Annotated in this window: 56 protein-coding genes (1 of these 56 cut by a window edge); 33 read left to right on the plus strand and 23 right to left on the minus strand. The window is 72.4% G+C overall.

The annotated features are described in order from the left end of the window. The 4 genes in view from SD460_RS30710 to SD460_RS30725 are tightly spaced (at most 60 nt apart) and all read left to right on the plus strand, a layout consistent with a single transcriptional unit that may run on beyond the window. Positions 1–109, plus strand: partial view of an acetoacetate--CoA ligase gene (locus SD460_RS30710; RefSeq protein WP_318307097.1) — the final stretch only. The gene continues 1772 nt to the left of window position 1, outside the view; the window shows 109 of its 1881 coding nt (coding positions 1773–1881); the start codon falls outside the window, past its left edge; the stop codon is at positions 107–109. Continuing rightward, on the plus strand, positions 106–999 hold the full coding sequence (locus SD460_RS30715) for a 3-hydroxyacyl-CoA dehydrogenase NAD-binding domain-containing protein (RefSeq protein WP_290055510.1): 894 nt from the start codon (positions 106–108) through the stop codon (positions 997–999). Before SD460_RS30710 ends, SD460_RS30715 begins: the two co-directional genes overlap by 4 nt. An 11-nt stretch (positions 1000–1010) precedes the next feature. Next, positions 1011–1877, plus strand: a complete 867-nt coding sequence (gene couO, locus SD460_RS30720; protein ID WP_290055509.1) for a 4-hydroxyphenyl-beta-ketoacyl-CoA hydrolase — start codon at positions 1011–1013, stop codon at positions 1875–1877. Positions 1878–1937: 60 nt separating this feature from the next. Then, on the plus strand, positions 1938–2147 hold the full coding sequence (locus SD460_RS30725) for a DUF2188 domain-containing protein (protein ID WP_290055508.1): 210 nt from the start codon (positions 1938–1940) through the stop codon (positions 2145–2147). 22 nt (positions 2148–2169) lie between these two features. On the opposite strand, the gene SD460_RS30730 is transcribed toward SD460_RS30725, so the two are convergent. Beyond that, positions 2170–2901: an ATP-binding protein gene (locus SD460_RS30730; protein WP_290055507.1), complete on the minus strand. Its 732-nt coding sequence runs from the start codon at positions 2899–2901 to the stop codon at positions 2170–2172. Between the two features lie 138 nt (positions 2902–3039). Between SD460_RS30730 and SD460_RS30735 the strand changes: the two genes are divergently transcribed. After that, on the plus strand, positions 3040–3684 hold the full coding sequence (locus SD460_RS30735; protein ID WP_290055540.1) for an HAD family hydrolase: 645 nt from the start codon (positions 3040–3042) through the stop codon (positions 3682–3684). Here SD460_RS30735 and SD460_RS30740 read toward each other — a convergent pair. Then, positions 3677–4288, minus strand: coding sequence for a class I SAM-dependent methyltransferase (locus tag SD460_RS30740; RefSeq protein ID WP_290055506.1), 612 nt, complete (start codon positions 4286–4288; stop codon positions 3677–3679). The two genes, SD460_RS30735 and SD460_RS30740, sit on opposite strands and share 8 nt — an antisense overlap. Before the next feature lie 23 nt (positions 4289–4311). Further along, positions 4312–4785 (minus strand): carboxymuconolactone decarboxylase family protein, encoded by a 474-nt coding sequence (locus SD460_RS30745; RefSeq protein ID WP_290055505.1) that lies wholly within the window; start codon positions 4783–4785, stop codon positions 4312–4314. A gap of 134 nt (positions 4786–4919) precedes the next feature. Between SD460_RS30745 and SD460_RS30750 the strand changes: the two genes are divergently transcribed. Next, positions 4920–5798 carry an RNA polymerase sigma-70 factor gene (locus tag SD460_RS30750; protein ID WP_318307098.1) on the plus strand — a complete coding sequence of 293 codons (879 nt, stop codon included), beginning with the start codon at positions 4920–4922 and terminating at the stop codon, positions 5796–5798. A gap of 152 nt (positions 5799–5950) precedes the next feature. On the opposite strand, the gene SD460_RS30755 is transcribed toward SD460_RS30750, so the two are convergent. Beyond that, on the minus strand, positions 5951–7291 hold the full coding sequence (locus SD460_RS30755; RefSeq protein WP_290055503.1) for an MFS transporter: 1341 nt from the start codon (positions 7289–7291) through the stop codon (positions 5951–5953). A 100-nt stretch (positions 7292–7391) separates the two neighbouring features. On the opposite strand from SD460_RS30755, the gene SD460_RS30760 reads away from it, so the two are divergent. The 7 genes from SD460_RS30760 to SD460_RS30790 are packed head-to-tail and all read left to right on the plus strand — an operon-like array spanning position 7392 to position 14032. Next, on the plus strand, positions 7392–7883 hold the full coding sequence (locus SD460_RS30760; protein ID WP_290055502.1) for a MarR family winged helix-turn-helix transcriptional regulator: 492 nt from the start codon (positions 7392–7394) through the stop codon (positions 7881–7883). Positions 7884–7935: 52 nt separating this feature from the next. Then, positions 7936–8865 carry a hydroxymethylglutaryl-CoA lyase gene (locus tag SD460_RS30765; protein ID WP_290055501.1) on the plus strand — a complete coding sequence of 310 codons (930 nt, stop codon included), beginning with the start codon at positions 7936–7938 and terminating at the stop codon, positions 8863–8865. After that, positions 8862–9581: an enoyl-CoA hydratase/isomerase family protein gene (locus SD460_RS30770; RefSeq protein ID WP_318307099.1), complete on the plus strand. Its 720-nt coding sequence runs from the start codon at positions 8862–8864 to the stop codon at positions 9579–9581. Before SD460_RS30765 ends, SD460_RS30770 begins: the two co-directional genes overlap by 4 nt. Beyond that, entirely contained in the window at positions 9578–10762 is a 1185-nt protein-coding gene (locus tag SD460_RS30775; RefSeq protein WP_290062236.1) for a CaiB/BaiF CoA transferase family protein, read from the plus strand. Before SD460_RS30770 ends, SD460_RS30775 begins: the two co-directional genes overlap by 4 nt. After that, complete coding sequence (locus SD460_RS30780) at positions 10759–11511, plus strand: enoyl-CoA hydratase/isomerase family protein (RefSeq protein ID WP_290062235.1); 753 nt, start codon at positions 10759–10761, stop codon at positions 11509–11511. Before SD460_RS30775 ends, SD460_RS30780 begins: the two co-directional genes overlap by 4 nt. Next, on the plus strand, positions 11508–13079 hold the full coding sequence (locus tag SD460_RS30785) for an AMP-binding protein (RefSeq protein ID WP_290062234.1): 1572 nt from the start codon (positions 11508–11510) through the stop codon (positions 13077–13079). The genes SD460_RS30780 and SD460_RS30785 overlap by 4 nt, the downstream gene beginning before the upstream one ends. Next, entirely contained in the window at positions 13076–14032 is a 957-nt protein-coding gene (locus tag SD460_RS30790) for an NAD(P)H-dependent flavin oxidoreductase (RefSeq protein ID WP_290062233.1), read from the plus strand. Before SD460_RS30785 ends, SD460_RS30790 begins: the two co-directional genes overlap by 4 nt. Before the next feature lie 3 nt (positions 14033–14035). Here SD460_RS30790 and SD460_RS30795 read toward each other — a convergent pair whose 3' ends face one another. Next, positions 14036–14734 carry an alpha/beta fold hydrolase gene (locus SD460_RS30795; protein ID WP_290062232.1) on the minus strand — a complete coding sequence of 233 codons (699 nt, stop codon included), beginning with the start codon at positions 14732–14734 and terminating at the stop codon, positions 14036–14038. 124 nt (positions 14735–14858) lie between these two features. On the opposite strand from SD460_RS30795, the gene SD460_RS30800 reads away from it, so the two are divergent. From SD460_RS30800 to SD460_RS30840, 9 genes are all read left to right on the plus strand, one after another. After that, a complete protein-coding gene (locus SD460_RS30800) occupies positions 14859–15416 on the plus strand; it encodes a TetR/AcrR family transcriptional regulator (RefSeq protein WP_290062231.1) in 558 nt (185 codons plus the stop codon). Between the two features lie 475 nt (positions 15417–15891). Beyond that, positions 15892–17451, plus strand: a complete 1560-nt coding sequence (locus SD460_RS30805) for an FUSC family protein (protein ID WP_318307100.1) — start codon at positions 15892–15894, stop codon at positions 17449–17451. Between the two features lie 44 nt (positions 17452–17495). Then, entirely contained in the window at positions 17496–19478 is a 1983-nt protein-coding gene (ligD, locus tag SD460_RS30810) for a DNA ligase D (RefSeq protein ID WP_290062792.1), read from the plus strand. A gap of 259 nt (positions 19479–19737) precedes the next feature. Next, the gene (locus SD460_RS30815) at positions 19738–20589 is read left to right on the plus strand and encodes a geranyl diphosphate 2-C-methyltransferase (RefSeq protein WP_290062791.1); all 852 of its coding nucleotides are present in this window, start codon (positions 19738–19740) and stop codon (positions 20587–20589) included. Positions 20590–20616: 27 nt separating this feature from the next. Beyond that, positions 20617–21723 carry a family 2 encapsulin nanocompartment cargo protein terpene cyclase gene (locus SD460_RS30820; protein ID WP_290062790.1) on the plus strand — a complete coding sequence of 369 codons (1107 nt, stop codon included), beginning with the start codon at positions 20617–20619 and terminating at the stop codon, positions 21721–21723. Positions 21724–21753: 30 nt separating this feature from the next. Then, positions 21754–23157: a family 2B encapsulin nanocompartment shell protein gene (locus tag SD460_RS30825; protein ID WP_318307101.1), complete on the plus strand. Its 1404-nt coding sequence runs from the start codon at positions 21754–21756 to the stop codon at positions 23155–23157. A 5-nt stretch (positions 23158–23162) separates the two neighbouring features. After that, positions 23163–24545 carry a family 2B encapsulin nanocompartment shell protein gene (locus tag SD460_RS30830; protein WP_318307102.1) on the plus strand — a complete coding sequence of 461 codons (1383 nt, stop codon included), beginning with the start codon at positions 23163–23165 and terminating at the stop codon, positions 24543–24545. A gap of 109 nt (positions 24546–24654) precedes the next feature. Next, on the plus strand, positions 24655–25545 hold the full coding sequence (locus SD460_RS30835; RefSeq protein WP_290061228.1) for an SDR family oxidoreductase: 891 nt from the start codon (positions 24655–24657) through the stop codon (positions 25543–25545). A gap of 11 nt (positions 25546–25556) precedes the next feature. Continuing rightward, on the plus strand, positions 25557–25913 hold the full coding sequence (locus SD460_RS30840) for a darcynin family protein (RefSeq protein ID WP_290061227.1): 357 nt from the start codon (positions 25557–25559) through the stop codon (positions 25911–25913). 52 nt (positions 25914–25965) lie between these two features. Here SD460_RS30840 and SD460_RS30845 read toward each other — a convergent pair whose 3' ends face one another. Together SD460_RS30845 and SD460_RS30850 are read right to left on the minus strand one after the other, a co-directional pair. Then, a complete protein-coding gene (locus SD460_RS30845; RefSeq protein WP_290061225.1) occupies positions 25966–27558 on the minus strand; it encodes an MFS transporter in 1593 nt (530 codons plus the stop codon). Between the two features lie 128 nt (positions 27559–27686). Next, positions 27687–28331, minus strand: coding sequence for a dTDP-4-dehydrorhamnose 3,5-epimerase family protein (locus tag SD460_RS30850; RefSeq protein WP_290061224.1), 645 nt, complete (start codon positions 28329–28331; stop codon positions 27687–27689). A gap of 146 nt (positions 28332–28477) precedes the next feature. Between SD460_RS30850 and SD460_RS30855 the strand changes: the two genes are divergently transcribed. Beyond that, positions 28478–29641, plus strand: a complete 1164-nt coding sequence (locus SD460_RS30855) for an aminotransferase class I/II-fold pyridoxal phosphate-dependent enzyme (protein ID WP_290061222.1) — start codon at positions 28478–28480, stop codon at positions 29639–29641. A 47-nt stretch (positions 29642–29688) separates the two neighbouring features. Here the strand turns inward: SD460_RS30855 and SD460_RS30860 are convergent, their stop codons facing one another. After that, entirely contained in the window at positions 29689–30468 is a 780-nt protein-coding gene (locus tag SD460_RS30860; protein WP_290061220.1) for a class I SAM-dependent methyltransferase, read from the minus strand. Continuing rightward, positions 30465–30986: a pyridoxamine 5'-phosphate oxidase family protein gene (locus SD460_RS30865; RefSeq protein WP_290061217.1), complete on the minus strand. Its 522-nt coding sequence runs from the start codon at positions 30984–30986 to the stop codon at positions 30465–30467. Before SD460_RS30865 ends, SD460_RS30860 begins: the two co-directional genes overlap by 4 nt. A 211-nt stretch (positions 30987–31197) precedes the next feature. On the opposite strand from SD460_RS30865, the gene SD460_RS30870 reads away from it, so the two are divergent. Further along, on the plus strand, positions 31198–32556 hold the full coding sequence (locus tag SD460_RS30870) for a nucleotide disphospho-sugar-binding domain-containing protein (RefSeq protein ID WP_290061216.1): 1359 nt from the start codon (positions 31198–31200) through the stop codon (positions 32554–32556). Between the two features lie 24 nt (positions 32557–32580). Further along, positions 32581–33930, plus strand: coding sequence for an FAD-dependent oxidoreductase (locus tag SD460_RS30875; protein ID WP_318307103.1), 1350 nt, complete (start codon positions 32581–32583; stop codon positions 33928–33930). 14 nt (positions 33931–33944) lie between these two features. On the opposite strand, the gene SD460_RS30880 is transcribed toward SD460_RS30875, so the two are convergent. Genes SD460_RS30880 through SD460_RS30910 form a run of 7 tightly spaced genes read right to left on the minus strand, consistent with a single transcriptional unit; the run spans position 33945 to position 39993 of the window. Continuing rightward, the gene (locus tag SD460_RS30880) at positions 33945–34724 is read right to left on the minus strand and encodes a hypothetical protein (protein WP_290061213.1); all 780 of its coding nucleotides are present in this window, start codon (positions 34722–34724) and stop codon (positions 33945–33947) included. 34 nt (positions 34725–34758) lie between these two features. Beyond that, positions 34759–35760, minus strand: a complete 1002-nt coding sequence (locus SD460_RS30885) for a proline racemase family protein (protein ID WP_290061212.1) — start codon at positions 35758–35760, stop codon at positions 34759–34761. Then, positions 35761–36666 carry a dihydrodipicolinate synthase family protein gene (locus tag SD460_RS30890; RefSeq protein WP_290061211.1) on the minus strand — a complete coding sequence of 302 codons (906 nt, stop codon included), beginning with the start codon at positions 36664–36666 and terminating at the stop codon, positions 35761–35763. Further along, positions 36663–37949 carry an FAD/NAD(P)-dependent oxidoreductase gene (locus tag SD460_RS30895; protein ID WP_318307104.1) on the minus strand — a complete coding sequence of 429 codons (1287 nt, stop codon included), beginning with the start codon at positions 37947–37949 and terminating at the stop codon, positions 36663–36665. The genes SD460_RS30890 and SD460_RS30895 overlap by 4 nt, the downstream gene beginning before the upstream one ends. Further along, the gene (locus tag SD460_RS30900; RefSeq protein ID WP_290060086.1) at positions 37946–38200 is read right to left on the minus strand and encodes a (2Fe-2S)-binding protein; all 255 of its coding nucleotides are present in this window, start codon (positions 38198–38200) and stop codon (positions 37946–37948) included. Before SD460_RS30900 ends, SD460_RS30895 begins: the two co-directional genes overlap by 4 nt. Further along, a complete protein-coding gene (locus SD460_RS30905; protein ID WP_290060087.1) occupies positions 38197–39363 on the minus strand; it encodes an NAD(P)/FAD-dependent oxidoreductase in 1167 nt (388 codons plus the stop codon). Before SD460_RS30905 ends, SD460_RS30900 begins: the two co-directional genes overlap by 4 nt. 60 nt (positions 39364–39423) lie before the next feature. Further along, positions 39424–39993, minus strand: a complete 570-nt coding sequence (locus SD460_RS30910; protein WP_290060103.1) for a helix-turn-helix domain-containing protein — start codon at positions 39991–39993, stop codon at positions 39424–39426. Between the two features lie 525 nt (positions 39994–40518). Between SD460_RS30910 and SD460_RS30915 the strand changes: the two genes are divergently transcribed. Beyond that, positions 40519–40917, plus strand: a complete 399-nt coding sequence (locus SD460_RS30915) for a methyltransferase (RefSeq protein ID WP_290060089.1) — start codon at positions 40519–40521, stop codon at positions 40915–40917. A 21-nt stretch (positions 40918–40938) separates the two neighbouring features. On the opposite strand, the gene SD460_RS30920 is transcribed toward SD460_RS30915, so the two are convergent. Both SD460_RS30920 and SD460_RS30925 read right to left on the minus strand, forming a co-directional pair. Next, on the minus strand, positions 40939–41235 hold the full coding sequence (locus tag SD460_RS30920) for a DUF1540 domain-containing protein (RefSeq protein WP_290060091.1): 297 nt from the start codon (positions 41233–41235) through the stop codon (positions 40939–40941). A gap of 105 nt (positions 41236–41340) precedes the next feature. Beyond that, on the minus strand, positions 41341–43353 hold the full coding sequence (locus SD460_RS30925; RefSeq protein WP_318307105.1) for a phosphocholine-specific phospholipase C: 2013 nt from the start codon (positions 43351–43353) through the stop codon (positions 41341–41343). Positions 43354–43505: 152 nt separating this feature from the next. Between SD460_RS30925 and SD460_RS30930 the strand changes: the two genes are divergently transcribed. From SD460_RS30930 to SD460_RS30940, 3 genes are all read left to right on the plus strand, one after another. Continuing rightward, on the plus strand, positions 43506–44054 hold the full coding sequence (locus SD460_RS30930; RefSeq protein ID WP_290060093.1) for a MarR family winged helix-turn-helix transcriptional regulator: 549 nt from the start codon (positions 43506–43508) through the stop codon (positions 44052–44054). Further along, on the plus strand, positions 44051–44431 hold the full coding sequence (locus tag SD460_RS30935; protein ID WP_290060094.1) for a nuclear transport factor 2-like protein: 381 nt from the start codon (positions 44051–44053) through the stop codon (positions 44429–44431). Before SD460_RS30930 ends, SD460_RS30935 begins: the two co-directional genes overlap by 4 nt. Positions 44432–44496: 65 nt before the next feature. Then, a complete protein-coding gene (locus SD460_RS30940; protein ID WP_318307106.1) occupies positions 44497–45411 on the plus strand; it encodes a LysR family transcriptional regulator in 915 nt (304 codons plus the stop codon). A gap of 80 nt (positions 45412–45491) precedes the next feature. Here the strand turns inward: SD460_RS30940 and SD460_RS30945 are convergent, their stop codons facing one another. Then, complete coding sequence (locus SD460_RS30945; RefSeq protein ID WP_318307107.1) at positions 45492–48356, minus strand: glycoside hydrolase family 9 protein; 2865 nt, start codon at positions 48354–48356, stop codon at positions 45492–45494. A gap of 240 nt (positions 48357–48596) precedes the next feature. Here SD460_RS30945 and SD460_RS30950 point away from each other — a divergent pair, with 240 nt between their 5' ends. After that, positions 48597–49343 carry a GH12 family glycosyl hydrolase domain-containing protein gene (locus tag SD460_RS30950; RefSeq protein ID WP_318307108.1) on the plus strand — a complete coding sequence of 249 codons (747 nt, stop codon included), beginning with the start codon at positions 48597–48599 and terminating at the stop codon, positions 49341–49343. Between the two features lie 188 nt (positions 49344–49531). Here the strand turns inward: SD460_RS30950 and SD460_RS30955 are convergent, their stop codons facing one another. From SD460_RS30955 to SD460_RS30965, 3 genes are read right to left on the minus strand one after another with little or no spacing between them, the layout of a single operon-like run. Continuing rightward, positions 49532–50278: a succinate dehydrogenase/fumarate reductase iron-sulfur subunit gene (locus SD460_RS30955; RefSeq protein ID WP_290060099.1), complete on the minus strand. Its 747-nt coding sequence runs from the start codon at positions 50276–50278 to the stop codon at positions 49532–49534. Then, entirely contained in the window at positions 50275–52197 is a 1923-nt protein-coding gene (locus SD460_RS30960) for a fumarate reductase/succinate dehydrogenase flavoprotein subunit (protein ID WP_318307109.1), read from the minus strand. Before SD460_RS30960 ends, SD460_RS30955 begins: the two co-directional genes overlap by 4 nt. Further along, a complete protein-coding gene (locus tag SD460_RS30965) occupies positions 52197–52892 on the minus strand; it encodes a succinate dehydrogenase cytochrome b subunit (RefSeq protein WP_438860677.1) in 696 nt (231 codons plus the stop codon). The genes SD460_RS30960 and SD460_RS30965 overlap by 1 nt, the downstream gene beginning before the upstream one ends. Before the next feature lie 85 nt (positions 52893–52977). Here SD460_RS30965 and SD460_RS30970 point away from each other — a divergent pair, with 85 nt between their 5' ends. Both SD460_RS30970 and SD460_RS30975 read left to right on the plus strand, forming a co-directional pair. Then, complete coding sequence (locus tag SD460_RS30970) at positions 52978–53904, plus strand: LysR family transcriptional regulator (protein WP_318307110.1); 927 nt, start codon at positions 52978–52980, stop codon at positions 53902–53904. 84 nt (positions 53905–53988) lie between these two features. Beyond that, positions 53989–54132: a hypothetical protein gene (locus SD460_RS30975; protein ID WP_290063079.1), complete on the plus strand. Its 144-nt coding sequence runs from the start codon at positions 53989–53991 to the stop codon at positions 54130–54132. On the opposite strand, the gene SD460_RS30980 is transcribed toward SD460_RS30975, so the two are convergent. Further along, positions 54116–54883, minus strand: coding sequence for an AraC family transcriptional regulator (locus tag SD460_RS30980; RefSeq protein ID WP_290063077.1), 768 nt, complete (start codon positions 54881–54883; stop codon positions 54116–54118). The genes SD460_RS30975 and SD460_RS30980 overlap by 17 nt on opposite strands. Before the next feature lie 55 nt (positions 54884–54938). On the opposite strand from SD460_RS30980, the gene SD460_RS30985 reads away from it, so the two are divergent. Beyond that, positions 54939–55892, plus strand: coding sequence for a zinc-binding dehydrogenase (locus tag SD460_RS30985; protein WP_318307111.1), 954 nt, complete (start codon positions 54939–54941; stop codon positions 55890–55892). The last annotated feature ends 42 nt before the right edge of the window (positions 55893–55934 follow it).

Here is a 55934-nt window from a genome sequence, read left to right on the forward strand (position 1 = left end):
GGAGCTGCCCGTGAAGAAACTCCTGCTCGGCGCCCGGCCGGAAGACGTCGTCGGCGCGGACGTCCTGGCCGATCCCACCGCGCTGGACCACTTCGGGGCGTCGGCATGAGCACGGTCGCCGTGGTCGGCACCGGCGTGATCGGCGCGAGCTGGGCCGCCTTGTTCCTCGAGCACGGTCACGACGTCGTCGCGTCCGATCCGGCGCCCGGCGCCGAGGAGCGGCTGCGCGACGCCCTCGAAGGCACGCCGGCGGATCGGCTGCGGTTCGTCGCCGACGCCGGCGAAGCGGCCGCCGCCGCGGACTTCGTCCAGGAGAACGGTCCCGAGCGCGAGGACGTCAAGCACGCGCTGTTCACCGTCCTCGACGAAGCCGCGCGGCCGGACGTGGTCCTGGCGAGCAGCTCGTCCGGGCTGCTGCCCAGCGTCATCGCCCGCGGCTGCCCGAACCACCCCGAGCGGGTCGTCGTGGGGCACCCGTTCAACCCGCCGCACCTGATCCCCCTCGTCGAGGTCGTGCCCGGCCGGGACACCGCGCCCGAGGTCGTCGAGCGGGCCGTGGAGTTCTACGCCTCGGTCGGGAAGCGGCCGATCCGGCTGGCCAGGGAGGTGCCCGGCCACATCGCGAACCGGCTGCAGGCCGCACTCTGGCAGGAGGCGTATTCGCTGGTCGAACGCGGTGTCGCGACCGTCGCGGACATCGACACGGCGATCGCGTACGGGCCCGGGCTGCGCTGGGCCGTGCTCGGCCCGTTCGTCAACCAGCACCTCTCCGGCGGCGCGGGCGGCCTCGCGCACGTCCTGGCGCACCTCGGGCCGCCCACCGAAGAGTGGTGGCGCGACCTCGGCCGCGTCCACCTGACCCCGGAGCTGGCCGAGACGCTGGTCGCCGGCGTCGACGCCGAGCTCGCCGGGACCGATCAGCAGTCCCTCGTCGCCGCGCGCGACGCCGTCCTCGACCGGCTGCTGGCCGCCAAGGCCGCCCAGCCCGACCTGCCCTGACTGGAGTTTCCGTGGATCTCTCCGCACTGACCGCCATCGACGTGCACACCCACGTCGAGCAAGACGGCCACGGCTGTTTCGCCCTCGACCAGGAACTCCTGGACGCGTCGGCGAAGTACTTCCGCGCCGACCAGGACCGCACCCCGACGGTGGCCTCGATCGCCGAGCACTACCGGGCACGGAACATGGCCGCCGTCGTCTTCACCGTCGAAGCGCCGTCCGCCACCGGGCACCCGGCCCTGTCGAGCGAGGAGATCGCGGACGCCGCCGCCGAGCACGCCGACGTCCTCATCCCGTTCGGCTCGGTCGACCCGCACGCCGGCAAGGCCGCGGTCGCCCGCGCCCGGCGACTGGTCGGCGAGCACGGCGTGCGCGGGTTCAAGTTCCACCCGAGCCTGCAGGCGTTCGAGCCCAACGACGTGCGCTTCTACCCGCTGTACGAGGCCATCGCCGAGCTGGGCGTCCCGGCGCTGTTCCACACCGGCCAGACCGGCATCGGCGCCGGGCTGCCGGGCGGGCACGGCATCAAGCTGCGCTACTCGAACCCGATGCTGCTCGACGACGTCGCCGCGGACTTCCCGGACCTGACGATCATCCTGGCCCACCCGTCGGTGCCGTGGCAGGACGAGGCGATCTCGGTGGCGACGCACAAGGCGAACGTCTACATCGACCTGTCGGGCTGGTCGCCGAAGTACTTCCCGCCGCAGCTGGTCCGCGCGGCGAACTCGCTGCTCAAGCGGAAAGTCCTGTTCGGCTCGGACTTCCCGGTCATCACCCCGGACCGCTGGCTCGCCGACTTCGCCGAACTCGACCTCAAGGACGAGGTCCGGCCGCTGATCCTCAAGGACAACGCGATCCGGGTGCTCGGCCTCGCCTGAACACGTTTGTCCGTTCACCTGCGGGGCATCCGTCGTTCCGGGCTTTCGAACGGAGGCGGCGTGGCGGACGGAGACGTGCACACCTACTACGAGGACGGGCTGTGGAAGAACCGGCTCGAAGGCGGTGTCCGGGCGTCCAACACGTCCCTCCGCCGCGTCGACGCCGTGCTGGCCGGACGGCGGATCGCGAAGAAACGCCACGTCGGCCACGTGGTCCACAGCGAGCAGGGGGAAGTGGAGGACGAACGCGACTACCGGCGCCGCGCCTGACCCGGCTGTCCACAGCGGACGGTCACGGCCGCGCCAGCACCGCCCAGACGACCTTGCCGCCGGACCACACCCGGCTGCTCCCCCACGTCTTGGCGACCTTGGCGACCAGCCGCAGGCCGAGGCCCGTCTCGAGCACGTCCAAGCCCTCGCGCAGCACGGCCGGCCGCGCGCTTTCGTCGGACACGGCGATCCCCAGCCCGTCGCGGCGCAGCTCCAAGACCAGCCGTGGCTCGGAGGCGGTGTGCCGGAAAGTGTTCTCGACGAGTTCCGTGGCGATCAGGGCGGCGTCCTCGGCCAGTTCGGGCACCCGCCATTCCGCGCACACGCCCTCGACGAACCCGCGAGCCCGGGCCGAGGTCCGCGGCGACCGGCCGAGCACCCGCCCGGCCCGCCACCGCACCGGCGGCCTCAGCGCGGCTTCCGCCGCGGCGAAGTCCCGGTAAACGGGCACGTTTCCCACGTTCGCGGCCAGCAGAGCCCGCTGCTCCGGCCGGTCGGTCACCAGCGCGAAGGGGATCGCCGGCCAGGTGCCGACCCGCAGGGCGACGAGCGCGAACACGCGAACCAGCGCCTCGTCGAGCAGCTCCAAGCGGCCGATGTCGACCACTACCGCGTCCTCGGCGGCCGCCCCGAACTCGAGCAGCCGGTCGCGCAGCCGCCGGTAGGTCGTCCGATCGAGCATTCCGCCGACGGATGCGGTCGCGATCGCCCCGTGCCGCGGGACGAGCCACACCGTAGGGTGCCGGGCCAGCATCGCGGACCACCTCCATCGTGTCAGCCCGACGGGTAGCCACTCCGGAGCTCGTCAAACGCGACGGTCCCCGTGTAGTTCCGCGCGAGCGGGGTATCCGCAGGTCCCCGACGTGAGGAGCCTGCCATCGCCACCGCGGTCCTGTTCGACGTCGACGGCACGCTCGTCGACTCCAACTACCTGCACGTCCACACCTGGCGCCGCGCGTTCGCCGAGCTCGGCCGCCCGGTCGACTCGTGGCGCGTGCACCGGGCGATCGGCAAGGGCGCGGGCAAGCTGCTGAGCACTCTGCTGGGCGATGCGGACGCCGATCGCGTCGGCGACCGGGCGAAGGAGCTGCACAGCCGGTTCTACCTGGAGACGGCCGGCCTGCTGCGCCCGTTCGACCGGGCCCAGGACCTGATCCGCACCTTGTCGGCCCGCGGCGTACGCGTGGTGCTGGCGACGTCCGCGGGCCCGGACGAGCTCGACGTGCTGCGCAAGGTCCTCGACGTCGACGACGTGGTGACGGGCATCGTGTCGGGCGCGGACGTGGAGGCGACGAAGCCCGACCCGGAGCCGGTGTACGCGGCCCTGTCCCGAGCCGGGACGAATCCGGAGGAGACGGTGTTCGTGGGCGACGCGGTGTGGGACGTCCACGCGGCCACGAAGGCGGGCGTGCGGACGGTCGCGGTGCGGTCCGGCGGAGTCAGCGGGGCGGAGCTGACGGAGGCCGGCGCGGTGGCGGTCTATGACGACGCTGCGGCGTTGCTGGCTGGGCTGGAGGAGAGCGTGCTGCTCAGCTGAGCTTCCGGGCCACCAGCCGTTCCACCAACCCCAGCTTGAACCGCTCCCGCCGTTCCACCACCAGCCCCGCCGCCTCCACCAAGAGCAGCGGGCGGCGCCGGAAGTGCTCGCCCGCCAGCGGCACGCTCGCCAGCTCCAGCAGCCACTGCGCCACCCGCACCGGCCACGACGTCGACACCACGTGGTCGGCCAAGATCAGCCGGCCGCCCGGGCGCAAGACCCGGGCCATCTCGCCCACCGCCGCCGCGGGGTCGGGGATCGCGCAGAGGCCGAACGTGCAGACCACCGTGTCGAAGGACGCGTCCTCGAACGGCAGGTCCTGGGCGTCCCCCTGGCGCAGCGTCACCGGGTGGGCCAGCTCGCGGGCGCGGGCCACGGCGAGCATGCCCTCGCTGAGGTCGAGGCCGGTGAGCGTCACCCCCGCCGGGTAGCGCGGGAGGTTGAGGCCGGTGCCGACGGCGACCTCCAGTACGTCGCCGCCGGCCTGGCCGCAGGCCCACTCGCGGGAGTCGCCGAAGAGGCGGCGGTCCCAGACGTCCATCTCGGCGTCGTACGTCGACGACTTCCGGTCCCAGTACCGCCGCCACCGCTGCGTCTTCGCCATGCCCTCAGCGAAGCACGAACCCGTCAGCCGAACATGCCCGGCTCGTACGAGCCGCCTTTCTGGTGCACGATCACGGCGAGCCGGTTGGCCGAGTTCATCTGCGCGACCAGGGCGATCAGCGCGGCGGTCCGGTCGTCGTCGTAGTGCTTGCGCACCCGCTCCCAGGTGTCGCCGGAGACGCCGGGCGCGCCGTCGGCGATCCGGGTGCCCTCCTCGGCCAGCGCCAGTGCGGCCTGCTCGGCCTCGGTGAACACGGTGGCTTCGCGCCACGCCGCGACCAGGTTGATCCGGACCGCCTCCTCGCCGGCGGCGGCGAGCTCCTTGGTGTGGACGTCGACGCACCACCCGCAGCCGTTGATCTGGCTGACGCGCAGCGACACCAGCTCCTGGGTGATCTTCGGCAGCGGCGACTGGGTGATCGCGAGGCTCGCGGTGCCGAACCGCTTGGCGAACCTGGCACCGATCTCGTTGCCGGTCAGGGTGAAACGGGGTTCCATGATCTCGTCCTTCCGTCGGAACCGGACGACCAGGAGGTGCCGGGCCACCCCGACCCGTGACAGTGACGACCGTCACGGTCACACCGCGGCCCCGGCCGGCATCGGGTGGGAAAGCGAACGAAAGGAGGAGCCCGATGGCCGACCCCGCCACCGAGGCGTTCCTCGCCCACCGGAACCTGCTGTTCACCGTCGCCTACCAGATGCTGGGCTCGGCGGCCGACGCCGAAGACGTGCTGCAGGAGACGTGGCTGCGCTGGGCGGACGTGGACCTCGCCGTCGTGCGCGACCAGCGGGCGTATCTGGTCCGCGTCACCACCCGCCAGGCCCTGATGCGGTTGCGGACCCACGCCCGCCGCAAGGAGTCCTACGTCGGCCCGTGGCTGCCGGAGCCGTTGCTGACCGCGCCCGACGTCGCCGAAGACGTCGAGCTCGCCGACAGCGTCTCGATGGCGATGCTGCTGGTGCTGGAGACGCTGACGCCGGCCGAGCGCGCGGTGTTCGTGCTGCGCGAGGTGTTCGGCCTCGGCTACGAGGAGATCGCCGAAGCCGTCGGCAAGACCCCGGCCGCGGTCCGCCAGATCGCGCACCGCGCCCGCTCGCACGTCGCCGCCCGCCGGCCGCGCGGCCGGGTCTCCCCCACGACGTCCCGGGACGCGATCGAGGCGTTCCGCCACGCGGTCGAGACCGGCGACCTGCGCCGGCTGCTGGACATCCTCGCCCCGGACGTGGTCTTCCTCGGCGACGGCGGCGGCGTCGTCCAGGCCGTGCTGACCCCGGTGACCGGCGCGGCCGCGGTCGCCGGCCTGCTCACCGCGGGGATCGGCAACTTCGCCACCGGAATGCTGGCCCCGGCGCAGGTCAACGGCCACCCGGCGCTGATCCTGCGCCGGAACGGCGAAGTCGACACGGTACTCGCGCTGCGCGTCGACGACGGCCTCGTCACCGGGCTGTACGCCGTGCGCAACCCGGCGAAACTGTCCCGTTTGGACGAAGCGACGACACTGCGGCGCTGAAGCGGACGCCCGGCGCCGAGGCGGGAAGTGGACGGCCAAGAGGCCTTCGTGGGCGCAGACGGCGACGCTGGCCGGCGGCCGCTGACCGGCAGCGACTTCTACCGGACGATGCTGTGTCGGGCAGTTCGAGCGGCTGTGGCTCGGATCCCGCCCTAGCGGTGCTTCTCCTTGAGGTCCGCCGCCTTCACGCCGGCCAGCAGCACCCCGACCGCCAGCAGCACGATCCCCGCGCTGATCACCAGGCCCAACGACAGGCTCCCGGTCGCCGACTGGATGAAGCCCAGCAGGGACGGGGAAGCCGCGGCCGCGAACGAACCCATCGACGTCACCACCGCGATGCCCGTCGCCGCCGCGCGGTCGCTCAAGTAGATCGACGGGATCGAGTAGAACACCGTCAGGCCCGAGTAGTGCGCCGCCGCCATCACCGCGAGCAGGACGACCACCACCAGGACGCTGCCGCCGGAGAACGCGAGCGCCAGCATCGCCGCGGCGGCCACCAGCCAGCTCACCGCGGCGTGCCAGCGGCGCTCCAGGGTGCGGTCGGAGTGGCGGCCGACCAGCAGCATCACCGCGATGCCGAGCAGCGGCGGGATCGCCGAGAAGAAACCCAGGTTCAGCACGTCGCCGACGCCGGCCTCGGCGATGATCCGCGGCGTCCAGAACGAGACGGCGTTGGCCAGCGTGTAGGCCCCGCAGGCGCACAGACCGAGGATCCAGACCTTCGGGTCGCGCAACGCCGAGAGCATGCCGCCGCGGTGCGCCGCCGAATCGCCTTTCGCGGTCCGCTCGGCGGCCAGGTCGGACGCCACGAGCGCCTTCTGCGCCGGCGTCAGCCACTTCGCCCGCTCCGGGCCGTCGGCGAGGAAGAACGCGACCGCGACGGCGAGCAGGATCGGCGGGATGCCCTCGACGAGGAACAGCCACTGCCAGTCGGCCAGGCCGGCGACGCCGCCGAGCGCGTGCATGATCCAGCCGGAGACGAGCGAGCCGAGCACGCCGGAGACCGGGACGCCGATGAAGAAGATCGCGGTCATCCGCGTCCGGCGCGCGGACGGGAACCACCGCGACAGCAGGTAGAGCGCGCCCGGGAAGAAGCCCGCTTCGGCCACGCCGAGCAGGAACCGCGCGAGGTAGAACGTCAACTCGTCCTGGACGAACATCGTCGCGATCGTGACCACGCCCCAGGTGGCCATGATCCGGACCAGCGTCTTGCGCGCGCCGATCCGGGCCAGCAGCGCGTTGCTGGGGACCTCGAAGAGGATGAACCCGACGAAGAACAGCGTGACGCCGAGCCCGTAGACCGCCGAGCCGAAGCCGAGGTCGCGCTTGAGGCCCTGCTGCGCGATGCCGATGTTCGTGCGGTCGATGAAGCTGACCACGTAGCAGACCACGAGCAGCGGCATGACCCGCAGGGCGATGGTCCGGTAGGTCGACGCGCGTTCGGCGTCACCCACCGCGGGGGGCCGTCCGGTGACGGCGGGCTGTTCGGCCATCGCTACTCGACTCCTTCGTCAGGCGGGGCGTGCGGCAGCAGTGTCGGCATCCAGTGTTGAGTTTGTCAACACCTGATCGGCAACGGCTACGATGACCGGCATGGCGGAACGCGCGGACGGCCGAGACCTCGTGCCCATTTCGGGACTCCTCTCCTACCGGCTCTCCCGCACGTCGTCGGCGATGTCGCGCAGCGCCGCGCTGCGCTACCGGCGGGAGTTCGACGTCAGCCTCGGCGAATGGCGGGCGATTTCGCTCATCGCCGCCGACCCCACCCTCACACTGAACCGGCTGGCCCGCCGCGCCGGGCTCGACAAAGCGCAGATGAGCCGGGTGGTCAGCCGCCTGACCGAGCGCGGCCTGGTGGACCGGACGGCCGGCTCGGGCCGCACTTCGCAGCTGGCCCTGACCGCCGAAGGCACCCGTGTCTACCGCGGCCTGATCACCGCGGCCAACGAGCGCGACGCCGAGTTCCTGGCCGCGCTGACCCCCGAAGAGGCGGCGACGCTGAGCGGTGCGCTGGACAAGCTGGCCGACCTGGCGCTGGCCGTCGAGGAGCGTGAGCGCGCCCACCCCGGCGATCCCGACTGTTGACTTTGTCAACACTGCCGCGTAGACCTGGAGCCACCGAACGAAAGGTGGCCCGATGTCCGACGCCGTCACGCTCTGCGAGTGCTTCGCCCGCGACGGGCTGCAGCACGAGCCGGAGTTCGTGCCGACCGCGACGAAGGTCGCGCTGCTCGATTCCTTCGCGGACGCGGGGTTCCGGCGCATCGAGGCGACCAGCTACAGCCACCCCGAGCGGGTGCCGGGCTTCTCGGACGCCTCCGAAGTCCTGACCCGGATCAAGCGCCGCCCCGGCGTCGGCTTCAAAGCGACCTGCCCGAACCCGCGCGCGGTGCGGCGCGCGCTGGCCGACCTCGACGCCGGGCACGGCGCCGAAGAGCTGAGCCTGCTGGTCTCGGCCAGCGAAAGCCACACCGAACGCAACCTGCGCACGTCGAGAGCCGGGCAGTGGGAGCGCGTCGCCGAGATGGTCGAGCTGGCCGGCGGCCGGTTCAAGCTGGTCGGCGTGGTGTCGGTCGCGTTCGGCTGCCCGTTCGAGGGCGCGGTCGACCCCGGCCGCGTCGCCGAAGACGTCGCCCGGTTCGCCGACCTCGGCGCCGGCCTCGTCACCTTGGGCGACACCACCGGCGTCGCGACCCCGCCGTCGGTCCGCGCGCTCTTCAAGCGCCTCGACCCCGAGGTGCCCGTGGTCGCGCACTTCCACAACACCCGCGGCACCGGCATCGCCAACGCCGTCGCGGCCCTCGACGCCGGCTGCCGGAACTTCGACACCGCGATGGGCGGCGTCGGCGGCCACCCCAGCGCGATCTCCTACGGCGCCGGGCTCACCGGCAACGTCTGCACCGAGGACCTGGTCAGCCTGTTCGCCGCGATGGGCGTCGACACCGGCATCGACCTCGATCTGCTCGCAAAGGCTTCGGCCGCCTGCGAAGCGGCCCTCGGCCGCCCGCTGCACAGCATGGTGGCCCGCGCCGGCTTCACCCCGACCCCGAACCAGGAGACCCCGTGACCGTCATCGCCGAGGACCACGGCGCCGTCCGCGTCCTGACGCTGAACCGGCCCGAGAAGCTCAACGCCCTCGACACGGCCCTCACCCGCTCGCTCAGCGAAGCCTTCACCGCGGCCGACGCCGACCGGGACGTCCGCGCGCTGGTCCTCACCGGCGCCGGCCGCGGCTTCTGCGCGGGCGCCGACCTCGGCGAGTTCTCGGAACTGACGCCCGCGCACGCCGACGCCGTCCTGGACCGCGCCGCGCTCACCGCCAAGCTGCAGGTGCAGGCGCGGCAGCTGCGGATCCCGGTCGTCGCGGCCGTGCGCGGCGCGGCGGTCGGCGGCGGCGCCGGGCTGGCCATCGGCGCGGACATGGTCGTGGCCGGCACCGACCTCAAGTTCGGCTACCCCGAGCTCAAGCACTCGATCGTCCCGGCGCTGGTGATGACCGGGCTCGTGCACCACCTCGGCCGCAAGCTCGCCTTCGAGCTGGTCAGCACCGGGCGCCTGCTCACCGCGGCCGAAGCGTTCGAGCACGGCCTGGTCAACCGGGTCGTGGCACCCGACGAGATCCTGCCCGCCGCGCTGGAGATCGCCGAGCACTGGGCGAAGGTCGAGCCGCGGGCGATCGCCGCCGCGAAGGACCTCTTCTACCGCATCGCCGACCTGCCGTCCGACGCCGCCATGCGCGCCGGGCAGGACGTCAACGCGCTGATGCGGGGGTTCCGCGCATGACCGGCCCGCTGACCGGGATCACCGTCCTCGACTTCTCCCGCGTGCTCGCCGCTCCCCTGGCCACGCAGGTGCTCGCCGAGCTGGGCGCGACCGTGATCAAGGTCGAGCGCCCGGGGTCCGGCGACGAGACCCGCGGCTTCGAACCCCGTCTGCCGCACGGCGAAAGCGCGTACTTCTTCGCCTTCAACCGCGGCAAGAAGTCCGTGACGCTCGACCTCAAGGACCCGCGCGGCCAGGCACTCGCGCGGAAGCTCGCCGAGCGCGCCGACGTCGTCGTCGAGAACTTCCTGCCCGGCGCGATGGACCGGATGGGCCTCGGGTACGCGGACCTGGCGCGGCCGGACCTGGTCTACGTGTCCGCGACCGGGTTCGGCCAGACCGGCCCGGACCGCGACCGCAAGGGCTACGACACCGTCTTCCAGGCACTGTCCGGCGTGATGGCGATGACCGGCGAGCCCGACGGGCCGCCGTCGAAGACCGGGATCCCGGTGGCGGACCTGACGTCCGGGCTCTGGGTGGTCATCGCCGTGCTGTCCGGGCTGGCCGGGCGGGCTTCCTCGGGCCGCGGGAGCCACCTCGACGTGTCCATGATGGACGTCCAATTGAGCCTGCACGCGCTCAACGCGGCCCGCCTCTTCGCGCTCGGCGAGGACCCGGTGCGCACCGGCACCGAGCACCCGGGCCGCGTGCCGTCGGCGGCGTTCCAGGCCGGCGACGGCGAATGGCTGCACATCAGCGGCAGCGACCAGCACTGGGGTCCACTGTGCACGGTGCTCGGGCTCGGCGAGCTGGCCGCGGACCCGGTGCTGCGGACCAACTCCGGGCGGGTCGAGCACCGCGCCCGCGTCATGAAGGCCCTGCGCGGCGCGATCGCCCGGCACGACCGGGACCCGCTCGTGAAGGAGCTGCGCGCGGCCGAAGTCCCGGCCGGCGCGGTCCGTTCGGTGCGGGAAGCGCTCGCCGATCCGCACGCCGTCGCCCGCGGCGTCGTCGGCGAGTTCACCCACCCGGCGGAGGGGACGTTCCCGGCGCTGCGGACGCCCCTACGTGAGACTGGCGGTGAACCGCCCGCCGTGGGCGTGCCGCCCCGGCTGGGTGCCGACACCGACGACGTCCTGGCCGGGCTGGGACTCGACGCGACCGAAATCGAGGGCCTGCGGGCCGCGGGGGTGATCCGATGACCGAGCGGGTGAGCGTCACCGTCGAGGACGGGATCGCCCGGGTCGAGCTGACCCGGCCCGAGGCCCGCAACGCCGTGGACCTGCCGATGTGCCACCAGCTGCGTGAGGCTTTCGAGGCGCTGGACGACGACGTCCGCGTGGTGCTCCTGAGCGGGCGCGGGCCGGTGTTCTGCGCGGGTGCCGACCTCAAGGAGCGCACCGGCAAGGACGCCGCGTGGGTGCGGCGCCGCCGCGTCGCCTCCTTCGCCGCGTACGCCGCCATCGAGCAGTGCCGGGTGCCGGTGGTCGCCCTGGTGCAGGGCGCGGTCGTCGGCTCCGGCGGCGAGATCACGCTCGCGGCCGACTTCGCGCTGGCCGCGGCGGGGACGGTCTTCCGCTTCCCGGAGCCGCACTGGGGTACCGTCGGCGCGACCCAGCGACTGCAGCGCGCCATCGGCAAGCGCCGGGCCAAGGAGCTGCTGTTCACCAACCGCCCGCTCGACGCCGAAGAAGCCGCCGGCCTGGGCGTCGTCACCCGCGTCGTGCCGGCGGACGCCCTCGCCGCGGCCGGCGACGAAACGGCCGCGAGCATCGCGAAGGCGCCGCCGCTGGCCATCGCGCTCACGAAGCGCGCGGTCGACCTCGGCTCGGAAACCGACCTCGACCGCGGCATCCGCATCGAAATGGCGGCGATCGAACAGTGCCTCGCCGACGGCGGCTGGCGCGACGGCGTCGCCCGCTTCGCCGACGGGAACGGAGAACCGCGATGACCGACCTGCGCACCGCCTGCCCGCTCACCACGCACGAGGTCCTCGCGCGCGCGGCCCTGCTCGCACCGGACGTCGAAGCCGTCGTCGCGGACTCCGGGCGGGTCACCTACGGCGAGCTGGCCGAGCGGGTCTCGCGGGTCCGCGCCGGGCTCGCCGCCGCCGGGATCGGCCGGGGCGACCGCGTCGGGATCTGCCTCGGCAACGGGCCGGACTGGGTGGCGCTGTTCCTCGCGATCGGGGCGGCGGGCGCGGTCGCCGTGCCGGTCAACACCCGGTTCACCGCCGACGAAGTGCGCTACACGCTCGACCACGCACGCGTCCGGACGCTGTTCGTCGCCTCGCGCGTGCTCAACGTGGACTTCGCCGCGATGCTGCGGGAGATCGGCGCCGAGGCCCTCCCCGCGGTCATCGTGCTCGGGGACGACGTGCCGTCGTTCGCCACGCCGTGGGCGGACTTCCTCGCCGCGGGTTCGGAAGTGCCGCCGCCCGCCGGTACGCCCGAAGACGTCCTCCTGGTGCAGTACACGTCGGGCACGACGTCGCGGCCGAAGGGCGTCCTGCTCACGCACCGGAGCATGTGCGCGGACGCGTTCTTCTCCGGCGCGCGGATGGGCCTGCGGCCCGGCGACCGGTTCCACTCCGCGCGGCCGTTCTTCCACGTCGCCGGGTCCACGCTGTCGGTGCTGGCGTCGATCCAGCACGCCACGACGCTGGTGACGATGCCGAAGTTCGAGCCGGAGGAAGCCCTGCGGCTGCTGGAAGCCGAACGCTGCACGCACTTCTCCGGCAACGACACGATCGCGCTGCTGCTGCTCAACCACCCCTCGCGGCCCGCTCGGCGGCTGTGCTTGCGCGGGGCCTGGGTGGCCGCGTCGCCGACGGTGATCCGGCGGGTCATCGACGAGCTGGGCGCGCGTGAATGCGTTGCCGGGTATGGGCTTTCGGAAGCGTCGCCGAACGTCGCCCAGTCGGCGTGGTGGGAGCCGGAGGAGATCCGCACGTCCGGCGCGATGGCCGTCCAACCCGGCGTCGAGGTGCGGATCCGCGCCTTCGACGGCGACCGGGACTGCGGCCCCGGCGAGCCCGGCTCGGTGCTGGTGCGCGGCTGGAACGTGATGGCCGGCTACCTCGACGACCCAGTGAAGACGGCCGAAACCATCGACGCCGACGGCTGGCTCGCCACCGGCGACGTCGGGCTCCTCGACGAGACCGGGCGGTTCCACTTCACCGGCCGCACCAAGGACATCATCCGCGTCGGCGGCGAAAACGTGGCTCCGGCCGACATCGAGGACACCCTGCACCGGCATCCGCTGGTGCGGCAGGCGGCCGTCGTCGGCGTCCCGGACGCGCGGCTGCTCGAGGTGCCGTTCGCGTTCGTCGTGCTGACCGCACCCGGCGTCTCCGAGGAGGAGCTGCTCGGGTGGGCCCGCGAACGGATGGCGGGCTTCAAGGTGCCGCGGCACCTGCGGATCGTCGAGGGCTTCGAGGGCATCGGGATGACCGCGAGTTCGAAGGTGCAGAAGAACCGGCTCGCCGCGCACGCGCGTTCCCTGCTGGGGCAGGCATGACCCGCATTTCGACCTCGATCACCGGGTTGCTGGGGATCGATCTGCCGATCGTGCAGGCGGGGATGTCGTGGGCGTCGTCCTCGTCCGCGCTGCCGGTGGCGGTCTCCAACGCGGGCGGGCTCGGCGTGGTGGCGGCGGGCCCGATGCGGCTGCCCGACCTGGACCGGGTGCTGACCGAGGTGGCCGCGGGGACGTCCCGGCCGTGGGCGGTCAACCTGCCGCTGTACCGCGCGGGCGTGGACGAGGTCATCGAGCTGGTGCTGCGGCACCGGCCGCCGGTGCTGATCGCGTCGCAGGGCGGGCCGCGGCGCTACCTCGACCGGTTCCACGCGATCGGGACGCGCTGCCTGCACGTCGTGGCCGGGGTTTCGCACGCACTGAAGGCGGCCGACGCGGGGGTCGACGGCCTGGTCGTCGTCGGCGCCGAGGCGGGCGGCCACCCGCCGCCCACGATGGTGGCGACGTCCGTGCTGGTGCGAGCGGTGGCCCGGGCGGTCGAACTGCCGCTGGTCGCTTCCGGCGGCGTCGCGGACGGCGCGGGCCTGGCGGCGGTGCTCGCCCTCGGCGCGGGCGCCGCCCAGTTCGGCACGCGGTTCCTGGCCAGCACGGAGGCGTCGGTGCACCCCGCGTACAAGGAAGCGGTGGTCGCGGCCGGCGTGGACGGCACCCGCACGGTGGGCCACGGCCTGGGCGTGATCCGCGCCCTGGACAACGACTTCACCGCGCGGATGCGAGCCCTGGAGGAGTCCGGCGCCGAAGAAGCTCTGCGGCGCAAGACTTTCCAGGCGTCGACACTGCGTGACGCGGCGCTGCACGGCGACGTCGTCGAGGGGAAGCTCGAAGCGGGCCAGTCGGCCGGGCTGGTGGATTCCGTGCGGCCCGCGGCCGAGATCGTCGCGGGGATCGTGCGGGAGTACCGGGCGGCGCGCGCCGGACTCCCGCCGATCACCTGAGGGTCACTCGGCGGCGGCCGCCAGGATCACCTCGGCGACGACACCGGGCTGCGACACCGCGACGGCGTGCGAAGCGTCGATCCGGCGGACGGTGGACTTCGCGCGCTCGGCCATGAACTCCTGGGCGGCGGCCGGGATGGCGTTGTCCTGGTTGGCGATCAGCGTCCACGAAGGCAGCTTCGACCAGGCCGGGGTGCCCTCGAACGGCGCGGCGAGCGCCTGCTGCGCGACGGCCCGCTGGGTGACGGCCAAGATCGCGGCGGTCTCGGCGGGGACGTCGCCGGCGAAGACCTCGGAGAAGTCTTCCGGCTTGATCGACAGCTCGGGATTGCCGTCGTGCACCAGGACGTTCGTGGTCTCCGGGCCGAGCTTGGCGCCCGGGTAGCGGCCGGAGAGCTCGAAGACGCTCTCGCCCGCGTCGGGCTGGAACGCGGCGATGTAGACCAGGGCGCGGACGTTCGGCGTCTCGGTGGCGGCGCGGGTGATCAGGGCGCCGCCGTAGGAGTGGCCGGCCAGGACGACGGGGCCCTCGACGGAGTTGACGACGTCCGCGACGTAGGCCGCGTCGGACTCGAGACCGCGCAGCGGGTTCGCCACCGCGACGACCGGATAGCCGTTCTCCTGCAGCTTCGACACGACGCCGGTCCAGCTGGACGAGTCGGCGAAGGCGCCGTGGACCAGGACGATGGTGGGCTTGCTCATGGCTGGCTCCTTGAGAGAGAACGATCAGTCTTTCTGCCCCTCGAACTCTGCTCCGATTCGCGGGCGGCCGCAATGTGACGTAGCCGATCTGGCAGAACGACCAGTCTTTCTCTATGCTGAGGGGATGACGTCCGCCTCGATGCACCCGAAGGACCGGTTGCTCGCGACCGCGTCCCGGCTGTTCTACGCGGAGGGCATCCACGCGGTGGGGGTCGAGCGCCTGGTGTCGGAGGCGTCGGTGACGCGGGCGACGTTCTACCGCCACTACCCGACGAAGGACGACCTGGTCGCGGCCTACCTGACGGAGACGAGCCACCTGATCCGCACGGCGGTCGACGCGGCCCGCGCGGGCAAACCCCCACGCGAAGCCCTGGCGGCGGCCCTCTCGGTGGTGGGCGACGCGACGTGCGGCGAAGATTTCCGAGGCTGCCAGTTCCTCAACGCGGCCGCCGAGTACCCGGACCCGGACTCCCGCGTCCGCCAGGTGATCGACGACCACCGCCAGTGGTTCTTCGAGGTCCTCCGAGGAGAGGCGGCGGCACTGGGCCACCCGGAACCCAGCCACGCGGCCCGGGTCCTGGTCCTCCTCCGCGACGGCGCCCTCCACGGCGGCGAACTGGACGACGCGGAGACGGTCCGGGCCACGTTGCGCCGGGCGGTGGAGGAGTTCTTCCCCGCCTGACGCGCCCTGAAGGGGACTTTGCTGGCATCTGGTGACCTGAAGGGGACTTTGCCGGCATCTGATGTCAGCAACGTCCCCTTCATCACATGCGAGCCTGAGCCGGGCCCAGCCGCCGCGTGGTCCTTTCCCCGGCCGGCGCCGGGACCACCGGCTTCCCGAGAGATGCGCTGAGGCGAGCGCGGCTGCGGCGGGGCAGGCTCCGGCAAGCGCCATGCCGGCGAGGCGCGCTTCCGCGGGGCGGGGTCCGGCGAGTGCCGCGCCGGAGAGGCGGGCCCGGGGCGGGCTTCGGCGCAATGCGCAGCGGCGAGCGCCATGCCAGCGAGGCGCGCTTCCGCGAGGCGGGCCCCGGCGAGGCGCGCTCAGGGCAGGCCCCGGCGAGGTGTGCTGCGACGGGCGCCACTCCGGCGAGCGGGCTCCGGCAAGCGCCGAGCAGGCGTCGGAGCCGGCGCTGCGGTGCCGTGCTGGAATGGGGGCTGTGCCGCTCGACCCTCCCGACCCGCTCCCCCGCATCGCGCGCCCCCGGGCCCTCCTCTTCGCTCTCCCCGCCGCGGGCCGGCGGTGGAGTGCCGGGTTGCGGGCCGCCGCTGCTGTGGCGCTTCCCGGTGGGCTCACCGTCCTCAGCGGACACGCCGACGTCGCGCTCTTCGTCACCTTCGGCGCCTTCGCCGTCCTCTACGGCGAAGGCCGTCCCTACCGGGTCCGCGCTCGGGTCGTCCTCACCGCCGCCGTCGCGCTGGTGCTCGCCGCCGCGCTGGGCGCCTTCGCCGGGAGGGGCGGTGGCCGTGAAGCGGCCGTCATCGTCGTGGTCACCGTGGTCGGCGTCCTGGCCGTCTACGTCGTCGACGCCCTCCGGCTCGGGCCGCCCGGGGCGCTGTTCTTCGCGCTCGTCTGCGGCGGTGCGACCGTCGCCACGGAAGCCGGGGCCGATCCCGTGGCCATCGTCGGCTGCACCGCGCTGGGCGGCCTCGCCTCGGCGGCCGTTTCGATGGCCGGGCTCCTGACCGACCGGACCAAGCCGGAACGCACGGCCGTCCGGCGGGCCGTCGCCGCCGTCGATGCCGCCGTGGCGAACCCCACCGCCGAAGCCCGGCACGCCGCGGGCTCGGCCGTTTCCGCCGCCTGGAGCGCCGTCCACGACGCCGGGCACGAGGCCGGCTCGGAGCTCGCGACCACGCTGATCGCCGCCCACCGGCGGTTCGCGGACGCCGACGGCGGCCCGGACGAAGCCACGCTACCCCTGCCCCGTCCCAGCGTGGGCTACCGGCTGCGGCGGTCGGCGACCCTCCGCTCGCACGCCATGATCACGGCGCTGCGCGTCGGCGTCACCTGCGCCGCCGCCGGGTGCCTGAGCGCGGGGCTCGGGCTCGAGCGCCCGCACTGGGCGATCCTCAGCGCCCTCGTCGTCCTGCAGCAGGGCACCGACCGGGTGCGCGCCAACGTCCGCGGCCTGCAGCGGTTCGCCGGGACCGCCGTCGGCCTCGGGTTGTTCGCCGCCGTGTCCGCACTCTCGCCGACCGGGCTCGCGCTGATCGCGACGATCGCCGCGCTGCAGTTCTGCATCGAGCTGTTCGTGCCGCGCAACTACGCGGTCGCGGTCGTCTTCATCACGCCGGTCGCGCTGCTCGCCGGGGGCGCCGCGGTGAGCGGGCCGGTCGGCCCGGTGCTCCGCGACCGCCTCGTCGAGACCGTGCTCGGCGTCGCGCTCGCCGTCCTCGCGCAGTACGTCCTCGCGCCGAACGCGCACCGCACGACGTTCCGCTGGACCGACGCCCGCATCCGCGCCGCCGCGCTGGCCGTGCTGGCGACGCCGGGCCGGCCGGCGCGGCGGGACCTGCAGTTCGAGCTCGAGGGCGCCACCCGCGCCGCGGTCGACTCCGCGCACAACGACGTCCGCTGGACGCGGGAGCACTGGCCGGCCCACGCCGCGCTCGTCCACCTCGGCTACGACCTCCTAGCGGCGTGCTGGGCCGGGCGCGTCGACGCTGCGCAGTGGACCCCCGCGTTCCGGTCACCTGCGCAAACCCGGCGAAACTAGGCCGAACGGGTTACCTTGGGCGCGGAAGGTGACGGAGGTCAGGCATGGCGGCAGACGACGCGTCCCGCGCTCCGGCCTGGATCGAGCCGATGCTCGCCAAGGCCGACGGCGGACGGCTGCGCAACGGCCCCGAGTGGGCCTACGAGTACAAGCTGGACGGCTACCGCGCGGCCATGCGGATCGCCCCCGACGGCACCACCGTGCTCACCAGCCGCAACAACATCGACTTCACCGCCGAATTCGCCGAGCTCGACGGCGTCCTCGCCCCGGCGCTCGACGGCCGCGCCGCCTACCTGGACGGCGAGGTCGTCGTCTACGGCGAAGACGGCCGGATCGACTTCGAGCTGATGCAGGAACGCCGCGGCCGCTACGTCCGGCACCAGAGCGGGCCGAAGGGCCGCGAGTTCACCGACGTGCCGGTCCGGTTCCTGGCGTTCGACCTGCTCCGGCTCGGCGACCGCAGCCTGCTCGCCGCGCCGTACGACGAGCGCCGCGCCCTGCTGGAGAGCCTGCCGATGCCCGACCCGTTCCGCGTCTCGGTGGTGCGCGCGGTCACCTTCGACGAGCTCGCCGCCGACCGCCGCACGCCGGCCGACTTCCTGGCCCACGCCGCCTCTGCCGGGTACGAAGGCGTCGTCGCCAAACTGCGCAGCTCGGCCTACGCGCCCGGGCAGCGGCCGGACTCCTGGCTCAAGCACCCGCTGATCCGGACCCAGGAAGTCATCATCTGCGGCTGGCGCCCCGGCCAGCGCAGCTTCAGCGGCACCCTCGGCGGGCTGCTGCTCGGTGCGCACGACCCCGAAACCGGCGCGCTGGTCTACATCGGCGACGTCGGCACCGGCTTCAGCCAGGCCGCCCGCGCCGACCTGAAGGCGCGGCTGGAGACCATGGAGCGCCGCACGCACCCGTTCGCGACGACGCCGCCGCGCGAGGACACCGCCGGTGCCCGCTGGGTCGAACCGCGCCTGGTCGGCGAGGTCGTCTACCGGCAGTTCACCCGCGCCGGGCGCGTCCGCCACACCGCCTGGCGCGGCCTGCGAGCCGACAAGGATCCCGGCGACGTCATCGCGCCGCGCGCGGCCGCCGCCGAACCCGCGACGCCGCCGCCCCCGCCCGAACCGCCGGGCAAGCGGATCACCGTGCAGGCCGGGAACCGGCGCCTGACACTGTCCAATTTGGACAAAGTGCTCTACCCCGCGGACGGGTTCACCAAGGGCGAGGTGATCAACTACTACTCGCGCGTCGCGCCGGTGCTGCTGCCGCACCTGGCCGGCCGCCCGGTGACGTTCATCCGCTACCCGGACGGCGTCGAAGGCGAGAAGTGGTTCGGGAAGAACGTCCCGAACGGCGCCCCGTCCTGGCTGCGCACGGTGCGGCTGCCGAGCACCGGCTCGCGCGGCACCGGCGAAAGCATCGACTATCCGCTCCTGGACGACCTCCCCAGCTTGGTGTGGGCGGCGAACATCGCCGCGCTCGAACTCCACGTTCCTCAGTGGACGGTCGACGGCGGCACGCGCGGCCGGCCGGACCGGCTGGTGTTCGACCTCGACCCGGGGCCCGGCACGTCCGTCGTCGACTGCTGCCGGGTGGCCGAGCGCCTGCACGACGTGCTGGCCGCCGACGGGCTCACGGCGTACGCGAAAACGTCCGGCTCGAAGGGGATGCAGCTCTACTGCGGCATCGAAACCGGCGACCCGGCGGCGCCGTCCGCCTACGCGAAGCGGCTCGCCCAGCGGCTGGCGAAGGAGACGCCGGAGACGGTCACCGCGGTGATGGCGAAGGCGCAGCGGTCCGGCCGCGTGTTCATCGACTGGAGCCAGAACAACCCGGCCAAGACGACGGTGGCGCCGTATTCGCTGCGCGGCCGCGACCACCCGACGGTCTCGACGCCGGTGACGTGGGACGAGGTCCGCGCCTGCCGGCACGTCAGCCACCTGACGTTCACCGCCGACGACGTCCTCGGCCGCGTCGGCGAGTTCGGCGACCTCCTCGCCGGTTTGAGCGAAGACCGGGCACCCCTGCCCTAGCCTCCCCACCCACGGTTGCGGACCGTCCCCCGGACGAGGCGCGCGGGGTCCCGATCGTGTGCCGCGAGCCGGGCCCGCTCCACCCCGCGCACGGCCGGCACTGGGCCAGACGGGCAACGCCCGCGCGGCGCGAGTGAAGCTCCTTGTCCCCGTGAAACTCCCGGCACTAGCGTCGATCCCGAGGGGACGAAGCCGGAGCGCCTGGCTCGGCGATGGCCGATTCCTTGTCCCCCAGGGAAAACGACCGAGGAGTTACTCGATGACCGCTCTCGACCAGCCCGTGGCCCGCACCGCTTACCAGCAGTCGGTCGCCGACTACTGGAACGCGGAAAAGGACCCGGTGAACCTCCGGCTGGGCGACGTCGACGGTCTGTACCACCACCACTACGGGATCGGCGACTACGACCCGGCCGTCCTCGAAACCCCCGCCGCCACGCGCGACGAAGCGATCATCGCGGAGATGCACCGGCTCGAGACCGCGCAGGCGGACGTCCTGCTCGACCACCTGGGCCCGATCGCGCCGTCGGACCGGCTGCTGGACGCCGGCTGCGGGCGCGGCGGCACCAGCGTGATGGCCCACCAGCGCTTCGGCTGCCAGGTCGACGGGATCTCCATCTCCGAGCAGCAGGTCGGGTTCGCCAACGCGCACGTGCGCCAGCGCGGGATCGACGGCTCGGTGCGCTACCACCTGCGGAACATGCTCGACACCGGCTTCGAAACCGGGGCGTTCCAGGGCATCTGGAACAACGAAAGCACGATGTACGTGGACCTGCACGACCTCTTCGCCGAACACGCGCGGCAGCTCAGGCCGGGCGGGCGGTACGTGACCATCACCGGGTGCTACAACGACGTCACCGGCGGCCGGTCGCGGGCGGTCAGCCAAATCGACCAGCACTACATCTGCAACATCCACGCGCGCGGCGACTACTTCAAGGCGTTGTCCGCCAACGGGTTCGTGCCGATCAACGTCGTCGACCTGACCGCCGCGACGATCCCGTACTGGGAGCTGCGGGCGCAGTCTTCGGTCGCGACCGGGATCGAGGACCCGTTCCTGACGGCCTACCGCGAAGGCAGCTTCCACTACCTGCTCATCGCCGCCGACCGCGTCTGAGCCGGGCCGGTGCCGAGGGAGACCACCATGACGGTATGTCCACAGTGGACGGCCGGAGCCGTGGGCGGGGTGCCGCCGGGACCGTTCGGCCTCGGGACGTCGGCGGCGCGGATCGCGACGCAGTTCGCGCCCGCGCCCGGGCCGGACCCGGCGTACGCGTACCTGCCGTGGGGTGACGGCAGCGCGTCGCCGCTCTACTGCCCGGTGGTGGGCCGCGTCGACGAAGCCCTCGCCGCGGAGATCGACCGGCGGCTGGTCGCCTGGGCCGCGGACTGCGGGTTCACCGGCGAAGGCCTGGAACAGATCGCCGGCGCGGGGTTCGGCAGGCTGGTGATGCTCGCCCACAGCGACTGCGACGACCCCGACCGGCTGCTCGTCGCGGCCCAGCTGAACGCGGTCTGGTGGGCCGCGGACGACTACTACGCCGACGACAGCGAGCTGGGTGCCGCGCCCACCGAGCTCCCGCCGCGCCTGGCGCTGGTGATGGCGGCCATGGACCCGGTCGCGCCGGCCGGGGAGTTCACGCCACCGCTGGAAGAAGCGCTGCGCGCGGACCCGATCCTGGTCGGGCTGCACTCGGCGGTCGAGCACCTGGGCCGGCACGGCTCGCCGGTGCTCGTGCAGCGGGTCTGCTACTCGACGTTCGCGATGTTCGTCAGCTGGGACGCCTACGCGGCGTGGCGCCACACCGGCCGCTACCCCCCGGCGTGGGAGTACCTGGCGGCGCGCCAGCACGATTCCTTCTACACGTCGATGACCCTCGTCGACGCCGTCGGCGGCTACGAGCTGGCCGCGCCGTTCTACTACGACCCGCGCGTGCGCGAGGCGATGATGCGCGCCGGGACGGCGGCGGTGCTGGTCAACGACCTCCACTCGGTGGCCAAGGACGCGGCCGACGAAAAACCGGTCTGCAACATGGTCCTGCAGATCGCCGCGGACCGGGGCTGCCCGGTCGAGGAGGCGGTCGAAGCCACCGTCGCCCTGCACAACCGGATCGTCCACGAGTTCGAGGACGGCCACCGCGAGCTGCTCGCTGTGCCGTCCCCGGAGCTGCAGCGCTTCCTCGTGGGCGTCCGTTCCTGGATGGGTGGCGGCTTCACCTGGCACGCCACGAATCCGCGTTACCAGTCCTGACAATCCTCGAATGATTGGGTGGTTTTGGTTGTGACTGTCACCGACCCGGCGAACACCGAACAAGCACCACAAAGCCTCGGCCGGGCCGCCGCCCGCACCCTCGCCACCACCACCAAATCCCTCCCCCAGATGCAAGGCATCTCCACCCGCTGGCTCCTCAAAGCCCTCCCCTGGACCGACGTCACCGCCGGCTCCTACCGCGTCAACCGCCGCCTCTCCTACGCCGTCGGCGACGGCCGCGTCACCTTCACCACCACCGGCAGCCACGTCCGCGTCATCCCACCCGAACTCGGCGAACTCGCCCCGCTGCGCGGCTACGACGACGACGACGTCCTCACCGAACTCGCCACCCGCTTCACCCAGCACCACTACCAACCCGGCGACACCCTCGTCGAATTCGGCTCCCCCGCCGACCAGGTCTTCCTCATCGCCCACGGCAAAATCACCAAAATCGGCACCGGCGCCTACGGCGACCACACCACCCTCGCCACCCTCGCCGACGGCGACTACTTCGGCGACACCACCCTCACCCACACCGACGGCATCTGGGAATTCACCGCCAAAGCCGTCACCGCCTGCACCGTCCTGACCCTCCCCCGCACCGCCTTCGACGACCTCCTCACCCACTTCCCCACCCTCCAACACCACCTCGACACCTACCGCGCCCGCGGCACCGCAGCAGCCAACGACCACGGCGAAGCCGAAATCACCCTGGCCTCCGGCCACGACGGCGAACCCCACCTGCCCGCCACCTTCGTCGACTACGACGCCGCACCGCGGGAATACGAACTCTCCCTCGCCCAGACCGTCCTACGCGTGCACTCCCGCGTCGCCGACCTCTACAACCAGCCTCACAACCAGATCGAACAACAACTCCGCCTGACCGTCGAAGCACTACGGGAACGGCAGGAACACGAACTGGTCAACAACACCGACTTCGGGCTCCTGCACAACGCCGACTTCGCCCAGCGCATCCCCACCCGCACCGGCCCACCCACCCCCGACGACCTCGACGAACTGCTCACCCTGGTCTGGAAAGACCCCGCCTTCTTCCTCGCCCACCCCGCCACCATCGCCGCGTTCGGCCGCGAATGCTCCCAGGCCGGGCTCTACCCCACCCCGGTCGACCTCGGCGGGCACCAGGTCCCCGCCTGGCGCGGCATCCCGCTGCTGCCCTGCAACAAAATCCCCGTCTCCGACACCCGCACCAGCTCCATCCTGCTCATGCGCACCGGCGAAGCTGCGCAAGGCGTGATCGGGCTGCACCAGACCGGCCTGCCCGATGAATACCAGCCCGGGCTCAACGTGCGGTTCATGGGCATCAACGACCAGGCCGTCATCTCCTACCTCGTCTCCGCCTACTACTCCGCCGCCGTCCTCGTCCCCGACGCCCTCGCCGTGCTGGAAAGCGTCGAACTCGGCCGGGAACACTGACCGCCGTGACCCTGACCGAACCCACCCCACAGCAGGCGCTGGGGGTCGCGGCCGCGCGGACCCTGGCCACCACCACCAAATCCCGCCCCCAGATGCGCGGCATCACCCCCCGCTGGCTGCTCACCCAGCTCCCCTGGGTCGAGGTCCCCGCCGGCAGCTACCGCGTCACCCGCCGCCTCACCTACACCCTCGGCGACGGCAAACTCTCCTTCTACACCACCGGCTCCCAGGTCCAGGTCGTCCCCGCGGAACTGACCGAACTCGCGCTGCTGCGGGACTTCGCCGACGAGACCGCGCTGGCCGCGTTGGCGGGGGCGTTCGAGCACCGCGAATACGACCCCGGCACTGTTCTGGCCGGGGAGGGGGCGCCGCTGGACATGCTGATCCTGATCGCGCACGGCAAAGTCACCCGCCACCGCAGCGGCCCCTACGGCGACGACGCCGCCCTGGCCACCGCCACCGACGGTGACCACCTCGGCGCCGACCTCCTCACCCGCGACGACGCGACCTGGGGGTTCACCGCCCGCGCCGCCACCCGCGTCACCGCCCTCGTCCTGCCCGCCGCCACCTACGCCCGCCTCAACGGGCGGCTGGAATCCCTGCGGACGCATGTCGCCGAGGCGGCCGCGCGACCTCGGAAACCGCAGAACAGCAAAGGCGAAGCCAGCATCGACCTCTCCGCCGGGCATGACGGGGAACCCTTGCTGGCCGGGACGTATGTCGATTACGACCCGGCGCCGCGGGAATACGAACTCGCCGTCGCACAAACCGTGCTGCAAGTGCACAACCGGGTCACCGACCTCTACAACACCCCCCACGACCAGCTCGAGCAGCAGCTGCGGCTGACGGTGGAAGCGTTGCGGGAACGGCAGGAACACGACCTGATCAACAACACCGACTTCGGGCTGCTGCACAACACCGACCTCAAACACCGTCTCACCACCCGCACCGGCCCGCCAACGCCGTTGGACATGGATGATTTGCTGTGCCGGCGGCGGAAAACGAAGTTTTTCCTCGCCCATCCCCGCGCGATCGCCGCGTTCGGACGCGCGTGTACTGCGCACCGGGTGTATCCCGATATCGGCGTGCTGGACGGGAAACGCGTGCAGACCTGGCGCGGGGTGCCGATCCTGCCGTGCGACAAGATTCCGGTGACCGAGACGGGCACGACGTCGATCCTGGCGATGCGCACCGGCGAAGACGACGCCGGAGTGATCGGCCTACGGCCCAAGGAACTCCCCGATGAGCACCAGCCGGGGGTGAACGTCCGGTGGATGGGGATCAGCGAACGCGCGATCACCTCCTACCTCGTCAGCGCTTACCACTCCGCGGCTGTGCTGGTCCCGGACGCACTCGGTGTTCTCGACGACGTGGAGGTCGCGAACTGACGGACAATTGCGCCTGACGCAAGTACTGCTTGCCGAAGTTGCGTGGCACGGACACCCCGCGACTCCTAACTTCGATCTCGACAAGAGATTCCGAAGAAGGAGCAGCAGAATGCACGTGTTCGTCACCGGCGCGACCGGCTGGATCGGCTCGGCCGTCGTCGACGAGCTTCTCGGCGCCGGGCACGAGGTCACCGGCCTCGCCCGCTCGGACGCCGCCGCGCTCGCGCTCGGCAAGAAGGGCGCGCGGGTCCGGCGCGGCGACCTCGACGACCTGGCCGGGCTACGCGACGGCGCCCTCGACGCCCAGGCCGTCGTCCACCTCGCCAACAAGCACGACTGGGGCAACCCGGCGGAAAGCAACCGGGCCGAACGGGCCGCCGTCGAGACGCTCGCCGAAGCCCTCGTGGGCACAGGCCGGCCGTTCGCCCTCGCGGCCGGCCTCTCCGGCCTGGTGAAGGGGCGGCCCGCCACGGAGGCCGACGTCTCCCCCGAGGTCGGCCCGGGCTCGCACCGCGGTGGCGCCGAGAACCTCGCGCTCGAGTACGCCGAGAAGGGCGTCCGGGTGCTGAGCGTCCGCTTCGCCCCCTCGGTGCACGGCCCCGGCGACCACGGGTTCCTGGCCGCGATCACGGCGGCCGCGCGCAAGCACGGCGTGTCGGCCTACCCCGGCGACGGCACCACCGCGTGGGCCGCGGTCGCCCGGCCCGCCGCGGCCGAGCTCGTCCGCCTCGGCCTCGAAGGCGCCCCGGCCGGGTCCCGGCTGCACGCCGTCGCGGAGGAAGCCGTGACGGCGCGCGAAATCGCCGAGGCGGTCGGGCGCACGCTCGACGTCCCGGTCGTCTCGCTGGCGCCCGAGAACGTCGGCGAGCACTTCGGGTTCGTCGGCCGGTTCTTCGCGCTGGACATGACGGCGTCGAGCACCCGCACGCGCGAGCTGCTCGGCTGGACGCCGTCCGGACCGGGCCTGGTCGAGGACATCGAAGCCGGCGCGTACGCCTGAAAGGGGAAGTCATGTCCTTCGAAGCCGGCGTAACCGCCTTCATGCTCGTGAAGACGACACCCGAGTGGCTGGGTCTCACCGTGGCGGAGCGGGTGCACGCGTTCGAGACCGAGATCCTCCCGGTCGTCAAGGAAAAGGCCGCGGGGGTGCGGTCGCGGTTCTTCGACACGGAGTTCTACTCCGCGCGCGTCACCGACGTCTGGGTGTGGGAGGCCGCCGACCACCAGTCGTACCAGCTGGTGATCGAGGCCCTGCGCGAAACCCCGTTCTGGGACCGGTACTTCGAGATCGCCGAGATCCTGGTCGGGGTGGAGAACGGGTACGCGAAGAACTACGGGATGGACACCTTCGCGACCGTCGACCTCTAGGAAAGCCGGAAGCGCCGAGGGCGGCGTGCCCTCGGCGCTTCCGGTACCCGGGTCAGGCGGCTTCGTCGGCCTCCACCGGCGCCGGCGTGATGTCCGCGTCGGCCGGTGCGGCCTCTTCGCCGTCCATCCGGACGTTGCGGAACAGGACCAGCGCGAGCGTCGCGAGCAGCGCGATCAGGATCGCGCAGACGAGCGCCGCGACCGCGAACCCGCTCGTGAACGCCTCACGCACCGACGTGAGCAGCGTGCTGCCGACCTGGCCGGACAGGCTCTGGGCGGCGGCCGTGCCCTCGGCGATGCCGCCGTTGGCCGCGGTGGCGACGTCCGACGGCACCCCGGCCGGCACCTCGATCTGCCCGCGGTAGGCGGCCGTGGCGATGCTGCCGAACAACGCGATCCCGAGCGCGATGCCGAGTTCGTTGCTGGTCTGCGAAATCGCGCCCGCGGCGCCCGCCTTCTCCGGCGGGGCCGAGCCGATCACCAGGTTGATGCCGAGCACCACCATCGGGGAGAGCCCGCCGGTCGCGAGGACCGTGCCGATCACCGTGACCGGCAGCCCGTTCGTCACCGGAACCTGCGTGAGCAGCAGGAAACCGGCGGCGGACACGGCCATCCCGACGGCGATGACGAACGCCGGGCGGAACTTCTGCGCCAGCGGCGGCGCCACCATGTACCCGACCATCATCGCGACGGTGTACGGGATCAGCCAGAGCCCGGAGTTCAGCGGCGACAAGCCGAGCACCAGCTGCAGGTACTGGTTGAACAGCAGCAGGATGCCGCTGATCGTGGACCCGCCGAGCAGCAGGATGCCGAGCGCGCCGCTGAAGGCGGGCCGGCCCAGCAGCCGGATGTCCAGGAGCGGGTCGGCGAGCCGGCGCTGACGGCGGACGAACGCCGCACCGAAGAGCAGGCCCGCCACGAGGACCACGGTCGGCACGAGCACCGCCTCGCCGCGGGCCAGTTCCTTCAGGCCGTAGATGACCGGCAGGACCGCGGCCAGCGACAGCGCGGCGCTGACCAGGTCCAGCCTGCCGCCTCCCGTCCCGGGTTCGGACCGCGGCAGCAGGATCGGCGCGGCGACCAGCAGCAGCACCATCACCGGCAGGCCGAGCAGGAACACCGAGCCCCACCAGAACGCCGACAGCATCACGCCGCCGACCAGCGGGCCGATCGCCAGGCCGACCATGAAGCAGCTCGTCCAGATGCTGAGCGCCATGCCGCGCTGCTTCGCGTCGCGGAACATGTTGCTGATCAGGGCCATTTCGGTCGGGACCAAAGTGGACCCGGCGATCCCGAGCGCCGCCCGGGCGATGATGAGCATCGTCGCGCTGGTGGAAAACGCGGCCACGGCCGACGCCGCGCTGAACAGCGTCGCACCGATCATCAGCAGTTTCCGGTGCCCGATGCGGTCGCCGAGGTTTCCGCTCGTGACCAGGAGCCCGGCGATGGTGAACCCGTAGATGTCGATGATCCACAGCATTTGCGAACTGCTGGGGTGCAAATCCGCGGTCACGTGCGGAATCGCCAGGAGCAACACGCTCATGTCCAGCGCCAGCAGCAGGGTCGGAAGCGTGAGGACGGCCAGGCCGACCCACTCCCGCCTGCCCGCCCGCTCACCGGAGTGGGTCGAGCTGTTCGTTGTCATGAGAAACCCTTCATGCGTCCGGCATATACCGTCAACCCTCGACCCGATCGCCGGTGCGGGCATCCTTGAAAATGCGAACTTGGGGCTTCTTTGCGGCGCCGCCGCGGTTTCGACACTATGTTCGTAATTCAGTGCGCCGATGTCGAATCGGCGTGGACCGGATTTTCGCGCAGCCGCCGGTAGTGCGCCACGCATTCCTCGTACCGCGGCAGCAGCCCTTCTTCCCGCGCCTGGGCCAGGCCGGGGGCCGCGCGGTCCTTGTCCGACAGCAACGGCTCGAAGCCCGGCGGCCACGGCAGCCCCAGTTCCGGGTCCAGCGGGTCGAGGCCGTGCTCGCGGCCCGCGTCGTACTCCGTCGTGCACAGGTAGGACAGCACCGTGTCGTCCTCGAGGGCCATGATCGCGTGGCCGAGCCCCTCCGGCACGTACACCGCGCGGAATTCGAGCGGGTCGAGGCGCACCGCGTCCACCGCGCCGAAGGTCGGGGACCCGACGCGGATGTCGGCCACCACGTCCAGCAGCGCCCCGCGCGAGCAGTAGACGTACTTCGCCTGGCCGGGTGGCACGTCGGCGTAGTGCAGCCCCCGGATCGTGCCGCGCCGGGACCGGCTGTGGTTGAGCTGCGCCACCTTCAGCGGGTGGCCGACCGCCTTGACGAAACCCGCCTCCTGGAACGGGCACACGAACAGGCCCCGCTCGTCCGGGAACACCCGCGGGCCGAACTCGAACGCGCCGGGTACGGCCAGTTCCCTGGCTTCTCGGACCTCTCCCAATGTGCCCACCCTCTTCCGGACCGGCGATGAACGCCACGACGTGAGGCAGGATTATCGCGCACAAAACGGTCAGATCGCCATCAACAGGACCAAGAAGGCCAACCGTGCGCACTCACGCGGAACACGGCCGGTCGGGAGGAGTGCAGATGACAGAGTCACCACCGCGGTTCGGCACGCCGCTGCACGTCGGCCGTCCGAACATCGGCGACCGCGGCCGGTTCCTCGACCGGCTCGGCGGCGCGCTGGACCGGCACTGGCTGGCCAACAACGGCCCGCTGGTGCGGGAATTCGAGGCGCGGGTCGCCGAACTGGCCGGGACCCGGCACTGCGTCCCGGTGGGCAACGCGACCGTGGGCATCCAGATCGCGGCGAAGGCGGCCGGGGTCGCGCCGGGCGACGAGGTCGTCGTCCCGTCCTTCACTTCGCCCGCGACGGCCCACGCACTGCACTGGATCGGGGCCACGCCGGTGTTCTGCGACGTCGACGAGACGGCCAACGCGGACCCGGACCACGTCGCGCGCCTGATCGGGCCGCGGACCCGCGCGATCGTCGGCGTGCACGTGTTCGGCAGGCCGTGCCGGATCGACCGGCTGACCGCGCTCGCCGGCCGGCACGGCCTGCCGCTCATCCTGGACGCCGCCCAGGCGGTGGGCTGCACCTACCGCGGCTCGCCGATCGGCGGGTTCGGCCTCGCCGAGGTGTTCAGCTTCCACGCGACCAAGTACCTGAACAGCTTCGAAGGCGGGGCGATCGTCACTGACGACGACGAGCTCGCCGAGCGCGCCCGCGCCATGCGCAACCTGGGGATGAACGACGAGCGGGACCAGGTGGTGTGCGGCATCAACGGGCGGATGACCGAAGCGTCCGCCGCGATGGGGCTGACTTCCCTCGAAGCGATGGCGACGATCATCTCCGCGAACCGCCGCAACCACCGGCTGTACCGGACGGGGCTGGCCGGCCTCGACGGCGTGCGCCTGCACGAAATGGCGCCCGGGGAACGCGCGAACCACCAGTACATCGTCATCGAGGTCGACGGTGCCATCGCCGGTGCCGATCGCGACACGGTGCTGCGGGCATTGGCGCGGCACAACGTGCTGGCCCGGCGCTACTTCCACCCCGGCTGCCACCAGATCCCGCCGTACCGCGACCACCCGGCACTGCACACGCCGTTGCCGCTGCCGCGCACGGAAGCGTTGTGCGACCGCGTGCTTTCGCTGCCGACCGGCACGGCCATCGGGCCCGCCGAGATCACGGCGATCTGCGAGATCGTCCGGGAGGCGTGCACCGGCGGACAGGCCCGGGCGGCCTGAGCGGACGGCCGGACCTCGGCGAGGTCCGGCCGTCCACCTGGCGGGGTTCAGGAATCGTTGCGCACGGCGATGAACAGGCCCGGCGCGTTGTGCGGGCGCTCGCCGAGCCGCCACGGGATGTCGGCGAACTCGACCGCGCAGCCGGCGTCTTCGAACGCGCTCACGTACTCGTCGCGGGTGAACAGGTGCATCAGGAAGATGTCCGTCCACTCCCGGATGCCGTCCGGCCGCGCGACGACGAACTTGATCTCCACGCGGGCGCTGTCACCCTGCCGGGTGGAGTGCGTGACGCGGGAGACGATCTGCCGCTCCTCCTCCACCAGGTGCCCGCCGACGTACCCGTCGAGGAACTGCTCGGGGAACCAGCCGGGTTCGACCACCAGCACGCCACCCGGTTCCAGGTGCTTGACCAGCCGATCGACGGCGAGCCGCATGTCGGCGAGGGTCTCGACGCACGCGATCGCGTTGCCGAGGCAGACGACCGCGTCGAAGGTGCGGCCCAGCTCGAAGGTGCGCATGTCGCCGGGGTGCACGGGGATCTCGGGCAGCCGGCGGCGCGCGACCGAGCGCATGGCTTCGGCGAGCTCGACGCCTTCGGTGTGGTCGAACGCCTTGCCGAAGCGGCCCAGGTGGGCCCCGGTCCCGCAGGCGACGTCCAGCAGGCTCTCCGCGGCGGGCCGGCGCGACCGGATGATCCGGGTGATGTCGTCGGCTTCGTTTTCGTAGTTCTTGCCGCGGCTGGTGAACACCAGGTCGTAGAGCTCGGCGTGGTCGTCGCCCCAGGCGCCGTGGATGTCGGCCCAGCTGCGCTCGGCGTCGGCGGTCATGAGGCCGCCTCCCCGAAGTGCCAGCGGCCCGACCCGTAGGGCTCCGAGGTGCCCAGGCCGAACACGGTCTCGACGGTGACTTCGTAGAGCTCGTACGGCGGCGGTCCCGCGGTGGGCGCGCCGAAGGGCGCCGAGTACGCGCCGTCCTCGACCGTGAGCGGCCAGCCGTACTTGTCGATGTACACCTCGGCGATGCGCCGGAGTTCGGCCTCGTCGGTCACCTTCGCGGCCGTGCCCTCGATGACGATGTCGAGGTCGTCACTGGTCGCCGTGATGGCGCAGTGCGGGTTCTCCGCGAGGTTCTTCGCCTTGCGCTTGGTGGGGTTCGACGTGAAGTACATCGAGCCGTCGACCCAGACCCCGAACAACGGCATGACGTGCGGCCGGCCGTCCGGGCGCACGGTCGAGAGCCAGTACGTCGAGTTCCCGTGCACGAGGCCCTTTTCCACCAGCTCCCAGCTCGGTGCGGGGGCGTCGTACCCGCTGATCACCTTGCCTTCTGGTGCTTCCGCAGTCATCCGGCAGTCCTCCTCACAGCCCGGTTCGAGGCAAGAGTCGTATTTGTCCAACTTTCCCCGGTGATCATGACCGATCGGCGCCCGTTTCTCTTCTCCGAGGGTGCTCAGTGCGTTTCACCGGCTCCGGAGCCGGGCGGTCTCGCAACCGGGAAGAAGACCCGCGGATGGGACGTAGCGACCATTGGGCACAAATAGGATGTAAGGAGTCGTCATGCGCGTCGCGTTCGCCCTGTGGCCGAACCCCGTCCACCTCTATCCGATGGTCCCGCTCGCCTGGGCGCTGCGCGCCGCCGGGCACGAGGTCTACGTGGTGTCGCACCCGGCGCTCGCCACGGTGGCCACCAACTCCGGCCTGCCGTTCGTCCCCGTGTGCGACGAGGACGCGATGCCGGTGCCAATGGGCCCGGGCAACGCCTACACCGAGGAACGGGCCAAGGTCGAGCTGATCACCCAAGCTCTCGACCTGCCCGAGGCGGCACAGGAGCGGTGGAACATCTTCAGCCAGTTCCTGCTGCCGTCCATGTGGGACTTCAACCCCTACCAGGGCGACGCGGCGAGCCTGCCCGCCATGGACGGGCTCGTCGAGTTCTTCCGCGGCTGGCGGCCCGACCTCGTCATCTGGGACCCGTGCTTCGCCGGCGCCGGGGTCGCCGCGCGGGCGGTCGGCGCCCGGCACGCCCGCTACACCGGGCCGGACTTCGTCGGCTGGTGCCTCGACACCTTCGAGGAGATCACCGGGCGGCCGGGGGCGCCGTCCATCGAGAACCCGCTGGCCGAGACCGTGCGGCCGATGGCGGAGAAGTACGGCGTCCCGGTCGACCGCGAGACGATGCTCGGGCAGTGGACGCTGAACCCGATGCCGGCGGCCATCAACTGGCCCGTGCGGACCACGATGGTTCCGGTGCGGTGGATCCCGCACGCGAACGCCGAGATCATCCCGGACTGGCTCTACCCGCTGCCGGACCGGCCGCGCGTCGCGCTGTCGCTCGGGCTGTCGATGCGCAACTACATGACCACCGGCTGGGAGTACGTCGAGGTCCTGCTCGAAGCGCTGGGCGGCCTGGACATCGAGGTCATCGCGACGCTGAACGAGAAGCAGCTGAGCGCGGTCTCGCGCGTCCCCGACAACGTGCGGGTGGTCGACTACGTCCCGCTCGACCAGCTGATGCCGACCTGCTCCGCGCTGATCCACCACGGCGGCTTCGGCACCACGATCGCCGCCGCGACCTCGCGCGTGCCGCAGCTCGTCGTCGACTTCCTCGAGGAGGACGTCACCGCGGTCGCCCTCGACGGCGGCGTCGCGGCCACCCGGTACGTCGTCGCGCCCACCACCGTCGGGTTCGTCTCCGGCCCGGGTGCCGGCGACGTGATCGACCTCAGCCGTCCCTCGATCGAGGCGATCCGGGCCCAGGTGACCCGGGTCCTCACCGACGAGTCCTTCCGGGACGGCGCGGACCGCCTCTACGGCGATCTGCTGACCGCCCCCAGTCCCACCGATGTCGTAGCCCAGTTGGAGAAGCTCGCGCAGCCGTCGCGCTTCTCGAGTCGTGCAACCGATCGAGCCGCCTAGGCGCGCTCCGAAGGAGGTGCCGGGATGAGCAACGGAAGCGCGGAGCGCGCCGTGGTCCTCGGCGGAAGCATCTCGGGCCTGCTCACGGCCCGCGTCCTCGCCGACGCCTACGGCGAGGTGCTCGTGGTGGACCGCGACCGGTTCACCGGGCCCGGGGTGCGCCAGAGCGTGCCCCAGGGCCGGCACGCCCACGGCCTGCTGGCCCGCGGGCAGCAGGCCGTGGAGGAACTGTTCCCCGGGCTCACCGGCGAACTGCGCGCGGCCGGGGTCCCGGTCGGCGACGTCTCCGCGCGCATGCGCTGGTACGTCGACGGCCACCGGCTGCGGCCGGGCCCGACCGGCCTGCTCATCATCGGCGCCGCGCGGCCGGTGCTGGAGCACCACGTGCGGGCCCGGGTCGCGGCGCTGCCCAACGTCCGGTTCGTCGAGGGCCACGACATCACCGGCCTGGCCGCGACGCCCGACGGGAACCGGGTGACCGGCGTCCACGTCCAGGAGCGCGCCGAGGGCAGCACCCCGCGGCGCCTCGACGCCGCCCTCGTCGTCGACGCCACCGGCCGCGGCTCGCGGGCACCCAAATGGCTGCGGGACCTGGGCTACCCGGAGGTGCCCGAGGAGCGCGTCAAGGTCGACCTCGCCTACACCAGCCGCCGCTACCGGCTGCGGACGAACCCGTTCACCGACGAGCAGTCGATCAACGTGATCGCCACCCCCGGCCACCCGCGCGGCGCGTTCTTCCACACCCTCGGCGGCGACGAGTGCCTACTGTCGCTCACCGGCCTGCTCGGCGACCACCCGCCGACGGACCCGGAAGGATTCGTGGCGTACGCGAAATCCCTGCCCGTCCCGGACATCCACGAAGCCATCGCGGACGCGGAACCGCTGACCGAGCCGGTCTGCTTCCGCTTCCCGGCGAGCACGCGGCGCCACTACGAGCGGCTGACCCGCTTCCCCGAAGGCTTCCTCGTGGTCGGCGACGCGTTCTGCGTGTTCAACCCGGTCTACGGCCAGGGCATGACGGCGGCGGCGTTGCAGGCCCGGACCCTGCGGCAGCACCTCGGCGGCACACTCCGCCCGGCCGAGTTCTTCGCCGACGCGGCCCGCGTGGTCGACGCCCCGTGGGAGATCGCGGCGGGCGGCGACCTGGCGTTCCCGGGCGTGACGGGCCGCCGCAGCGTGAAGACCCACATCGGCAACGCGTACGTCTCCCGCGTCCAGTCCGCGGCGACGCGCGACGCGGAGGTGACGAACGCGTTCATGCGCGTGGCGGGCCTGATCGACCCACCCCAGGCCCTGATGCGCCCCCGTCTGGCGTTGCGCGTCCTGCGCGGCGCTCGGCGGGCCGCCCGCGGGGACGACCAGCTGGCCGCTTAGCGATCAGTCCGTCCTCAGGGCAGCCGGACCGCCTCGATCTCGGCGTCGCTCAGCAGCGCTTCGACCAGGCGCGAGGAGCCGGCGACCTTGGTGCCCCACAGGTCGTAGTCGGTGCACAGGCACCAGGAGCGGTCCTCGGCCCAGAGGTTCGACGGACTGAAGTCGATCTCGGGGTCGTCGTACAGGATCTCGGCGTCCCCGAGCTTCCCCGCCCGCACGTGGAGGTTCTCGAAATCGGCGGCCCCGAGCACCAGCGGGCTGTAGTAGGCCAGGCAGGGAGTGTCCGGGCCCGCGGGGCTGTGGTCGACGAGGACGCCGATCAGCCGCGTCCAGGTCTCGCGGTCCAGGCTGCCTTCGGTGGGCGGGACGATGCCGAGCGGCCAGCTGCCTTCCTTGGTGGCCGAAGGGAAGCAGCGGTGAGACGGGAGCAGGCCCTCGGGGACGACGGGGTCGCCGGTGCGCCGGGCGAGTTCGGCCCAGCGCAGCCGCCGCCAGCCGGGGCCGGGGTGGCCGGCGCGGCCCAGCCCGCCTCCCGTCGTCACACTCCCGGTTTCGAGGTCGACGCCGCCGAGGACGAGGGGCCGGACGCGTCCCTCGGCGATACGCGCTTGGCGGTCCTCGTGGTACGACGTCTCGCCCGGCCCCCGCTCGTGTTCGTACAGGGCGTTGAGCACCCAGACCGCGTCCGGCATCGCGGGCGGCATGAATCCGGTCAGGCCGTCGCCGCACCTCTCGCGCAGCCACTCGGCGGCACCGGACGGGACCGACGGCCAGGGATTCGACTGTTCGGGCACCCGGTCACCCTACGGCTGATCCGTTGCCCGCCGCTCAGAGCACGAAGCCCGCCGGGAAGGGGTCCGACGGGTCCAGCAGGTAGGTGGCGGTGCCGGTGATCCACGCCCGGCCCGAGAACTCCGGGATCACCGCCGGCACCCCGCCCACCTCCGTCTCCCCCACCAGCTCGCCGGTGAACGTCGTGCCGATGAACGAGCTGTTCTCGAACGGCGTGTGCAGCGGGAGCTCGCCGCGGGCGTGCAGCTGGGCCATCCGGGCGGACGTGCCCGTGCCGCACGGCGACCGGTCGAACCAGCCCGGGTGGATGGCCATCGCGTTGCGCGACGCCCGCGCGTCCGAGCCCGGTGCGAGGAACTGGACGTGCTTGCAGCCGCCGATCAGCGGGTCTTCGGGGTGCTTCGGGGGCCGCTGGTCGTTGATCGCGGCCATGATGTCCAGCCCGGCGCCGAGGATCCGGTCCTTTTCGGACCGGTCGAACGGGATGTCCACTTGGGACAGTTCGAGGATGGCGTAGAAGTTCCCGCCGTAGGCGAGGTCGTAGCGGACGTCGCCGAGGCCCGGCACCGAGACCACGGCGTCGCGCTCGGCGAGGAACGACGCGACGTTGCGCAGCTTGACGCGTTCGGCGCGCCCGTCGCGCACGGAGACCTCGGCGTGCACCAGCCCGGCCGGGGTGTCCAGGCGCACCACGGTCACCGGCTCGGTCACCTCGACCATGCCGGTCTCCACCAGCACCGTCGCGACGCCGATCGTGCCGTGCCCGCACATCGGCAGGCAGCCGGACACCTCGATGTACACCACGCCCCAGTCGGCGTCGTCGCGGCACGGCGGCTGCAGGATCGCGCCGCTCATCGCGGAGTGGCCGCGCGGCTCGTGCATCAGGAACTGCCGGATGTGGTCGAGCTCGGCCATGAAGTACCGCCGTCGCTCGGCCATCGTGGCGCCGGGGATCGGGGCGACGCCGCCGGTGACCACCCGCGTCGGCATGCCTTCGGTGTGCGAATCGACCGCCGTGATCGCGCGCGAGGCCCGCATCTACGCCACCCCCAGCGCGGCCAGCGCACGGCCCATGTCGGTGCGGACCTGTTCGCGGTGGACGTCCGACAGCGGCCCCCGCGGCGGGCGGCACGGCCCGCCCCGCCGCCCCACCAGGTCCATCCCGAGCTTGATGGCCTGCACGAACTCGGTGCGCGAATCCCAGCGGAACGCGGCCACCAGCGGCTCGTAGAGCGCCTTCGCTTCGTCGAGCTTGCCCGTGGTGGCGAGTTCGAACAGGCGCGCCGACTCGGCCGGGAAGACGTTCGGGAACCCGGCGAACCACCCGGTGGCGCCCATCAGCAGGCTCTCCAGCACGACGTCGTCGGCGCCGCCGATCACCGCCAGCCCCGGCGCACGCTCGCGGATCTCCAGCACCCGCCGGACGTCTCCGGAGAACTCCTTGACCGCCACGACGTTGTCGATCCGCGCGATCTCGGCGAGCAGGTCCGGCGTGAGGTCGACCTTGGTGTCGAACGGGTTGTTGTAGACCATCACCGGCAGCCCCACCGAGGCGACGGCCTCGAAGTGGGCGAGCACCTCGCCGCGGTTGGCGCGGTAGAGCGTCGGCGGCAGGCACAGCACCCCGTCCGCGCCGTCCTCGGCCGCCGCCTCGGCCCAGTGGCGGGCCTGGTGCGCGCCGGGACCGTGCACGCCGACGACGACGATCCCGGCGTCGCCGACGGCCTCGATCGCGGTGCGCGCGACGCGGCGGCGTTCCTCGTCGGTGAGGGAGGAGTACTCGCCGAGCGACCCGTTCGGGCCGACGCCCCGGCAGCCGTTTTCGACGAGCCAGCGGCAGTGCTCGGCGTAGGCGTCGTAGTCGACGGCCAGCCCGGCCGGCGCGCGGTCGTCCTCCCGGTACGGCAGGGCGGCGGCGACGACCACGCCCCCAAGGTCGCTCATGCGTCGTTCTCCTTCACCTCGGCGAGTTCGCCCAAGCGGATCGGCTGGGCGATCGGACGGTGGTGGCGCTCGGCGGTCCCGCACAACGCGCTCACGGCGGCCCCGCACAGCCGGCCCTGGCAGGGGCCGAGGCCGGCGCGGGTGCCGAGCTTGAGCGCGTGCGGGCCCGGTGCGGCCGGGTCGCGGGCCGCGCGCGTCAGTTCGCCGGCGGTGGTTTCCTCGCACCGGCAGACGATCGTGTCCTCGCGCAGCCAGCCCGGCCAGGCCGCGCCGACCGGGTGGGCGGCGGCGAGGCGGGCGGCGAACCCCCGCAGGCGGTCCCGCTCGCGGAGCAGCGCGCGGCCCGGCACCCCGCCGGCCGCGGCGCACCCGGCGACCGCGCCTTCGGCCGCAGCGGCGACCGCGCCGCCGATGCCGGTCAGCTCCCCGGCGGCGAACACCCCGGGGACGCTCGTGCGCTGGTCGTCGCCGACGCGGACGAACCCGCCGTCGAGCGCGCATCCCGCCGCGACGGCCAGTTCCGGTCGCGGCGCGAACCCGTGCCCGACGCAGACCGCGTCGGCCTCGTAGGTCCGTTCGGTGCCGGGCACGACCGACCAGTCCGCGCGCAGGCGGGCGGTGACCACCGCGCGCACGCGGTCGTCCCCGCGGGCTTCGACGACCGCCCGCCCCAGGTGGTACGGCACCCGGTGCCGGGCCAGCGCGGCCGCGTACCGGGCCAGCTCCCCCGCCTTGCGCGCGTCCCGCCACGACCATCCTTTCCGGACGGTGGACGCCGGATTCGCTTCCAGGACCGCGAGCACCCGGGCGCCGACGGCCAGCAGGGACTCGGCGACCGGCAGCAGGAACGGCCCGGCCCCGGCGACCACTACCCGCCTGCCGACGGCTACCCGCTCCCCCTTCGCCAGCGCCTGCGCGGCACCCGCGGTGTAGACGCCGGGCAGCTGCCAGCCGGGGAACGGCAGCGTGCGGTCGTGCGCGCCGGTGGCGAGGACCAGTGCGTCGGGCTCGAGGACGTGCCGCTCCCGTCCCGCGCCGTCGGCCGGGCCGCGCAGGACGTGCAAGCGTTTGCCCGCCACCGCCCACACCGTGCTTTCCGGCCACCACGAGCACCGGCTCAGGATCGCCTCGAACCCGTGCGGCGCTCCCGGCGGCAGCCGGTGGAACTGCCCGCCCGGCGCGGCCGACTGGTCCAGCAGCGTGACGTCGGCCCCGGCGCGCACCGCGTGCGCGGCGGCCGCGAGCCCGGCGGGCCCGGCGCCGACGACGACCACCCGCGTCACGCGTCCGCCCGGGACTGCGTGCGGATCTCGTCACCGTCGGCGGCGCGGCGGAGGCAGGCCCGGACGTCGGGCACGCCGTTCACGGTCAGCAGGCAGTCGAAGCAGGCACCGATCCCGCAGAACACGCCGCGCGGCGCGCCGGACCGCGTGGTGCGCCACGACAGCCGTCCGGACGCCAGCAGCACCGCGGCCACGGTCTGGCCGTCGGTCCCCGCCACCGGTTCGCCGTCGACGGTGATTTCGACGGTCATGCGACCACCGCCGGACGGTCCACAGTGAACTCTTCGACCGGCATCGACGGCGCCGCCCCGGTGAGCAGTTCCCGCAGCAGCCGCGCGGTGCCGACGCTGAGGCCGATCCCCGCGCCTTCGTGCCCGGTCGCGTGCCAGAGGTTCCCGAGCCGCGGATCCTCGCCCAGCACCGGGAGGTGATCGTCCACATAGGGCCGGAAGCCGCCGTAGGCCCGCATCACCGCCGCGTCGGCGAGGGCGGGGAACAGCCGGACGGCCTTGGCCGCGATGGCGCCCAGCACCTCCGGCCGGATCGCGTCGTCGAACCCCACCCGGCGCCGCGACGAGCCGATCAGCACGGTGCCGCCGCGCGTCGACTCGACCACCGCGGACGTCTGCAGGTCACCACTGCCGGTCCCGACCGCTCCGACGTAGTCGGCGTCGTAGACCTTGTGCCGCACCACGCCGGGCATCGGGGTGGTCACCAGCACTTCCCCGCGGCGGGGCCGGACGGCGATCGGGGCACCGAGGCGCGCCGAGACTTCGCCGGCCCAGGGACCCGCCGCGTTCACGACGACGTCCGCGTCGAGGACTTCGCCGGCTACGCGGACCCCGGTGAGCCGGCCGCCTTCGACGCGGGCCCCGGTCACCTCGGTGTCCGCGCGCAGCCGGGCGCCGTGGGCGAGCGCGGACCCGAGCAGCGCGAGCGCCGCGCCGGCCGGCTGCACCTGGGCGTCCTCGGGGTAGTGGACGGCGGCGGTCACCTCGCGGGTCAGCGCGGGTTCGGCCTCGGCGACGTCGGCCGCGGAGAGCGGTTCGGTGCGCACCCCGGCGGCGGCCTGCGTCCCGGCGAACGCGGTCAGCGCGCGGGCGCCGGCCTCGGTGGTGGCGACGACGATGCCGCCCTTGGCGTCGAACTCCGCCGCGGACGCCGCCCGCGGGTCTTCCCCGGCGATTTCGGCGATCAGCCGCGGCCACAACCGGTTCGACAGTCGCGCCAGCGCGAGTTCCGCGCCGGGTCCCTTGTCCGAGACGAGGAGGTTGCCTTCCCCGTGGGAGGTGGTGCCGCCCGCGGGCCGGCCGCGGTCGACGACGAGGACGTCGAAGCCGGCCAGGCGGAGTTCCCTGGCGCAGGCCGCGCCGACGATCCCGGCGCCGATCACCACCACCCGCGTTCGGTTCATCGACCCTCCAGCGTTCGGTATAGCGAACGATCGGAGCGTAAGTCCGCCGCGAGCGGAGTGTCAATCCTGCAGCACGGGGTGCGGCCGGCCGTCGAGCCGCTCGTCCGCGCGGTACTGCAGGAGCAGCACCGAATGCACCGGCGCCGCGAGCGCGGTGTAGCTGTGCGGCTCGCGGGCGTCGAACGCCACGTAGTCGCCCGGCCCGAGCTCGACGACCCGCCCGGAGACCTCGACCCGCAGCTCACCGGTCTGCACGACGGTGTGCTCGACGCCGACGTGCCCCTGCGAGCGCTGCGGCGCGTCACCCCGCACGACCTGGTCGTAGACCTCGAAGACGCTGTTGTCGGCCTCGATCCGGCGCAGCGGCCGCAGGTCGACGCCCTCCCCGCGGAGCACCTCGACGTCGGCCGCCCGCACGACGGTCAGCCCGCCGCGCGGCCGGTGGTCGAGCAGGTCGGAGATCGCCACCTCGAGGGCGCGGGACAGGCTGAAGACGGTCTCGATGGTCGGGTTGCCGGTGCCCGCTTCGAGCTGCGAGAGCGTCGCCTTGCCGATCCCGGACCGCCGCGCCAGCTCCGACAGCGACAGCTCGCGCGCCGCCCGCGCGGCACGCAGGTTGACCGCCAGCATGTCGCGGATCGACGGGTCGCCGCCGTTCGGTAAAGCGTCCACGCGCCCCGCCCTCCGTTCGGTTCGCCGATCGGGCCAGCGTCATGATGCCACGCGCCACCTTCAAGGCGGTGGACACCGGCGCCGCGACGGGCGCGCCACGGAAACCGGCGCCGCCGCACCGGCCTTGCGCTGCCCGCTCGACCACCTGGTGCGGTCGGCGTCTTCGCGGTGACAGCCGGCCGCTACGCCCACCGAACCGGGCGCCCAGCTGCGGGAAGACGCACCGGCGGGGTATCAAGCCGCTGCTCGACATCGGCGCCGTGGGTTGGGCGCGCCCAACCCGCGTTCGCGGACCTGCTCGGGCCGATCACCACCGGCGAACCCGCTTACGAACGCCGTTGCGGCCGGGGTTCTGGGCAGACATCGAAGCCGAACCGGCGTTGCGGCGCCGGCGCTTCCAGGTGCGGGGCTACGCAGATCGCCGAGCGCTTCGATCGGAGCCGGTTCCCGCGCATCCTCGACGTCGACGGCGGGGCGGGCGTCGTGCTCGAAGCGGGCCTGCGGGCGCACACAGGAGCCGCGGCGAGGTGTTTGACCTGGCGCCGCAGTTTCTTCGACCCGCTGCCCACCGGCGCGGACGCCTACCTGCTGTCGGACATCCTGCACGACTGGGACGACGACCACGCCCGCCGCATCCTCGACGGCTGCCGCCGCGCCGCCACCCCGGGCGCCACCGTGGTGGTCGTCGAGCCGGTGCGCGACCAGGGCGCGGACACGACGATCGACCTGTTCATGCTGATGTGCTTCGGCGGTCGCGAACGGACCGTCGAAGAACTCACCGCTTTGGCTGACGGAAGCGGTCTGACCCTGCGCGCCGCAAGCCCGGTGGCGGACGGGCGGACGGCGCTGGAACTCGTGCCGTCCGATGGGGACGCTCGCTGAACGTCCCCATCGGAGGGTCCGCTACCGGTCGTAGGTCAGGCAGTTCGCCGCGTGCCCGCCGTCGCCGGGGCCGACGCGGACGCTGGGCGCGGTGCACTCCAGCGCCGAGTTGTGACGGCAGTCCGCGCGGGAACACGCGCCGACCTGCGCCACGACGCGGTCCAGTCCGCCCTTCGTGTTCAGCGGGACGAACGTGCCGCAGTCGGCGGACCCGTTGTCACCGCCGACGGTGATGGCGAAGGCGTGGCAGCCGTCGTGGTTGTAGGAACACCCACTGACGGTGCACTCGTGCACGGCGGGCATTTCGGTGGTGGTCATGCGAGCTCCTGGTTCCGTGGTGGGAAAACAGTCGGTCCCCCGACGCTCCCACCCGGAACCGGGCCCCGCAATTCGCGAGGCCCGGCAGTACCCGGTCGGGGAAGCTCAGTTCGTCAGGATCGCCGGGTCGCTCGTGCTCGGGCGGCCCGTCTCGACGTGGCCCGCCAGGCGGCGCAGGAACTTCGGATCGCGGTCCGACGTCACCGAGACGTCATACCAGTTGTTGCTGCGCCGGATCCCGATCTCCTCGACGACCTTCGCACCCGGCCGCACCGTGCGCGTCACCGCGTGGTGGCCATAGGCGTCCTTCACCGTCAGCCGCACCGGGGTGGGGCCCGGGTTGGTCAGGACCAGCGAAAGGCCGCCGTCGCCGCAGCGGACCGCGACCTCCGGGCCCGGGGCCGTGCCACGGTACTCGCGGACGAAGCCGCTCGGTCCGTACGCCGTGTAGTCGTACGCGCCGCTGGCCGGCAGCGTCGCCGTGAGGGACCGGCCCGCGCCCGCCGTGTACGTCCTCGGCTCGCCCGACGGGGAGACGACGTAGAACGCCGCGCCCGCGCGGCCGTGGTTGGTGAACGTCACCGCCAGGCCCCCGCCGGTCAGGTGGGCGTCGGCCGACAGGTCGTACGGCAGGGGCCGGGCCGGGCGCAGGCCGCGTTCCTGCTTCGGCAGCACGTTCTTCGCCGGGACGGCGGGGACGTAGTCCGGGTGGCGGTCGCGGTCCGGCGGCTCGTAGCCCGCGGTGTCCGGCAGGGCCGGGACGCGCACGTCGGTGCGAGAGAAGTCGAACGCCGACGTCAGGTCACCGCACACCGAGCGCCGCCAGGCCGAGATGTTCGGCTCGTGCACGCCGAAGCGCTGTTCGATGAACCGGATGATCGACGTGTGGTCGAACGTCTCCGAGCACACGTAGCCGCCCTTGCTCCACGGCGACACCACGAGCATCGGCACGCGCTGGCCGAGCCCGTAGGGGCCGGCCGGGTTCGACGCCGAGCCGGCGTAGATCTCCCCCGTGGTGTCCACAGTGGACTGCCCGGCCGTCGCGTACGGCGGGACGACGTGGTCGAAGAAGCCGTCGTTCTCGTCGTAGGTGATGAGCAGCGCGGTCTTGCTCCACACCTCCGGGTTCGCGGTCAGCGCGTCGAGCACCTGCGCGATGTACCAGGCGCCGTAGTTGACCGGCCAGTTCGGGTGCTCGCAGAACGCCTCCGGCGCGGTGATCCACGAAACCTGCGGCAGTTTCCCGGCCTTGACGTCGGCGCGCAGCCGGTCGAAGTACCCCTCGCCCGCCTTCGCGTTCGTGCCGGTGCGCGCCTTTTCGTAGAGCGCGTCGCCGGGCTTCGCGTCGCGGTAGGAGTTGAAGTACAGCAACGAGTTGTCGCCGTAGTTGCCGCGGTAGGCGTCGTCGATCCAGCCCCAGCCGCCGGCAGCGTCGAGGCCGTCGCCGATGTCCTGGTAGATCTTCCACGACACCCCGGCCTTCTCCAGCCGCTCGGGGTAGGTCGTCCAGGAGTAGCCCTTTTCGTCGTTGCCGAGGACCGGGCCGCCGCCGGCGCCGTCGTTGCCCGTGTACCCCGTCCACATGTAGTAGCGGTTCGGGTCGGTCGAGCCCATGAACGAGCAGTGGTAGGCGTCGCAGATCGTGAATGCGTCGGCCAGCGCGTAGTGGAACGGGATGTCCTCACGCGTCAGGTACGCCATCGTGGTCGACCCCTTCGCGGGCACCCACTTGTCGTACTTGCCGCCGTTCCACGCCGCGTGCGTGTCCTTCCAGCCGTGCGGGAGGTCCTGGATGAACTGCAGGCCGAGGTTGTCCGCTTCGGGGCGGAACGGGTAGATGTCGCGCGTGCCGTCCGACTGCGCCCAGACGGACTTGCCGTTCGCCAGGGTCGCCGGCCGCGGGTCGCCGTAGCCGCGCACGCCGCGCAGCGTGCCGAAGTAGTGGTCGAACGACCGGTTCTCCTGCATCAGGACCACGATGTGCTCGACGTCCCGCAGCGTCCCGCTGTGCCGGTAAGCGGGGATCTCCGCCGCGCGGGCGATGCTGGTGGAAAGAGCGGAAAGGGCAGCCGTGCCGCCGGCCAGCTGCAGGAAACGCCGACGATTGACGTCCGTCATGGGGACTCCGGGGGTGTCGTGGTGGAGAGCCGGGTCAGTATGGGTCGCTGATCGAGAACCTGTGCCAGGACAGAGGCTAACTCCGGTTGAAAGCCTGGTTAACGAGCTGCTCTTCCCAGATACGGAAGTACGTACTAATGTACTGCTTCACTATGAATGACGTACCTGACTCCGCGTTCGACCGGGACGCGGACGGCCGCCTGTTCTCCCCCGAGGTCCGCGCGGCACTGGCCGGGTTCTCCGTCGACGGCGACACCGCAGCGCTGGAGGCGGCCGCCGCCGTCCGCTCGGCCGCGCGCGGCCTGGACCAGCTGCGTTCCCACGGCACCGGCAGCCGCGGCCTCAGCGCGGGCGCGCTCGACGTCCTCATCCGGCTCGCCGGGCGCGAAGCCGGCATCAACGTCAAGGACCTGGCTGCGTCCGCCGGGGTCAGTTCGCGCAACGTGACCGGCCTCGTCGACACCCTGGAACGCGCGGGTCTCGCCGCGCGGGTCCCCGACACCCGCGACCGCCGGTCGGTGCTGGTCCGGATCACCCCGGACGGCCGGACCTGGCTCGAGGACTTCCGGCGCCCGTCCCAGGCGGCGATGGCCGCCGTGTTCCGCGGCTTCACCGCCGCGGAGACGACGACGCTGCGGCACCTGTGCCTGCGCCTCGTCGAGAACCAGCAGCACCTCGCCCGCTACCTGGAGGACAGATGACCGAAACCACCCGCGAGGCCGTGCGGGCCTACCACCGGGCCCGCTTCGACGGCGACGTGACCGCCGCGGCGGCCCGGCTCGCGGACACCTTTTCGTTCGAGAGCCCCCTGATCAGCTCCGGCGACGCCCGCGGCCACCTCGACGGCCTCGCGGCGTTCGTCCGGGTGGTGACCGGGGTCGAGCTGATCAGCGAGCTCTACGGCGAGGCGGAGGCCACGCTGGTCTACGACGTGCACACCGCGACCCCGGTGGGCGTCCAGCGCACGGCCGAGCACTTCCGGCTGCGCGACGGGAAGATCGAAGCGATCACGCTGATCTTCGACGCCACGCGCTGGCACCCGGTCATGGCCGCCGCGGCACCTGGTGGTGCGCGATGAGCCAGGCGCACCCGGGCTTGCTCCTGGCGGGGAGGCCCGCGCTCCCACCGCATTAGGCTGCGGGGATGGAGCTACGCCAGCTTCGGTACTTCGTGGCCGTCGCCGCCGAACTGAACTTCGGCCGGGCCGCGGAGCGGCTGCACATCGCGGGCCCCTCGCTGTCCCAGCAGATCAAGGCGCTGGAGCGCGACCTGGGTGTCCGCCTCTTCGACCGCGACCGGCGCTCGGTGTCGCTCACCAGCTGCGGCGAAGCGCTGCTGCCCCGGATCCGCGCGCTGCTGGCGGAGGCGGACGACCTGCGCCGCTCGGCGGCGGGCTTCGCCGCGAGCGAACCGGTGCGGCTCGGGTACGTCAACTGGCGTCCCGCGGACCTGCTCGACCGCGTGGCGGGCGTGGCGCAGCTGCACGTCGACACGTGGGTGCTGCCCTCGCACGCCCAGCTGCGCCGGGTCGCCGACGGCAGCATCGACCTGGCCATCAGCTGGGCCCGCGCGGGCGACCTGGCCGAGCACGAGCTCGAAGGGCACCTGATCGGCGCGGACCGCCTGCACGCGATCGGCACCGGCACCGCCCCGGTCCGCGCGGCGGACACCGTCGTGCTGGTCGACGCCGACACCGCGAGCTGGGCCTCCTGGAACGGCTACGCCGAGGAGTTCGCCGCCGCCACCGGGGCGGAGGTCGTCCGCACCCAGGACGGCGGCGTCACCGGCCCGGCGTTCTTCGACCACGTCCGCAAGCTCGGCCGCCCGGTGCTGAACTCCCCGAAGGGCCAGACGACCCCGGTCCCGCCGGACCTCGCGCGACGCCCGGTCGTGGCCCCGGCCCCGTTCTGGACATGGTCACTCGTGTCCCGCCGGGACGAGCGCGGCGCGGCGGTCCGCGCCGTGATCGCCGCGCTCACCCGCGACGTCGGGTCGCTGGGCCTCGGCACCGGGAACGCCTGGCTCCCGTCGGACGACCCGCACGCCGTGCCGGGCTAGTCTCGCGCGTCCGTGGATGCGCACCGAACGCCACGTTGGGGCGCTCGGCCCGGGCGGCGACCGACTTGCGACGCGCGACGCTAGCAGGCCTTCCCGTTCACCGTGAACGCCGCCGGGTTCGCGTTGGTCCCGGTGTAACTGCCGTTGAACCCGATCGCCACCGACCGGCCCGGGGCCACCGAGGCGTTCCACGGCATCGCCGCCGCGGTCACGTCCGCGCCCGACTGCGACCACGTCGCCGACCAGCCCTGCGTCACCTTCTGGTTGCCGGGGAAGGAGAACTTGAGCGTCCACGCCGTCCAGGCCGTGGTGCCCGTGTTGGTCAGGTTGACCGTCGCCGTGAAGCCGCCGTTCCAGGTGTTCGCCGTGTACGTGACGGCGCAGCCGCCCGCCGGGGTGTCCGGTGGGGTCGTGAACCGCGCCGGCGGCGAATCCGCCGACTTCGCGCCGGCTCCGTTGCGGGCCACCACGACCAGTGTGTACGCGGTCGAGGGCGTGAGCCCGGTCAAGGTCGCGGTCGTCCCGGTGACGGTGGCGAGCACCGTGCGGGCCGAGCCGCTCACGCGGACGACGTCGTAGCCCGCCACGCCGCTTTCCGGGTCGGCCGCCGCCGGCCAGGTCACCGTCGCGCCGGTGGCCGAGACCGCGGACACCGCGGGCGTGCCCGGCGCGGTCGGGGCGGTCGTGTCCGCGCCGGAGGGCGACTTCTCCGCCGTCCAGCCGGCCAGCCAGGCCAGCGCGGCGTTCCAGTTGATCGCGACCTCGTTCACCGAGTACGCCTGGATGTCGTCGACGAAGCAGCGCTGGGGCGCGCAGCCGGCGAGCAGGCGGGCCGCCGTGGGGTCCTGCAGGCCGCTGTTCGGGCCGCCGGACAGCGCGCCGGGCGGGGCGGTCGGCAGCGAGGCGTCCAGCTGGTGCGCCCAGAACCGGTGGTGCACGTTCTGCACCGCCTGGTCGCCGTGACCCGAGATGTAGGAGTAGTTCGCGGGGTTGCGGCCCAGCAGGTAGTCCATCGCCGCGAACGCGCCGTCGCGGTACTTGTCCTGCTTGGTGAAGTCGTACGCCAGCGCGAGCACGACGCCGTTGTTCGCGACCAGGCCGTTGGATCCCCACTCGTACGTGCCGTCGGCCGTGCGGTAGGGCGCCGGGTAGCCCATGGTGGCGAGCTGCGCCAGGTGGCTGTCGGCGGTGGTGGTGACCGCGGTCTTGATCGCCGCGACGTCCGCCGCGGGCAGGTCGGTGGGCACCAGCGCCAGCGTGATGTCACCGAGCGCGCCCGTCGAGGCCCAGTCGAAGCCGTGGGTGGTGAAACTGGCGCCGCGGTAGAGCGCGGAGCCGGTGACGTCGCTCCGGTAGGCGCTCTTGCCCGTGGTGGCGAACAACTCCGCGGCCGCCCAGTAGAACTCGTCGGTCACGGTGCTGTCGCTGTAGGTCCCACCGCCGGTGCCGTCGTTCGGGTCGGCGAGCTTGTTCGGGTTCGCCTTCGCCGCCGCGTAGGCCTTTTCGCCCGCGGCGAGCAGCTTCGCCGAGTACGCCGGGTCGAGGGTCCGCCACAGCCGGGACGCCTGCGCCGCGACCGCGGCCGTGTTCAGCGTGGCGGCGGTGCTCGGCGGGGAGAGCCGGCGCGGCTGGCTGTCCTGGTCCGGGCGAGTCGGCAGGGACGTCCACTGCGCGTCGTGGATCTTGTGGTGGACCATGCCCGCGTCCGGCTTGCCGTCCGGCACCTGCATTGCGAGCAGGAAGTCGACCTCCCAGCGGGCCTCGTCCAGGATGTCGGGCACGCCGTTGGCGCGCTCGGGGATGGCCAGCTTGCCGTCGCCGAGCGCGCTCGCGTCACCCACGCGCAGCGCCCGCTCGTACTCGTCGAGCAGCTGCCACGCGGCGATCCCGCCGTTGACGACGTACTTGCCGTGGTCGCCCGCGTCGTACCAGCCGCCGCGGACGTCGAGGGTGTAGCCGCAGTTCAGGTCCGAGCGGCACGGAACGCGGTCGTCGCCCTGGTTCGGCGCGACGTTGACGTGACCGGCGGGGCGCGCGTAGGCGGCGCCGGCGTACTGGGCGTCGATCGCGATGCCGCTGCGCTGGTGGTAGAAGAACGCCAGCGAGTCGTAGCGCAGCTGCTTCAGCCCGTCCGCGGCGATGGCGAACGGGAAGCTGGCCTCCGCGCCGACGCTCAGGGTGTAGCCGGTGCCCTGGGTTTCGTAGGCGGAGAAGTCGATCTCGTGCACCTTCTCACCGGACGCGGCGTCCGCGCCGCGCGGCCGGGTCTGGCCGGTGGCGACGGCGGTGCCGGCGGAGTTCTTCAGCGTCCACGTCAGCGGGGAGGTCGCGTCGCTGATCACGGTGGCGCGCTTGGGCAGGCCGGGTACGTAGCTCTCCTGGTTCACCCGGATGCCGCTGGTCGGCGGGAGGCCGCCGGGCGGGACGACCCCGCCGACGAGCGAAATGTTGTCCAGGCACACGGTGTTGTCCGCGGCCTGGCCGCCGAACCAGAAGGCCAGCTGCCCGTTGCCCGCGTTCGGGAAGTCCAAAGTGGACGTGAAGGTGACCGTGAAGTGCTGCTTCGACGGCGTGACCGTCAGGTCGGTGCGCGAGATCTGCCGGTACGGCGACACGGCTTCCCCGGCGACGGCGGAGATCTGCTGGGTGGTCGTCGCGTGCGCGTCGAACGTGAGGGTGTAGGGCTGCCCGGCCTCGAAGGGCACGCCGTTCTGCCCGGACAGCGCGTCGTAGCCGTTGGCCGTGCCACCGGGGACGCTGATGCAGAACTCCCCGCCGGTGACCCGGCCGGTCGTGCCCGAACCGGCCCACCACGGGTCGGCGCTGCCGCTGTCGAAAGTGCCGTTGAGCAGCCGTTCGTAGTCCGCGGCAGCGGCGGGCACGGCGCCCGCCGTCAGCCCCAGCACCGCCGCGGCCAGCACGGCCAAGGTCTTCTTCGCCCGCATTCGCCCTCTTCTCGCCGTCGAGTTTGGGAGCGCTCCCAGCGAGGGGACTGTAGCCACCCCGGCGCACCGTTGGCAATCACCCGGCGACCGACGGCGACGGCGCCAGTTCGTGAATTGATCACGGTCACCCCCTTTGCCTCGCCGTTCCGCTGTGGTTTCATCGAGGTCGACTCATGCTGAGAGCGCTCCCAGGTCAACCTCTGACGGGAGCGTGGCCCACAACGAGGTGGAGGCGGCACGATGAAGCTCAAGCACACCCTTTCCGCGGTCCTGCTGACCGCGGCCGGGCTGGTGGCCCCGCTCGCCGGCGCCCCGGCCGCGCAGGCCGACACGCTGATCTGCGACCAGTACGGCTCGACGACCATCGGCGGCAAGTACGTCGTCATGAACAACCGCTGGGGCAGCAGCGCGACCCAGTGCATCAACGTCACCGGCAGCGGGTTCCGGATCCAGACCCAGCAGGGCTCCACCAGCGGCGGCGCGCCGCTGTCCTACCCGGCGGTCTACGTCGGGTGCCACTACGCCAACTGTTCCCCCGGCACGAACCTGCCCCGCCAGCTCAGCCGGATCGGCAGCGCGCCGTCGTCGATTTCCTACACCTACGCCGGCGGCACCTTCGACGCCTCCTACGACATCTGGATGGACCCGACCGCGAAGACCAACGGGGTCAACCAGATGGAGCTGATGATCTGGTTCAACCGCGTCGGCGGCGTGCAGCCGGTCGGCGGCCGGGTCGGCACGACGAGCATCGGCGGGCGGAGCTGGGAAGTCTGGCAGGGCAACAACGGCGGCAACGACGTGGTGTCCTACGTGGCCCAGTCCGCGATCTCGAGCTGGTCGTTCAACGTCCTGGACTTCGTCAATGACGTCGACGCCCGCACGCGCGTGGACCGCTCCTGGTACCTGACCAGCATCCAGGCCGGCTTCGAACCGTGGAGCGGCGGGGTGGGCCTCGCCGTCAACTCCTTCTCGGCTTCGGTCAGCTAGCCGACCGGGTCTGCCGACCCCTCCCGGGCGGCAGACCCGGCCCGCCGGCAGCTCGTCCCGGGGACACGTCCCTGAGAGCGCTCCCAGACCGGATGCGGAATCAAGGTAGCCAGCCGGACCGGCTTCGTCAACGGCCGGACCGGCGCCCGATCGGTACCGCCGTCCGGGTCGGTGGCGCCGCCGTCCGGTCAGCGGCGCCCGGACCGGCTCGCCTTCCGGAACTCCCGGTTGAGGGCCGAGATGCTCGCGAACGGGATCCCCTTCGGGCAGGACGCCACGCACTCCCCCGTGTTCGTGCAGCCGCCGAAGCCCTCCGCGTCCATCGCGTCGACCATGTCCAGCACCCGCTGGGCACGCTCCGGTTGTCCTTGCGGCAGCAGCGAAAGGTGCGTCACCTTCGCCGCGGTGAACAGGGTCGCCGAGCCGTTGGGGCAGGCCGCCACGCAGGCGCCGCAGCCGATGCACGTCGCGTTGTCGAAGGCGAGGTCGGCGTCGGGCTTGGGGATGGGGGTCGCGTGCGCGTCCGGGGCGCTGCCGGTGGGCGCGCTGACGTACCCGCCGGCCTGGACGATCCGGTCGAGCGCCGACCGGTCGACCACGAGATCTTTGATCACCGGGAAGCCCTTGGCCCGCCACGGTTCGACGTCGATGACGTCGCCGTCGGCGAACGAGCGCAGGTGCAGCTGGCACGACGTCGTGCGCTCGGGGCCGTGCGCCTGCCCGTTGATCACGACCCCGCACGAGCCGCAGATGCCCTCGCGGCAGTCGTGGTCGAAGGCCACCGGTTCTTCGCCGGCGGCGATCAGCTCCTGGTTCAGCACGTCCAGCAGTTCGAGGAAGGACATGTCCGGGCTGAGGCCGGCGACCGGGTAGGAGACCAGCCTGCCTTCGGTGGCCGGGCCGGCCTGGCGCCAGATGCGGACGGTGAGGTTCACGTGTAGCTCCGCTGGGTCGGGTGGACGTGCTCGAAGGTGAGTTGTTCGCGGTGCAGCACGGGCGGGGTGCCGTACTCCCACGCGGCGACGTAGGCGAAGTTCTCGTCGTCGCGCCGGGCTTCGCCGTCCGGGGTCTGGTGTTCTTCGCGGAAGTGGCCGCCGCAGGACTCCTCGCGGGCGAGCGCGTCGACGAGCAGCAGTTCGGCCAGCTCGAGGAAGTCGGCCACGCGGTTCGCCTTTTCCAGTTCCTGGTTCAGCTCGTCCCCGCGACCGGGGATCCGCACGTCCCGCCAGAACTCCGCGCGCAGCTCCGGCACCCGGTCCAGCGCCTTGCGCAGGCCTTCGCGGGTGCGGGACATCCCGCAGTGGTCCCACATCAGCAGCCCGAGCTCGCGGTGGAACGAGTCGACCGACCGCGTCCCCCGCACGGCGAGCAACCGGGCGATCCGTTCTCGCGCCTCGGTTTCCACCGGCGTGACGGCGTCCGCGGGCACCTCGCCGAGCCGGGTGCCGCCCAGGTAGTCGTTGAGCGTGGCGGGCAGCACGAAGTAGCCGTCGGCGAGGCCCTGCATGAGCGCGGACGCGCCGAGCCGGTTGGCCCCGTGGTCGGAAAAGTTGGCTTCCCCGATGACGAACAGCCCGGGGATCGTGCTCTGCAGGTCGTAGTCCACCCAGAGCCCGCCCATCGTGTAGTGGATGGCGGGGTAGATCCGCATCGGCACCGCGTACGGGTCTTCCGCGGTGATGCGCTGGTACATGTCGAAGAGGTTGCCGTAGCGGGCTTCGATCGCCGGGCGGCCGAGGCGCGCGATCGCGTCGGCGAAGTCCAGGTAGACGCCGAGGCCGCCGGGACCGACGCCGAACCCGGCGTCGCAGACGTTCTTCGCCGCCCGCGACGCGATGTCCCGCGGCACGAGGTTGCCGAAGCTCGGGTACTGGCGTTCCAGGTAGTAGTCGCGCTCGTCCTCCGGGATGTCCGACGGCGGCCGGGGGTCGCCCGGCTGCTTCGGCACCCAGATGCGGCCGTCGTTGCGCAGCGACTCGCTCATCAGCGTCAGCTTCGACTGGTGCTCGCCCGAGCGCGGGATGCACGTCGGGTGGATCTGCGTGAAGCACGGGTTCGCGAAGTACGCGCCCCGCTTGTGCGCGCGCCAGATCGCCGTGGCGTTGGACCCCTTCGCGTTGGTGGAGAGGTAGAAGACGTTGCCGTAGCCGCCGGTCGCGAGGACGACGGCGTCCGCGAGGTGCGTGGTGATCTCGCCGGTGACGAGGTCGCGCGCGACGATGCCGCGGGCCCGGCCGTCGACGACGACCAGGTCGAGCATCTCCGTCCGCGGGTGCAGCTCGACGTTCCCGGCGTCGACCTGCCGCGACAGCGCCTGGTACGCGCCGATCAGCAGCTGCTGCCCGGTCTGGCCGCGCGCGTAGAACGTGCGCTGCACCTGCACCCCGCCGAACGAGCGGGTGTCGAGCAGGCCGCCGTACTCGCGGGCGAACGGCACGCCCTGGGCCACCGCCTGGTCGATGATCTGCGCCGACACCTGCGCCAGCCGGTACACATTGGACTCCCGCGACCGGAAGTCGCCGCTCTTGACCGTGTCGTGGAACAGCCGGTACACCGAATCGCCGTCGTTGCGGTAGTTCTTGGCGGCGTTGATCCCGCCCTGCGCGGCGACCGAATGCGCGCGCCGCGGCGAATCCTGCACGCAGAACTGCACGACGTGGTAGCCCTGCTCGGCGAGCGTCGCGCCGGCCGAGCCGCCGGCCAGCCCGGTGCCCACCACGAGCACGCGGTGCTTGCGCCGGTTCGCCGGGTTCACCAGCTTCGCCGCGAACTTCCGTTCGTCCCAGCGGTTCTCGAGGGGAGCGGCGGGGGCTTTGGTGTCGGCGATCGGGTCGCCGGTGACGAAATCGGGCATCAGTGCACCAGTCCTGTCATGATTGCGACCGGGACGAGGGCGTAGCCGCCCGCGATCACGACGGCCGCCGTGCTGCCGAGGAGCTTGATCGCCCGCTCCCGCCGGGCACTGGCGACACCCAGCGTGCGCGCGGCGCTGGCGAAGCCGTGGTGAATGTGCAGGCCCAGCATCGCGAGCGCGACCAGGTAGATCAGGTTCACCCACCAGACCTGGAAGTCCGCGACGAGGTTGTGGTACGGGTCGCCGGGCACGAAGTCCCGGTTCACCGAGCCGACGGTGAAGTCGAGGATGTGCCAGACGACGAACACCGCGAGCGTCGCCCCGCCCCAGCGCATGGTGCGCACCGCGAAGGTCGCCCGGACCGGCCGCCGGTGGACGTAGCGCACCGGCCGCGCGCGGAGGTCGCGCCGGGCCAGCTGCACCGCCGCCGTGACGTGCAGGACGAGCGCGGCGAGCAGGACCGCGCGCTGGATCCAGAGGAACCACTCGTAGCGCAGCACCGGCTCGCCGATCGTGCGCAGCCAGTGGGCGTAGTGGTTGAGCTCGGCGGCGCCGAGGAACGTCTTCAGGTTGCCGACCATGTGCGCGAACACGAACGCGAGCAGCAGGGCGCCGCTCACCGCCATGACGATCTTCTTGCCGATCGTCGAGGCCCAGAAGTCCCGGACGGGCCGCCGGGTAGCGAGGTCGTTCACCACTCGACCGACGTTAGGTGGGCGCTCATGAGAGGTCAAAGACATGATAGCTCTGCCGTTGATAGCCAGCGGCTATCATGGTGGCGTGCAGTTCCACCAGCTCGCGTACTTCGTCGCCGTGGCCGAACACCGGCACTTCACCCGCGCCGCCGAACAGGTGCGGGTCGCCCAGCCCTCGCTGTCGCAGCAGATCCGCGCGCTGGAACACGACCTGGGCGCGCCGCTGTTCCACCGGATCCGCGGCAACGTGACCCTCACCGAGGCGGGCGAGACGCTGCTGCCGATCGCGCGGCGGATCCTCGCCGAGACCGAAACCGCCCAGCGCGCGATCCGTGAGCTGGACGAACTCGGCCGCGGCCGCGTCCGGCTGGGCGCGCCGCCGAGCCTGTGCACGGGCCTGCTGCCCGCGATGCTGGCCGCGTTCCGCCGCCACTACCCGGGAATCCAGCTGGAACTGCACGAAAGCGGCTCAGGCGACCTGCGGCAGCGGCTCGCCGAAGGGGCGCTGGACCTGGCACTGCTGGCCGGCGCCCCGGCGGACCCGCAGCTGGCGGCGACGCCGTTGCTGCTGGAGGAGCTGGTGGTCATCTCCCCGGCCGACGCCCCGATCACAGGCACTCGCCTCGACATCCGGGAACTGGCCGACGTCCCGCTGGTGATGTTCCGCCGCGGCTACGACGTCCGCGAAGCGACGGTGAACGCCTGCCGCGCGGCGGGTTTCGAGCCGACGTTCGCCATCGAAGGGGGCGAGATGGACGCGGTACTGGAACTGGTCCGCGCCGGCCTGGGCGCGGCGGTGGTCCCGAGCACGGTGGCGGGCGACCGGTTTTCGATGACGCGGTTCGATCCGGCGGCGGGCATGACCCGGGTGGTCCAGCTCGTGGTGCGCCGCGAGGTGGAGCCGACCCGGGCGGTCCGCGCCCTGCGGGACGCGGTGGTCGCGTTCGTGGCCGACCAGCGGAGCCTTCCGGTGGGTATCGAGTCCCTTGTGGACGGTCCGGTCACGCGCTGAACCCGTTGTGGGTATTCACCGACCAGGGGCGTTCTCCGTGTACGGGGAAGCCCACGTCGAGCACGCATCGTCCGGCAAGCGGTCGTGTGGATCGGCGGCTTCGCGGCCCTCGTGCAGATGACCGTGTTCACGTTCCCGGTCACCGCGGCGTCGTGGCGGCGGGACCTGGTAGCCGACCACTTCGCCGCCATCGACGGGCTGCGCAGGCACGTCAAACTGGTCTGGTGACGGTCCGGTGGCGGCCCGGGGTCGTTCCGACGATCGCCGTGAAAGCCGTGATGAAGCCGCTCGGGTTCGACCAGCCGCACGCGTGCGCGACCCGGGTCGTGTCGTGGCCGTCGGCCAGCAGCACCAGCGCGTGGTGGATGCGCAGCTGGGTGCGCCACGCGTAGAACGTCATGCCGAGCTCGTCGTGGAACAAGCGGCTCAACGTCCGCGCGCTCGCGCCGGCCCGGCGCCCGAGTTCGGCGAGCGGGGTGGCGTCGGCGGGGTTCTCGTACAGCGCTCGCGCGACGGCCCGCAGCCGGTCGTCGCGGGGTTCCGGTAGCTGCAGCGGCTGTTCGGGTGCTTCCCGGAGCTCCTCGACGAGCACGCGCCGCAAGCGCGCGCTCGCCGCGCGGTCGTACTCGCGGGGTCCGGTGAGCGCCAGCAGCACCTCGCGGGCGAGCCCGGACGCCGTGAACACCGCCGGCCGCGCGGGCACCGTCGCGGCCAGTGCGGCCGGCAGGAAGACGATCCGCATGTCGGTGTGCCCGTGCGCCCGGTGGTGGTGCGTGCACCCGGCGGGCACCCAGGCGACCCGGTTGGCGGGCACCACCGACGTCCCCCGGCCGGTGTGGACCGAAAGCACCCCGCGAGCCGCGTAGACGAGGTGCCCGCGGGCGTGGGAGTGCGCGTCGCCGGTCGACCCCGGAGCCCACAGGTGCGCCCCGGCGGACGGCCGGATCCGCGACTCCGAGGGTTGGCGGCCGATGGGCATGACTTGGCATTCTACCGGTGGTCGGCCGCGGCCGAGGTCGCCGAGAGTGGCGGACATGAAGATGAAAGCGGCGGTGTGCGTCCGCGCCGGCGGGCCGGAAGTGCTGGAACTCCGCGAAATCCCGGTCCCCGAGGTCCGCCAGGGCTGGAGCCTGATCCGGATCCGGGGAGCGGGCCTCAACCGGTCGGAGCTGCGGACCCGCCAGGGCCACTCTCCCACGGTGACGTTCCCGCGCGTGCTGGGCATCGAGTGCGTCGGCACGGTCGCCGCCTCGGCCACGCTGCCCGAGGGCACCACGGTGGCGGCGGTGATGGGCGAGCTGGGACGCCGGTTCGACGGCGGCTACGCCGAGTACGCCCTGATCCCGGACGCCCTGCTGATGCCGGTGAAGACGACGTTGCCGTGGCCGGTGCTGGCGGCCCTCCCGGAGACGTTCCTGACCGCCCAGGGCGCCCTGGACACCCTGCCCCTCGAGCCCGGCGGCCGCCTGCTGATCCGCGGCGGCACGTCCTCGGTCGGCCTGGCGGCCGCGTCGATCGCGACCGCACTGGGCGTCGAGACCGCGGCCACCACCCGCCACGCGACCAAGACCGCGGCACTGACCACTGACCACGCCCTCGTCGACGACGGTTCACTGCCCGAAGCGCTGCGGAAGATCTGGCCCGACGGCCCGGACGCCACCCTGGACCTGGTCGGCGCGACCACGGCGCTGGAGTCGCTGAGGCTGGTCCGCCCCGGCGGCACGGTGTGCGTGGCGGGCTCCCTCAGCGGCTGGGTGATCAAGGATCTCGAACCGATCGCGATGATCCCGTCCGGGACCAGGCTGACGGCCTTTCACAGCAAGACGGTCCAGGGGGACGCGCCGGCCCTGCAGCGCATCGTCGACGCGGTCGAGGCCGGTAGGTACGACTCCCATCTCGACCGGGTGTTCGCGTTGGAGGACATCGTCGCGGCGCATCGGGTGATGGAGAACGACGAGAGTGCGGGGAAGCTCGTCGCAGTGCCGTGACTCGTGAACCTGGTCCGGGCCGGACCGGCTTCAGCGGACGTG

The organism is Amycolatopsis solani (assembly GCF_033441515.1).
GTDB lineage: Bacteria > Actinomycetota > Actinomycetes > Mycobacteriales > Pseudonocardiaceae > Amycolatopsis > Amycolatopsis solani.

Coding starts and splice junctions, on each gene's coding strand:
- SD460_RS30835 (WP_290061228.1), top strand. CDS start 24,655: ATGCACGTGTTCGTCACCGGCGCGACCGGCTGGATCGGCTCGGCCGTC.
- SD460_RS30870 (WP_290061216.1), top strand. CDS start 31,198: ATGCGCGTCGCGTTCGCCCTGTGGCCGAACCCCGTCCACCTCTATCCG.
- SD460_RS30800 (WP_290062231.1), top strand. CDS start 14,859: ATGACGTCCGCCTCGATGCACCCGAAGGACCGGTTGCTCGCGACCGCG.
- SD460_RS30890 (WP_290061211.1), bottom strand. CDS start 36,666: ATGAGCGACCTTGGGGGCGTGGTCGTCGCCGCCGCCCTGCCGTACCGG.
- SD460_RS30765 (WP_290055501.1), top strand. CDS start 7,936: ATGTCCGACGCCGTCACGCTCTGCGAGTGCTTCGCCCGCGACGGGCTG.
- SD460_RS30785 (WP_290062234.1), top strand. CDS start 11,508: ATGACCGACCTGCGCACCGCCTGCCCGCTCACCACGCACGAGGTCCTC.
- SD460_RS30875 (WP_318307103.1), top strand. CDS start 32,581: ATGAGCAACGGAAGCGCGGAGCGCGCCGTGGTCCTCGGCGGAAGCATC.
- SD460_RS30790 (WP_290062233.1), top strand. CDS start 13,076: ATGACCCGCATTTCGACCTCGATCACCGGGTTGCTGGGGATCGATCTG.
- SD460_RS30855 (WP_290061222.1), top strand. CDS start 28,478: ATGACAGAGTCACCACCGCGGTTCGGCACGCCGCTGCACGTCGGCCGT.
- SD460_RS30745 (WP_290055505.1), bottom strand. CDS start 4,785: ATGGAACCCCGTTTCACCCTGACCGGCAACGAGATCGGTGCCAGGTTC.
- SD460_RS30845 (WP_290061225.1), bottom strand. CDS start 27,558: ATGACAACGAACAGCTCGACCCACTCCGGTGAGCGGGCGGGCAGGCGG.
- SD460_RS30860 (WP_290061220.1), bottom strand. CDS start 30,468: ATGACCGCCGACGCCGAGCGCAGCTGGGCCGACATCCACGGCGCCTGG.
- SD460_RS30715 (WP_290055510.1), top strand. CDS start 106: ATGAGCACGGTCGCCGTGGTCGGCACCGGCGTGATCGGCGCGAGCTGG.
- SD460_RS30885 (WP_290061212.1), bottom strand. CDS start 35,760: ATGCGGGCCTCGCGCGCGATCACGGCGGTCGATTCGCACACCGAAGGC.
- SD460_RS30945 (WP_318307107.1), bottom strand. CDS start 48,356: ATGCGGGCGAAGAAGACCTTGGCCGTGCTGGCCGCGGCGGTGCTGGGG.
- SD460_RS30795 (WP_290062232.1), bottom strand. CDS start 14,734: ATGAGCAAGCCCACCATCGTCCTGGTCCACGGCGCCTTCGCCGACTCG.
- SD460_RS30925 (WP_318307105.1), bottom strand. CDS start 43,353: ATGACGGACGTCAATCGTCGGCGTTTCCTGCAGCTGGCCGGCGGCACG.
- SD460_RS30905 (WP_290060087.1), bottom strand. CDS start 39,363: ATGAACCGAACGCGGGTGGTGGTGATCGGCGCCGGGATCGTCGGCGCG.
- SD460_RS30910 (WP_290060103.1), bottom strand. CDS start 39,993: ATGCTGGCGGTCAACCTGCGTGCCGCGCGGGCGGCGCGCGAGCTGTCG.
- SD460_RS30750 (WP_318307098.1), top strand. CDS start 4,920: ATGGCCGACCCCGCCACCGAGGCGTTCCTCGCCCACCGGAACCTGCTG.
- SD460_RS30815 (WP_290062791.1), top strand. CDS start 19,738: ATGACCGCTCTCGACCAGCCCGTGGCCCGCACCGCTTACCAGCAGTCG.
- SD460_RS30985 (WP_318307111.1), top strand. CDS start 54,939: ATGAAGATGAAAGCGGCGGTGTGCGTCCGCGCCGGCGGGCCGGAAGTG.
- SD460_RS30755 (WP_290055503.1), bottom strand. CDS start 7,291: ATGGCCGAACAGCCCGCCGTCACCGGACGGCCCCCCGCGGTGGGTGAC.
- SD460_RS30900 (WP_290060086.1), bottom strand. CDS start 38,200: ATGACCGTCGAAATCACCGTCGACGGCGAACCGGTGGCGGGGACCGAC.
- SD460_RS30760 (WP_290055502.1), top strand. CDS start 7,392: ATGGCGGAACGCGCGGACGGCCGAGACCTCGTGCCCATTTCGGGACTC.
- SD460_RS30730 (WP_290055507.1), bottom strand. CDS start 2,901: ATGCTGGCCCGGCACCCTACGGTGTGGCTCGTCCCGCGGCACGGGGCG.
- SD460_RS30775 (WP_290062236.1), top strand. CDS start 9,578: ATGACCGGCCCGCTGACCGGGATCACCGTCCTCGACTTCTCCCGCGTG.
- SD460_RS30780 (WP_290062235.1), top strand. CDS start 10,759: ATGACCGAGCGGGTGAGCGTCACCGTCGAGGACGGGATCGCCCGGGTC.
- SD460_RS30840 (WP_290061227.1), top strand. CDS start 25,557: ATGTCCTTCGAAGCCGGCGTAACCGCCTTCATGCTCGTGAAGACGACA.
- SD460_RS30820 (WP_290062790.1), top strand. CDS start 20,617: ATGACGGTATGTCCACAGTGGACGGCCGGAGCCGTGGGCGGGGTGCCG.
- ligD (WP_290062792.1), top strand. CDS start 17,496: ATGGCGGCAGACGACGCGTCCCGCGCTCCGGCCTGGATCGAGCCGATG.
- SD460_RS30980 (WP_290063077.1), bottom strand. CDS start 54,883: ATGCCCATCGGCCGCCAACCCTCGGAGTCGCGGATCCGGCCGTCCGCC.
- SD460_RS30740 (WP_290055506.1), bottom strand. CDS start 4,288: ATGGCGAAGACGCAGCGGTGGCGGCGGTACTGGGACCGGAAGTCGTCG.
- SD460_RS30920 (WP_290060091.1), bottom strand. CDS start 41,235: ATGACCACCACCGAAATGCCCGCCGTGCACGAGTGCACCGTCAGTGGG.
- SD460_RS30865 (WP_290061217.1), bottom strand. CDS start 30,986: ATGACTGCGGAAGCACCAGAAGGCAAGGTGATCAGCGGGTACGACGCC.
- SD460_RS30940 (WP_318307106.1), top strand. CDS start 44,497: ATGGAGCTACGCCAGCTTCGGTACTTCGTGGCCGTCGCCGCCGAACTG.
- SD460_RS30930 (WP_290060093.1), top strand. CDS start 43,506: ATGAATGACGTACCTGACTCCGCGTTCGACCGGGACGCGGACGGCCGC.
- SD460_RS30935 (WP_290060094.1), top strand. CDS start 44,051: ATGACCGAAACCACCCGCGAGGCCGTGCGGGCCTACCACCGGGCCCGC.
- SD460_RS30960 (WP_318307109.1), bottom strand. CDS start 52,197: ATGCCCGATTTCGTCACCGGCGACCCGATCGCCGACACCAAAGCCCCC.
- SD460_RS30950 (WP_318307108.1), top strand. CDS start 48,597: ATGAAGCTCAAGCACACCCTTTCCGCGGTCCTGCTGACCGCGGCCGGG.